This window comes from Microbacterium istanbulense, from assembly GCF_037204145.1.
In the GTDB taxonomy this organism is placed as follows: Bacteria; Actinomycetota; Actinomycetes; order Actinomycetales; family Microbacteriaceae; genus Microbacterium; species Microbacterium istanbulense.
Genome location: NZ_JBBDGN010000002.1, coordinates 172,339 through 228,611, shown reverse-complemented (window position 1 = coordinate 228,611; position 56,273 = coordinate 172,339). Strand labels below are relative to the sequence as shown.

Genomic DNA, 56,273 nt, shown 5'->3' with positions numbered 1-56,273 from the left:
GGAGCCTCTCGAGGGGCCTGACTGCACGCTCGAGGATGCCCTCGCGGCGATCGACTACGCGGTGCCGGCGCTCGAGGTGCTCAACTCGCACATCGAGCTGGAGGGGCGCACGATCGTCGACACCATCAGCGACAACGCCGCGTATGGCGCGATGGTGCTCGGCGACGTGCACAAGCGCCCGGATGAGATCGACCTGCGCTGGGTGCCCGGTGTTCTCTCGCGCAACGGCGAGATCGAAGAGACCGGCGTCGCCGCCGGCGTGCTCGGGCATCCGGCCACCGGGGTGGCGTGGCTGGCGAACAAGTTCCACCAGCACGGCGCGCGGCTCGAGGCCGGCGAGATCATCCTGGCAGGATCGTTCACCAGGCCCATGTGGGTCTCGCGCGGCGATGTCGTGCGGTGCGACTACCGCGAGATGGGAGTGATCGAATGCCGCTTCGTCTAGATCCGTCATTCCGTGAGGCATTGGATGCCTCGGGTCGCCCGCTTGTGGGCATGTGGGCGTGCACCGGCAGCCCGCTGGTCACCGAGATCGCCGCGGGATCGGGCCTGGACTGGCTGCTGATCGACATGGAGCACTCGGCGAACTCGTTGGAGTCGGTGCAGGTACAGCTGCAGGTCGTGGCGGGGTATCCCGTCACGCCGGTCGTGCGGGTGCCCTCGAACGATGCCGTGGCGCTCAAGCAGGTGCTCGATCTGGGCGCGCAGAACGTGATCGTACCGATGGTGTCATCGGCCGACGAGGCGCGGGCGGCCGTCGCCTCGGTGCGATATCCGCCGTTCGGGGTGCGCGGGGTGGGCAGCGCCTTGGCGCGCAGCGCCCGCTGGAACCGCGTGGACGGCTACCTGCAGGATGCCTCGACGCACACGTCGCTGACCGTGCAGATCGAGAACACCGCTGGCGTCGAGGCGGCAGCAGAGATCGCCGCGGTCGACGGGGTGGATGCCGTGTTCGTGGGCCCCAGCGACCTCGCCGCGTCGATGGGTCTGATCGGTCAGCAGACGCATCCCGAGGTGCTCGATGCGGTGGCGCGCGTCTTCGCGGTCATGCATGAGGCGGGTAAGCCCGTGGGTGTGAACGCCTTCGATCCGGCAGCCGCCGACGACTACATGGCCCGAGGCGCCGACTTCGTCGCCGTGGGCGCCGACGTGGCCCTGCTCGCCCGTGCATCCGAGGCACTGGCGGCGCGATTCCTGCCTACGGCAGAGGGCGGCGAGCGCGCGAGCTACTGACTCCCGGTGCGCCCCTGGTGCGCATGATTGGATGAAAGGATGCCGCAGCCGGAGCCCCTCGAATGAGTCGTACCTTCGCGGCGATGGGCGACCGCAATTTCCGGTGGTTCTTTCTTGCCCGTGCGATCACGATGATCACCGGCTCGATGTCGGCGATCGCCCTGGCCTTCGCCGTGCTCGAGATCGACAACGATCCGGCCAGACTGTCGTACGTGCTCACGGCGTTCACGGTGAGCAACATCGTCTTCGTGCTCTTCGGAGGCGTTGTCGCTGATCGCCTGCCGCGGGCCCTGGTGATCCAGACCTGCTACGTGGTCGACATCCTCTCGATCGGAGCGATCGCGGTACTGCTGTTCACCGGCACCGCCACCGTGCCCGTCATGGTCGCTCTTGCCTCGGTCAACGGCGCCTCGACCGCGTTCGTGCTGCCGGCCATGCAGGGAATCATCCCGCAGCTGACCCGCCCGGAGACCCTGCAGCAGGCGAACGCGATGCTGTCTTTCGTGCGATCGGCGGTGGTCATCGGCGGGCCGATCATCGCCGGCATCCTCGTCACCACGGTCGGTCCGGCGTGGGCGATGGTCGTGCAGGTGGCCGGCTGGCTCGTCGCGATCCCCGTACTCGCCCTCGTGAAGCTGCCTCCGCCGGCCGGCACCGGCACCTTCTCGATGTTCGCCGACCTGCGCGTGGGATGGGGCGAATTCTGGAGCCGGAGCTGGCTGTGGACGATCGTGCTCGCCTTCATGGTGATGAACGCCATCCACATCGGCGCGTGGGGCGTGGTCGGCCCGTACATCGCGAAGAACGATGAGCGCCTCGGCATCGCCGGCTGGGGCTGGGTACTCAGCGCCGAGGGCGTGGGCGTGCTGTTGATGACGCTCGTGCTGATGTGGCTGCCGCTGCGTCGGCCGCTGCGGTGGGGCATGATCGGCATGGCCGCATTCGCCCTCCCGCTGGTGCTGTTGGGGGCGCATCCGGTGGTGTTCGCGGTGGCGGCCGCCGCCTTCCTCGCCGGCCTCGGCCATGAGGTGTTCAGCACCGGCTGGAACGTGGCCATGATGGAGAACATCCCCGGCGACAAACTCTCACGCGTGTCGAGCTACGACATGCTCGGCAGCTTCGTGGTCATGCCCATCGGCACCCTCGTCTACGGATGGCTGATCACGCGCGCAGACCCCGCCACCGTGCTCACCGCATCGGCCGCCATCTACGCGGCCGTCGCCCTGGCCACCCTGTTGGTGCCGAGCGTGTGGCGCATGGGACGGGTGAGCCCTGCGAGCGACACCAGCCGCGTGCGCGAGGGTGCGAATTCATAGCCTGGTGCGTGAGACTGGGGGCATGAGCGTCGAAGCCCTGAGATCCCTCGCCGACCGTGCCGCCCTGTTCACCGCCCTGCGCCAGGATCAGCTCGCCACCGCGACCGAAGCCCTCGGCCCGTACCGCTGGGATGTTGACCTGTCTGCCGGCACGGTGACCTTCGTCTCGGATGCCGACCCGGCACGCACCCTCGTCGCGGGAGCGCACCTGGTCGCGTCGATCGCTCCCGGCCCCCGCTCGCTGATGTGGTCGTGGGCGCTGCCGCAGGGCGATCCGATCGGGGTGACCACCCGCATGCGGGAGTACGGCGAGCAGCACGGTGTCACCGCTCTCACCGCCCCGGAGGTCGCGTTCCCTGATGACACCGGCGACGATCTGCAGGCCTGGATCGCAGAATTCGCGCATGTGATCGGCGGCGCGGCCGTGGAGATCAGCGGGCAGTCCCCCTACTTCTCGGCCAACGTCGGCGGCACGCGCGCTGTGCTGCTGCTCGACGGCGTGGTGGCATCGCTGACGGTCGCAACGGCGCTGACGGCGCTGCCCCGCATCCTCTCCGGGCTCACCCTCAGCGACCCCCGCACCTCGGTGTGGGATCTCGCACGCCTCGCGGGATGGCAGCTGGACTGGGCGGATGCCGAGTTCACCGGCGCGACCGTGTCGGATGCGACCGGGAGCGCGACGTTCCGCTTCGACGAATTCGCCCGGATCACCAACATCCAGGCGCAGCTGGGCGCCCAAGCCTGAGCTGGCCTCAGCGCCCCAGGCGCTGGCGCGCGGTGTTGCGTCCCTTGGTGACGGGTACCCGGGTGGTGGCCGCGGCCAGGCCAAACGCGGGCATGTCGCCGTAGACCGTCTCGATGTCGACGATCGGCACTTGATAGGTCTCGTGCCAGATACCGACGTCACCGCTGCCCATCGAGGTGCGCATGAACTCGCGCCAGGCGGCCAGGTGAGGCGCGTCACGGTCGGCGGCGAACCGCTGCAAGTGCTCGGGGCTCTCCCAGTACGACAGCAGCAGCGTGGTGCGCCCGAACCAGCTGTGCGCGCCGAGCAGCCCCGCCTCGGGATGCTCCATGAGGTGGCGGATCATCGGTGCCATCTGGCTGGCGGTGCGCCACACCCGGCCCAGCTTCCACCATCGGTTCGCGCGCATCCCGATGAGGAACACGGTGATGTCTGAGCGCTCTGGCGCCGCCGTGAACCGTCCAGGGAAGACTTCCTGTGCCATGATTCTCACCTTTCCTGATTCCGTAACAACGTTACGAAACGACGTTACGATACAATCGACGCCATGGCAAGACCCCCTGTGTATGACGAGGCGCTCCGGGTGCGCCTGCTCGACGCTGCCGCCGAGATTATCGACCGCAAGGGGCCCGCGCGCCTCAGCCTGCGTGACGCCGCGCAGGCCGCCGGCACGTCGACATCCGCGGTGTACGCGCTCTTTGGAGGCAAGGCCGAGTTGGTCACAGCGGTCATCGAGCATGGGTTCACGTCGTTCGGCCGCGCGCAGGCGATGGCCGAACCCGAGGGCCTGCGCGCGCTCGGCGTCGCCTACCGCTCGTGGGCGCTGCATAACCCGGCGCTGTACCGACTCATGTTCGGCGGTGCGATGCTCACGGTCGCGGACTGCTCCCCCGACCCTGCGACGACGCAGGAGTCGATGATGCCACTCGTGCGCGCGCTGGTGAAGGGAGGCCTGGCGACCGAAGCCGACTCCCCGCGGGCCGCTCTCGCCATCTGGGCGCAGGTGCATGGCGCCGTGAGTCTGGAATTCGCCGGGGTCGCCGGCGCGGATGCGCCATGGGACGCGGTCTACGACTCGGTGCTCGACACCATCGAACGCGGCTTTCGGCCCGCCTGAACGTGTGTCAGCCTGAGGATATGAAGAACATGATCGTGCGGTTCGCCTCGCTCTACGCCTTCACTGTCGTGGTGCTCCTGGTGATCGGCCTGCTGATGCCCACCGTGCGCGTCGGGTTGCACGCGCTCTGGGCGGGCGTGATCCTCGCCCTTGCGGCGCTCTTCCTCAAGCCCGCACTCACGTCGCTGTTCCGCCGCTCGGCCGCGAAGTCCGCCGCGCAACGCACCAGGGCCGGCGAGAAGGTCGTGCAGTATGTGCTGGTGTTCCTCGTCGAGCTCATCCTCTGGGTGCTGACGGTGTGGCTCAGCGGCGTCTCGGTGCGCGGGTTCTTCTGGGGCTACGTCATCCCACCGCTGGTCCTGCTCATCGGCTGGGTGATCTACGACCGGGTCGACGACCGGATGAGCGCCACCGCCGGCCGGCTGTACGACAGCGCGCACGCGAAGGTGCGCGGCGGGCAGGCTCCGGCTAAGACCTCACCGGAGACGCCGCAGACGCGCGCGGGCGGCGCCGAGCTCAACGACGGGCTGACGGCCGAACAGCGCCGGATGCTGGACGAGCTCTGACCTCTGCGCGCGCACCCAGACACGACAAAGGGCCGATGACCACGGGGGGCATGGTCATCGGCCCTGGACCGGGTCAGATCATTCGCCGACGAAGATGCCGTTGCGGCGCTTGGCGATGATGTACAGCACCACACTGATGGCACACAGCACGGCGATGTACACCGGGAAGACGGCGTGCAGACCGATGCTCTGCAACCAGACGAACAGGTACGAGGCGGTTCCGCCGAACAGCGCGACGCCGATGCCGTAGCCCAACCCCACCGCGGTACCGCGGCAGTACTGCGGGAACAGCGAGTTGGCGACCGTGTTGAAGATGGTCAGGTTGACCACGAGTACGAGCGAGCCGCCGATCATGACCGCCGCGAGCGAACCGATGCCACCGCCGGTGTACAGCAGCACCAGGAAGATGGTCGGGATCGCGACGATACGGGCGATGACGAACCAGCGCGACAGCGGCCACTTGTCGATGATCTTGCTGAGCACCATGGCGCCGAGCGTGAGGATGATGCTCATGGTGGTCGAGACCGCGAAGACACCGGTCGGGTCCTCACCGAAAGTGCCCGTGGCCATCGACGGCAGGCCGGAGAGCCACGTGTAGTTGTAGGCCATGATGGCACCGACGATGAAGATGACGGCGAGGACACTCACCCAGCGGCTGCCGACACCGCGCCAGACGACGACGGCTTCGGTACGGGTCGAGGCCTTGTTGGCGACCTCTCCGCTCTCGGTGATGAGCGTCTCGGGCAGCGACCGGCGCAGCCACAAGACGACCAGACCGAGCACGCCACCGAGGATGAACGGCACGCGCCAGCCGTACTCCCCCATCGCGGTCGCGCCCAGAAGGGCGCTGGTGGCGAAAGCGGTGAGCGGTGCGAGCAGGTTTCCCAGGTTGTTGAAGAAGGCCATGAATCCGGCGACGTAGCCGGGACGGTTCGGCACAAGCTCCAGACCATACGCGTTGCTCAGCGGCGCCTCGATGCCTGCCGCGAAGCCCTGCAACAGGCGACAGACGACGACGATGATGCCGGCCCAGACACCGATCTGTGCGTGCGTGGGCATCACACCGATGACGAAGCTCGCCGCGGCGGTCACACCAATCGAACCGATCATGACAAGGCGACGACCGACACGGTCGGCGACCATGCCGAACACGACGCCACCAATGGGTCGGGCGACGAAGCCGACCGCGAAGACAGCCAGGGAGTTCAGCGTCGAGGACAGCGGGCTGTCCCCGGGGAAGAAGGCGGTGCCAATGTAGACGGACAGCAGCCCGAACATCGCCCAGTCAAACCACTCGAGGGCGTGCCCCGCACTGAGGGCGAACAGGTTGCGCCGGTCGCGCTTGCGCGCCTCGGCTGTGGTGGCGCTCGCGTCGTTTCGCGCGGCCTCTTGTTCCAGCATGTCAGCGAGCTCCTTCGCTCTGGGGCGGCGACTGCCAGCGGGTGCGGACGCCACGTTTCAGGGGGTGTGATCGCTATACTATAGCATTTGACGGGGTCGTACCAGACCTCTGACGAGGATCACGAAGGACAAGGTGACACGACGATGACGACACTCACCCCCACCGACCAGGAACTCATCCAGGCGGCATCCGATCTGCTGCTGCGCACGCACGACGCTGCGCTGCACCGCGTGGCCGCCGCCGCCCGCGGGGTCTCCGGCGCTGTGTATCTCGGGCTGAGTCTTGCCACTCCCCGCGTGAGTGTGTGCGCCGAGAGCAGCGCGATCGCCAACGCGAAAATGGCCGGCGAGGAGGCCATCACGACCATCGTGTCCGTCGGGCTGGATCCTGCTGACTGCCCCGTCGTCATCAATCCCTGCGGCGTGTGTCGCGAGGTCGTGCCGTCGTTCGGACGCGACCTGCACGTGCTCGTGTCCGTGAACGACGATGTCACCGCGGTGACATCGGATGCCTTGCTTCCGATGCCCTGGGTGCGCGCGCGCCCTTACTCCTGAGCACACTCCTCCGAGCGCACACACGAGGAGGGGGCCCGGACTTCCGGGCCCCCTCCTCGTGCGTGCATCTGGTTTAGCGCCAGGGCAGCGGCCGGCGCAGGGTCTCACCGATCAGCTCGAGCACGCCGTCGAAGTCCATGTCGAAGACGACCCGGTGCACCGGACGCGTCTCGCCCTTCACCGGGTGCACCCCGGCCAGATAGCGGTCACCGGTCTGGGGATCCTCGAAGGTCTGCAGCGGCCGTTGAACGGCACCGGCGACGAGGTCAGGGCGCAACAGGCTGGCCACCGCGAGACTGTCATTGATGCCCATGGTGCGATGACCGTCCGGCTGCGGGTACGACCGGGTGTAGAACCCGGCGTAGTCCGCGCTGATCTTCGTGATGAGTTCGGCCGGCGCGTGGCCGGTGCTCTCAGCGATGTCGAGGAAGAACTGCTCGGGAACCATCGCCTGTCGCGTGACGTAGGGGCCGCACCAGGTCACGTCCCCCGGGCGTGACGCGACGATCTCAGCGGCATCGATGTCGAAGGACACGTTCGGATCGCGCGAGACCCGGAACCGACGATCGGCCCACGGCTCCGTGTCGCCGTAGAGCGCGGGGCCGAGCGTGCCCACGATCGTGGTGCTGCGCAGTTTCTGCAGCAGGTCGGGTTCGATCTCGATGGCCCGGGCGAGGTTGGTCTGCGGGCCGAGCGCGATGTAGTCGATCTCACCTTCGTGCTCGCGCACGAGGTCGAGGATGACCTGCACGCCGTCCGGCTCGGTGGGCACCGAGATCTGCGGCCTCAGTCCCGTATTGCCGAACCCGTCCTCACCGTGAATGCCAGGGTTCAGGCGCAGCTCCGCCTTGAGCGGGGCGTCGCTGCCACGGTAGACCGGCACGTCCTGACGCCCTGCGGTGTCGAGCACATAACGGGCATTGTCGGCTGCCCGTTCGCCCGTGGTGTTGCCGAAGACGCTGACCGCCGCGAGGATCTCGACGTCAGGATCGGCGGCGAGCAGCAGGAGCGCGAGGGCGTCATCCACTCCGGTGTCGGTGTCTACGATGACTTTTCTCATGGGTTACCTTCCCTTGGCTGATGTGTCGGTGGGGCTCCGCTGGCGCGATGCCTGATCAGGGCGCGCTCAGGCCCACCTCGGCGAACGCCGCACGCGCGCGGTCACTGGTGAGCAAGGCGATGAAGTCGAGGGCGGCCTGCGGGGCATCCGGCCGCGCGGCGATCGCGAAGCGCCCGTAAGACTGCAGCTCGTGAGGGATCGGCTCGACGACATGCGCGCCAGGGACGGAACGCAACTCGCTGACCTGCTGGATGGCGACGTCGGCGCGGCCATCGACGACAGCCTCGGCGGTCAGGCCGGTCTCGAACCGCACGGCACGTTCGTCGATGCGCCCGAGCAGGTCACGCCGGCGCATCTGCTCCATGAAGTGCAGCCCGCTCGCACCGGAGAGAGTGTAGGCCACTGCACGAGCGCCGAGCAGATAGTCGAGAAACGCCTCGGTTCCGGCATTCGCGGGCGCAGGAGAGTCGGCGAGGCGGGCGAAGCCGACCGCCGAGACGGCGACCTCGGTGATCGTCTCAGGGTCAAGCAGCCCTTGCGCGGCGGTCTGTTCAAGCGACGAGGTGACTCCGAGCAGCAGGTCGGGGCGCGCGCCCTCGGCCATCCGCTGCAGCAGCACAGTGGTCGGTTCGAAGGTTGTCTCCACGGCCTCGGTGCGCTCCGCCTCGAAGACAGGGATGAGGGTTTCTACGAGCGGCTGCTTGACGACGAGTCCGCTGTACAGGGTGATCATCTCGGGGTGCTCTCTCGGGGGTCGGTGCGGCTTCGTAGCGCCGCCAGCTGATCGGGTGTGAGGGGTGCCGTGCGCATACCCCGGGTGAGGAAGAAGAGCTGGGCCGTGTGCTCGAGCTCTTCCAGCGCGTCCAGCGCGGTGTCCAAATCAGGCCCGGCGACGACCGGACCGTGGTTGCGCAACAGCAAGGCGTGCCCGGCCCGCGCTGCGCGCTCGACCGCCGCGGTGGCGACGGGGTCACCCGGCGCCGCGTATGGCAGCAGCTGGAGGCGACCGACACGCATGCCGTAATAGGCCGTGAGGGGAGGCAACGGGTCGTCCGGATCAATCTCCTCGAGCACGGACAGCGCCGCCGAGTGCACGGAATGGGTGTGCACGACGGCGTGCGCGCTCGGTCGCTCGCGGAGCATGGCGACATGCAGGAACGCCTCCTTGGTCGGACGCGGTCCACTCACGTGCGTGCCATCCGCCTCGAGTAGTGACAGCTCGTCGGCGGCCACGTCGCCCAGGCTCACCCCCGTGGGAGTGACGAGGATCCGATCGCCGTCACGGACGGCCAGGTTGCCGGTGCGACCGTGCGTGAGGCCACGGTCATGGATCGAATGAGCGACCCGCACGATGTCGTCGCGCACCGAGCCGCTCATACGAGCGCACCTTCACGTGCGACGTCGACGAACAGATCCGCATCGCCGAAGTTGCCAGACTTGAGCACCATCTGCAGCCCGTGAGCAGTGTCGTGGATCCAGGGTGCTCCGAGTGCTGCTTCGCGACCGACGACGGCGACCTGGGTGCCGAGCGCCTTGATCACCTCGCCGGACGTCTCCCCGCCCGCGATGAGCAGGCGACGGATGCCGCGCGCGTTCAGGCCGGCAGCGATGACTCCTGCCGCCCTCTCATACAGCGCGCCCAGCGCAGGATCCGTGCCTTCGCGCTCCGCGGCGGTGCTCGACGAGTAGATCAGCGCCGATGCCTCGGCGGGCTGCGCGTCCCACCAGCGCAGCGCGCGCTCGGCGAGCTGCTCGGCGCTCTCATCCTCGCCGGCGATGAGTCGGTAGGAGGCACCGCCGGTCTGCTGGAAGTGGGTGATCTGCTCAAGCGTTCGCCGCGAACAGCTGCCCGCGAGGATGGCTGTGCGTCCGGGAGCGGGAGCAGGGATCTCGGCCTCCGACTGTGGATGCCACATGGCCATCGCACCGATCAACCCGGCAGAACCCGCGGCGAGCGGCGCGCCATCGATCGCTTCGGCCAGTACGAGAAGATCGTCCTCGCCGGTGGCATCGGCCACCAGGTGGGTGACTCCTGCATCCTGCGCCGCAGCGATGCGGTCGCGCACCTCATCGACGCCTGCGCGCACGACGTCGAGGGAGAGCAGTTCGACCTCACCCGTGGTCTGGGGGGTGAGCAGCCTCAGCGCCGAGGATTCACGCATGGGAGTGACGGGATGGTCGCGCATATGCGTCTCAGCCAGCAGCGACTCGCCGACGAACAGGTGCCCCTGGTAGACGGTGCGCCCGTGCAGCGGAGCGGCGGGCGTCGTGAGCACGAGAGGGACACCGAGCTCTTCGGCCACCGCGTCGGTGATCGGACCGATGTTGCCCTCCGGCGTCGAGTCGAAGGTCGAGCAGTATTTGATGTAGAACTGCTGCGCGCCGAGGCTCTGCAGGGTCGACAGCGCGGTGAGGCTCAGGCGCACGGCATCGTCCACCGGCATCGAGCGCGTCTTCAGCCCGATGACGACGGCATCCGCATCCGCCGAGACGGAGCCACTGTCATCGAGCTCGGGGGTCAGGGCGAGCAGGGTGCGCAGACCGGCGCGGCTCAGCGCCGCGGCGACATCGGTGGCGCCGGTGACATCGTCGGCGATGACGCCGATCATGACGTGGCCTCGGCGACACCGGCCTGCAACACCCGGGCCGCGGCGTGCGGACCGTCGAGCACGGGGGTGCCGAAGCGGGCGGCGAGCGCAGCCGCAGCCGGCGCCAACGAGTACTGGGCGAGCACGATGACGTCATACCGGTCGTCGTAGGTCGCGATCGCGTCACCGAGCAGCTGCGCGAGGTCGGCTCCAGCGGGGCGCGCGGCGGCCGCGACGACGAGGGGATTGACGGCTGTCGTGACTCCGGCGTCGGCGAACGCGGCACGCAGTCGCTCGGTGCTGTCGGTGGCCGCGGAGTCGAGCGAGGCGACGAGCAGCACACGCTCCGGACGCAGGGCCACGGTCTCTGCAAAGAGAGGTCCGTCCGCCGAGAGCACGGCGACGCCGTCGACGGCCTGGTCGCGCACCTCGGCGCGGGCGCCGAACTGCGAGCAGGTCAGCAACACGCCGTCGGCGCCGCCGGCGAGCGCGAGCTCGATGAGGTGATCCATCCGGTCGGCCAACGGCGCGGTGATACCCCCCTGCTGCTGCGCGTCGGCGAGAAGGCGATCATCGAGCAGGTTCCACACCGTCGCTTCGGGCAGAGCTTCGGCGATGGCGTCGGCCGCCGGCGGGATGGCAAGGGGTGTGGCGCTGATCAACGCGATGCGCGTGTTCATCGGTTCATCTCCTTTGTCCAGCCGAGGCCGGCATCGGTTCCGGCGAGCGGACCATACTCGCACCCGATCCAGCCGTCGTAGCCGCTCTCAGCTATGGCGGCGAGCACACGCGGATAAGCGATCTCACCTGTTCCCGGTTCACCGCGCCCCGGGTTGTCTGCGATTTGCACGTGGATTACGTGTGGGAGCAGGGCTTCGAAACGTTCGATCACATTCCCCCGGTCGACCTGAGCGTGGTACACGTCGAACAGCACACCGACGTGCGCGGGGTCGACGGCCTCCGCGACCGCGGCGGCCGTCTCCATCGAGGCGAGCCCGTAGCCGGGCTGATCACGCTTGTTGATCGCCTCGAGGGCAACCCGGACGCCGCTGTGTGCGGCCTGCTGGGCGGCCCAGGCGATGTTGTCGACATAGGTCGCGAAGGCGAGGTCGGGCTCGGCGTCGGCTGGACGCAGGCCGCTCATCACATGCACGATCGGAGCGCCAAGCACGGTTGCGTAGGCGAGTGCCTGCTCGACGCCGGCCCGGAACTCTGCACGGGCGCCGGGAACGTACGCCGCACCCATCGCCGTCGCGGACCCAGCCGGACCACCGGGTGTGTTGATCAGCGCCAGAGCGAGACCGGCATCGTCGAGGAGCGAGCGCACGCGGTCGGCGGGGAGCGCATAGGGCGATGCGAACTCCACACCGGTGAAGCCGGACGCAGCAGCCGCGTCGAAGCGCGCCTCGAACGGTAGCTCGGTGTACATCCACTTGAGGTTGGCGGCCAGGCGCAGCAGCCCCGATGCGGTCTCGACGATCATGCCGACACGGCCTCCCGCTCGGGGTTGACGACGAACTGCGGCGTCCCGCCCGCGAGCACCTCGATCACGTTGACCGCGGCCATCCGTCCAGATTCGCCGCGCGCCTCGCGGGTGGCGCCGGCGACGTGCGTGGTGGCCAAGATGCCGGGGGTGTGCAGCAGGGGGCTGTCGTGGGGCAGCGGCTCTGACGCGAAGACGTCGAACGCGGCGCCACCGATCACTCCCCCGCTGACGGCCGCGACGAGGGCATCCTCATCCACGATGCCACCGCGCGCGGTGTTGATGAGGATGGCATCATCCTTCATCTTCGCCAGGCGGTCGGCGTCGATGAGGTTGCGGGTGGAGTCGTCCAGGAACAGGTGCAGAGTAATGAAGTCGGAGTTCTCGAGCACCTCCTCCAGCTCGGCCCGGCGCACGCCGTTGGCGGCCGCGTACTCCTCATCGAAGTACGGGTCGTAGGCGATGACGTCCATGCCGAAGCCCCGGGCGAGTCCGGCGACGGCCTTGCCGATCGAGCCGAATCCGAGGATGCCGAGGGTGGCGCCGCGCAGTTCCCGACCGGTGAGCTGCTGCCAGGTGCCCGCAGCGAGGTTCGCGATGTTCTCGGGGATTCGGCGCGCGGCGGCGAGCATGAGCGCGAAGACGTGCTCGGCGACGGCCTGCCGGTTGGCACCGGCGGTCACGCACACGGGAATCCCGCGCGCACTGGCCGCCGCCACGTCAACGCTGTCGTAGCCGACGCCCGTGCGCACGATGATCTCCAGCTTCTCGGCAGCATCCACATCGCCCGCGCGCAGCGGCTGCGTGCCGGCGATGATCGCCCGCACGCCGGAGAGCAGGGTCTCGCGCTCATCGTCGGGCAGGCCGAGCAGATCCGGCTCGTGCCGGGTGCTGAGCCCCGCCTCGCGGAGCAAGAGGTCGACCTCGTCCCCCGGGTGCAGGAACGCGGTCGTGATCAGGACATCGGTGGATGCGGTGGTGCTCACCAGATCCCCCCTTCGTAGTCGGATGCGGTGAAGGCGCCGCCGTGGAACTGCGGCGCGGGAGCGGTGCGGTCGACGTCGCCCGAATACGCCGCGGCGTCATCCTGCGGCTGGTAGCCGATGGCGGCCCAACCGGCGGAGCCATCCCACCAGCCATCGGTGTTGGCGGAGCAGCCGTAGACGACCTGGCAGCCAACCGGGCCACTCTCGATGGCACAACGGGTGAGCTCGATGCCGTCGCGCCAGCTCAGCCACAGGGCGAGTTGACGCACGTCCTCAGGCGCGGGGCGGAACGTGCCGATGCGCACGAGCACCGATTCCACGCCCCACTTGTCGTGATACAGGCTCGCGAGCGCCTCACCGAAGGCCTTCGAGACACCGTAGTAGGTGTCCGGGCGCAGGGTGGCGCTCTCATCGAGCACGTCCTCGGCCGGATGGAACCCGACGACATGGTTCGAGCTGGCGTAGACGACGCGGCGGACGCCGGCCCGGCGGGCCGCCTCATACACGTGATAGGTGCCGTCGATGTTCGCGCTGCGGATCTGCTCATAGGGCGCCTCATCGGCGACACCGCCCAGGTGCACGATCACGTCGATGCCCTGGGCCGCGGCGGTGAGGGCATCGAGGTCTGCCAGATCGCCGATGACGACCTCCTCGGCGGGGAAGAGCTCGCCCTCCGGCGCGGAGCGCGCGAAGAGCACGACGCGATCGTAACGGCCGGCCAGGCCTTCGCGGATCACACGACCCATCCGGCCCGTACCTCCGGTGTACAACACAGTGGTCATCGGCATCCTCTCGTCTTCGGCGTCAGCCGATGCTCCGGTCCTGCTCGCCGCCGGTACCGTCGGCGAAGTATCCGATCGTGGCGCGCGGCGCGTGCGTGCGCACCGGTCGCCCGTCGGCGAGCGTGAGACCCACGTCGTGCCCCGGCAGCAGTAAGCCGTCGGTGTCCTTCACGAGCGACCGAAGTCGGTCGATCGTGGCGGTGCTGGCCTCGTCGTCCATCGACGAGTCGGCGCGCAGCGTGGTCAGTTCGTACACGTTCTTGACCGCATCGCCGGCGAAGAGCATGGGCCGCGCGGTGTTCTCGGTGAAGAACGCCAGGTGGTGCGGCGTGTGCCCCGGGCTGGCTACAGCGTGGATGCCGGGAATGATCTCGGCTCCAGCACGGATCCGTTCGACGCCCTCCCGGCGACGGCGCAGTTCCTGCACGTGCAGGTCAGGGATGAACTTCGTGCCGGCGGGTTGCTCGGCAGCCCAGGCGAGCTCCCTCTCCCCCACCCAGGTGGTGGCGTTCGGAAACATGGTGAAGTTCGCGACGTGATCCCAGTGCAGGTGCGTCAGGAGCACGTCGGTGACGTCGGCGGCGGCGAGTCCGAGTCGGGCGAGGCCGTCGTGGATCAGCGGAATGTAGGCGGGCTGGCCTGCGTCGACGAGAACACGGCGGTGACCGTCGTCGAGCAGCCAGAGGCTGGACCAGCCGAACGCGCCATGCGAGGACGACTTGGCCGGAAACCCCTCGACGAGCGGGTACGCAGCGTACCCAGCGCGGGGCGCCACGTCACGGTCACTGTCGTGCAGCATCATCGCCCTCGTCTCGTCGGATCCCTACGCAAACTATAGTATAGGATTCTCAATCGATCAAGAGACCAGATCTGCCCGGGCCGGAAGGCCGGATCAGCTTCCGAGCAGTCGCTCCGTCGCCCCCTGGATGTGCAGCCGCATGGTCTGCGCCGCGCCCTCATCGTCGCCGGCCGCGATGCAGTCGTAGATGGCCTGATGCTCGGGAGCGGCGAGATTCGCTCCGGTGCGACCGAACTTCGAGAACAGTCGGAACCGCTGAATCTGACCACCCAACGCCGCGTACGCCAGTTCCAGGAAGGCGTTGCCCGACTGGCCCGCGATCAACATGTGGAAGCGGTCGTCCGAACGCCAGTAGAGATTGAATCCCTCCGTCTCGACGTCGGCCACCTCGGCCGAGCGCTCGAAGTCGGCGACGCTCTCACGCAACTCGGCGAGGAACTCCTCCGTCGCTCGGCGCGCGGCGGAGGCCGCCATCTCCGGCTCCAGCAGCAGGCGCGCCTGCATGAGCTGCTCGACCTCGTCGCGAGTCATCATGGGGGCGACCCGATATCCGCGCAACGCCTCGCGCTGCACGAGCCCAGTGTGCTCGAGGCGTGCGAGCGCCTCGCGTAGCGGCGTCTGGCTGACGTCGAGTTCGCGCGAGAGGGCGCCGATGTTCAAGCTCTCCCCCGCGCCACGTTCACCGGACATGAACTGCTGAAGCAGCACGGTGTACATCTGGTCGGCGATCGGCTTTTTCGGCGACTGCTTGGCCACGGTCGTTCTCCCCATTCCCACGAGTCGGTGAAATCAGGTTATCGCTCGTCGCCCGAGCACCCTGCCAGCGCGAGCCGCGCGGCGGTTTCGACAGCGTCAGGACGCGCGCTCGGCGGCCTCCACGACGTTCGTCATCAGCAGCGCCACGGTCATCGGACCCACACCGCCCGGGTTCGGCGACAGCCAACCGGCCACCTCGGCCACGCCGGGGTCGACGTCGCCGTACACGGTCGACACACCCGTCTCGGGGTGATCTTCGCGGGTGACACCGACGTCGAGCACCGCAGCACCCGGCTTGACGTCTTCTGGGCGGACGAGGTGCTTGACCCCGGCCGCCGCGACGATCACATCGGCCTCGCGCAGATGCGCGGGCACGTCGTGCGTGCCGGTGTGAGCCAGCGTCACCGTGGCGTTCACCTCACGACGGGTGAGCAGCAGGCCGATGGAACGGCCAATGGTCACACCGCGACCGACCACGACCACGTTCTTGCCCTTGAGGTCGTACCCGTTGCGCAGCAACAGCTCGATCACGCCGCGCGGGGTGCACGGCAGCGGGGTGAGGATCGGCTCGTTCACGTTCAGCACCAGACGCCCGAGGTTTGTCGGGTGCAGGCCATCGGCATCCTTCGCCGGGTCGATGCGCTCGAGGATCGCGTTCGTGTCGAGATGCTTCGGCAGCGGCAACTGCACGATGTACCCGTGGCAGGCCGGATCGGCGTTGAGCTCGTCGATGACGGCTTCGACCTCGGCCTGCGTGGCGTCGGCCGGCAGCTCGCGCTGGATCGAGTTCATCCCGATCGCCTCTGACTGGCGATGCTTCATCCCCACATACAGCTGCGAGGCGGGGTCGGCGCCGACGAGCACGGTCGCGATGCCAGGCACCACTCCCCGCTCGCGCAGCGCCGCCACGCGCTCGGTCAGCTCGGCGCGGATCGCCGCAGCGGTCGCCTTGCCGTCGAGGACCTGCGCGGTCACTGCTGCAGTCCGGGGTACAGCGGGAACGCCGTCGCCAGTGCATCGACGCGGGCGCGCAGCGCCTCCACGTCGGCGCCCGGCTGCAGGGCGAGGGCGATCACGTCGGCCACCTCGGTGAACTCGGCGTCGCCGAAGCCGCGCGTCGCGAGCGCCGGGGTGCCGATGCGCAGACCCGAGGTCACCATCGGCGGACGCGGGTCGTTGGGCACCGCATTGCGGTTCACGGTGATGTGGATCTCGTGCAGCAGATCCTCGGCCTGCTTGCCGTCGATCTCGGCGTCACGCAGGTCGACCAGCACGAGGTGCACGTCGGTGCCGCCCGAGCGCACCGCGATACCGGCATCCTTCACGTCCTGCTGCGCCAGGCGGTCGGCGATGATGGCCGCGCCGCGCAGCACGCGCTCCTGGCGCTCCTTGAACTCCGGGGTCGCGGCGAGCTTGAACGCGGTCGCCTTGGCGGCGATCACGTGCATGAGCGGTCCGCCCTGCTGGCCGGGGAAGACGGCCGAGTTGATCTTCTTGGCGATGTCGGCGTCGTTGGTGAGGATGAAGCCCGAACGCGGGCCGCCGATGGTCTTGTGCACGGTCGACGAGACGACGTGGGCGTGCGGCACGGGGTTGGGGTGCAGGCCGGCGGCCACGAGGCCGGCGAAGTGCGCCATGTCGACCCAGAGCACGGCGCCGACCTCATCGGCGATCTCACGGAACGCCGCGAAGTCGAGCGTGCGCGGGTAGGCCGACCAGCCGGCGATGATCACCTTGGGCTTGTGCTCGATGGCCAGGCGACGCACCTCGTCCATGTCGATGGTCGAGGTCTCGGGGTTCACGCCGTACGCCACGATGTCGTATAGGCGGCCCGAGAAGTTGATCTTCATGCCGTGCGTGAGGTGACCGCCCTGGTCGAGCGAGAGGCCGAGCAGGGTGTCGCCAGGACGGGCGATGGCGTGCAGCACGGCGGCGTTGGCCGTGGCGCCGGAGTGCGGCTGGACGTTCGCGAACTCGGCACCGAACAGGCTCTTGGCGCGGGCGATCGCGAGCTCCTCGGCCACGTCGACCTCTTCACAGCCACCGTAGTAGCGGCGGCCGGGGTAGCCCTCGGCGTACTTGTTGGTGAGCACAGAGCCCTGCGACTGCAGCACCGAGACCGGGACGAAGTTCTCGGAGGCGATCATCTCGAGATACGTGCGCTGACGGTTCAGCTCGCGGTCGAGCACCTCGGCGATCTCGGGGTCCACCTCAGAGAGCGGGGCGTTGAAGTAGGGGTCGGTCATGGCGATCTCCTTGTCGACACGTGGGAAATAGGGGTTCCTCATCGGCCCAGGCGCGCGGTCGATTCCGTATCGGTCGCTCCCCGGTGGTGACCCACCCAGACGCCAGTCGCGACGCTGAAAAGCATAGCGGAGTCCCCGGGGGCCCCACGATCGTGCGTCGTCATCTGGTGTCGCACAACGACGAGGAGTAGGTTTTGTTCATGGTCTTAACTCTTACGACGCAGGGCGCTTCCCCTGGCGCTGTGTCAGTCTGAGGCCAGCGACGCCCGCCCCCGAGAGCCCCTGGAGCACCGATGACCGACAGCAGCGACGCACGAGGTTCACTCGTCGTCCATTCCGCCCGCATCGTGGATGACGCACGGATCACCGAAGACGGGTGGGTGCGCATCGAAGACGGCGTCGTCACCGCCAGAGGCACCGGCACCGAGTGGGCCCCGGCCGATCGGGTGGTCGACGCCATGGCCGTCGCCGGATCCGGCGCCGTGCTGACACCCGGTTTCATCGACATCCACGGCCACGGAGGTGCCGGCGCAGCTTTCGACGACGGCGCGCAGGCGATCCGCACGGCGCGGGAGATGCACCGCGCGCACGGCACCACCCGCGCGGTGGTCTCATTCGTGACCGCGTCGGTCGACGACCTGGCTGAGAAGGTTGCCCTCGTCGCCGACATGATGCAGACGGATGCCGACATCCTCGGCAGCCACCTGGAGGGGCCCTTCCTCGACCCCGGTCACCACGGCGCCCACGAGCCGACCCTGCTGCGTCACCCCGATGCGGCCGAGGTGACCAGGCTGCTCGATGCTGGTCGCGGCACGGTGCGTCAGATCACGATCGCCCCGGAGCTTCCCGGCGGACTCGAGGCGATCCGGCTGACCGTCGCCGCCGGCGCGGCCGCGGCCATCGGGCACACCGACGCGGATGCCGCCATCGCCCAGGCTGCCTTCGACGCGGGGGCGACGATCCTCACCCACGCCTTCAACGCCATGCATCCGATCCATCACCGCGCCCCCGGTCCGGTGTTGACGGCGGCGGCCGACCACCGGGTCATCCTTGAGGGCATCGCCGACAACGTGCACCTGCATCCGCACGTGATCAAACTGCTGTTCGATGCGGCGCCCGGCCGTGTCGCGCTGGTGACCGACGCGATGGCGGCCGCCGGCAGCGCCGACGGCAAATACGACCTCGGCGCGGTGAAGGTCACCGTGACCGATGGCATCGCCAGGGCCGACGACACCGGCTCGATCGCCGGGTCGACGCTCACGCAGGACGTCGCCCTGCGCCGGGCTGTCGATGCGGGCGTGGATCTGCCCGACGTCGTCACCGCCCTCACCGCCACCCCGGCCAGGGCGATCGGTTTCGCCGCCACCCTCGGATCCCTGCAACCGGGATTCGTCGGCGACGCCGTGCTGCTGGACGCCGCCCTCGTCGTGCGCGAGGTGTGGACCGGCGCAGCCGTCACGCGCTGAGAATCCAGAAGGCCGCCGTGCGCCCCAGCGCCGGCGGCCTTCTCCCCACGGATAAGCCGGCCGGGCCAGGAACTCCTCCCCCGAGGCTCCCGCGCCCGACCGGACGTCATGTCTCCCACAGACACCATTCCTGTCGTACCGCCCCCCGGTGGCACATCAGGATTGCTGCTCCACCGATGAGACGGCGTCCCGCACGATTCATTACGCGAGTTCTGAAGAAAAAATTCCGGATGCTGATGAGGAGGTCGATCCTCGTTCCGCACAACGGCTGGATCACGCGCAGATTTGCGTACAGAATGGAAAGTCGCGTGATGAGACTGAGTCTCATGCGTCTCTCTTAGTGAGGGCGTGCGAAAGAAGGATGAGAGTGGAAGAAGAGCACACCGAGGGCATGGCGGATGCCGACCTCGTGCTGCGCACCCGCTCGGGTGATGCAGCGGCCTTCGGCGAACTCTGGCGCCGCCACTATCCGTCCGGCATGTCGGTCGCTCGCTCGATCACCTCATCGATCGACCCCGACGATCTCGTGCAGGAGTCGTACACCCGCATCTACCAGGCGATCCTCAAGGGCGGCGGCCCGAACGGCTCGTTCCGGGCCTACCTGTTCACGAGCATCCGCAACACGGCCGCCGCGTGGGGACGGTCACGTCGCGAGACGGCAATCGACGAGTTGGATGCCGTCGCCGACCCCGACAGCACCGAGCAAGCGTCGCTGGACGCCCTCGATCGCGGCCTCACCGCGCAGGCCTTCCGCAGCCTTCCCTCGCGCTGGCAAGAAGTGCTCTGGTACACCGAGATCGAGCAGATGAAACCGGCGGAGGTCGGCCCGCTGCTCGGCATGAAGGCCGGCGCTGTCTCGCAGCTGGCGTTCCGCGCCCGAGAGGGATTGCGCGAGGCATGGATCCAGGCACACCTGCGCAGCACCGCACAGGATTCCGAATGCCGGTGGACGATCGAACACCTGGGCGCGCACAGCCGGGGCAACCTCGGCTCCCGTGACCGGAAGCGACTCGACACGCACCTGGCCTCGTGTGCGCGCTGTTCGATCGTCGCGGCCGAGGCACAGGATGTCTCGCGCCGCCTCGCGCTCGTGCTGCTCCCGCTCGTGATCGGCGTCACCGGGGCCAGTGGCTACCTCGCGACGCTGCAGGGTGCGGGCACTCCGATCGTGGCCCTCGCAGCCATGCCGTCGAGTGTCATGGAGGGGGCGATCCTCGCACCGGGCGCAGCCACGGGCGGCATCGCCGTGCTCGGCTCCGCAGCCGCAGGCGGGACCGCTGCGACCGGCGGCGCATCCGGAGGCTCTGCCGGAGCCGCCGCGGGCGGCGGCGGCCTGGGCACCGGCGCTCTGATCGGCGCCGGCGGGATTGCTCTGGTGATCGCCGGCGGCGTGGCCGCCGCAGCAATCGTCCCGGGCATGCTGAACACTGCTCCCAGCACCTCCGAGGCCGCCGCCGACGACAAGGACTCGTCGATCTCGACCGAAGTCGCCCCTGACGCCTCGATGTCACTCGAAGAACCGGTCGTGATCGAGGTTCCAGACGAACCGGTGGACCCGCAACCGGAGCCTCCCGCGCCTCCGGTCCCCGCGCCTGCACCCGCACCCGCACCCGCACCCGAGCCATCGACCTCGGTCGTCGTCCCGCCTGCACCGGAGACGGAAGAGCCCGACACCGCCAAGCCGCCGTCCGAGCTGCTGCCCCCGGTCGAGCCCGTGGAGCCCGTCGAACCGGTGGAACCTGTCGAGCCCGTGGAGCCTGTCGAGCCCGTGGACCCGGTGGAGCCCGTGGAACCTGTCGAGCCGGTGGAGCCGGTGGAGCCCGTCGACCCCGTCGAACCCGAACCAGAACCCGAACCCGAACAGCCCGTCTTGCCCGCGACAGCCATCACGCTGGGCCAGGCGATTCGTTTCGGCAACAGCCCGCACATCGACGTTCCGCTCTCGGGCGAGCCGGGAGCGACGGTGCAGGTGCTGCTCGATGACGCATCCGCTCCCGTATACGAGGTGACCTTCTCCGCCGACGGCGCCGCCCTCACGCACGTCGACATGACCCGCGCGCAGCGCGACGAGCCGAACACGCTGGTGCGCTTCCGCTACGTGCTCGAAGACGGCACCACCGGCGGTGAGGTCAGCGCGACGCTGGGCCAGCTCATCGGGGATGCCCAGCTCTGATCCACGGCACGCAGGGCCGGAGCACGCCGAATAGACTGGTTTCATGCCCCAGGAGACCACCGATGAGCCGGGCGTGACCCGCCCTCGCATCACCCCGCTCGACATCGTCCGCACGCTCGTCCTGGTGGTGGCGCTCGCGACACTCGGCCTGTGGGGCTTCGGCTCCTGGACGATGCCGTGGAACATCGTGATCGGCATCGGGGCACCTGTCGTCGTGCTGCTCGTGTGGGCGCTGTTCCTCTCCCCGCGCCCCGTGCTGCACGTGCATCCGTTCCTGCGCGCTCTGGTCGAGCTGCTCATCTACGTCGGCGTGACCCTCGCCTGGTGGTCGATGGGCTCCGCGTGGGCCGGCATCGCCTTCGCCGTCGTCGCGGTCACCAGCGGACTGCTCGCCGGGCGCCGCGCACTGACATGAGCGTCGTCGCGCAGCTGCGAGATGCCCTCTCCGACATCGTCGACACGACGCCGGAGGCCCTCGAGGCTGCGCGGGCGGATGCCAGCGGCCACCGCTCCGACGGGCCACCCCTGGCGGTGGTGCACGCCCGCACCGTCGCCGACGTGCAAGCCACGATGCGCATCGCGACGGCGACGAAGACGCCCGTCGTCGTCCGCGGCGCCGGCACCGGACTTGCCGGCGGCGCCAACGCCGGCGCCGGCGAGATCGTGCTGTCCACGGCCCGCATGACCCGCATCCTGGAAATCCTGCCGGACGATCTCCTCGCGGTCGTCGAACCTGGCATCCTCAACGCCGATCTCAACGCCGCGCTCGCCTCACACGGCGTGTGGTGGGCGCCCGACCCGGCGAGCAGAGCCATCTCGACCGTGGGCGGCAATATCGCCACGGGTGCGGGCGGCCTGCTGTGTGCGAAGTACGGCGTCGTGCGGGATGCCGTGCTCGGGGTCGACCTCGTGCTCGCCGACGGGCGCCTGCTGCGCCTCGGACACCGCACCGTCAAGGGCGTCACCGGCCTCGATCTGACCTCTCTCGTGATCGGATCCGAGGGCACGTTGGGTGTCATCGTGGGCGCGACTCTGAAGCTGCGTCGCACGGTCGAGGGCGAGATCTGCACCCTCACTGCCTCGTTCCCCAGCGTCCGCGAGGCCGCGGTGGCCTCGGCATGCGTCACGGCGTCCGGCGTGCAGCCGGCGATCATGGAGCTGATGGATGGCGAATCCCTCGCCGCCGTGCATGCTCTGCTCGACCTGCCCGCCCCCGCGCCCGGCACCGCGCAGCTGACCATTCAGACCGACGGTGCCTCCGCCGCCGCTGACGCCGACCGCATCGCCGAGGTGCTCCGCCGCGCCGGCGGCGACGTCGACGTCACACACGACCTGGACGAGGGCGAAAGGCTGCTGCGCATCCGCCGCTCGATGCATGCCGCGATGGCGTCGCTGGGCACCACCCTGATCGAGGACGTGTCCGTTCCGCGCAGCGCCCTGCCCGCGATGTTCGACGAGATCGCGCGCATCGAACAGGCGTACGGCATCCGCATCCCCACGGTTGCGCACGCCGGCGACGGAAACCTGCACCCTAACTTCATCGTCGACGGCCCCGAGGTGCCCGAACGCATCTGGGAAGCGGCCGGCGAGCTGTTCCGCGGCGCACTGCGCCTGGGCGGCACGCTGACCGGCGAGCACGGCGTCGGCACGTTGAAGAGCCGGTGGCTGGCCGACGAGCTGGGCGATGACCAATGGGAGCTGCAGCGTCAGATCGTGCGCGCCTTCGACCCGCTCGGCATCCTGAACCCCGGCAAGGTGTTCGCGCGTGCCTGACATTCACGTCAGCGCCGCCGTGATCGTCGACCGCGAAGGCCGCGTTCTGGTAGTGCGCAAGGCCGGCACCACGCGGTTCATGCAGCCGGGCGGTAAGCCCGAGCCGGGCGAGAGCCCCGCCCGCACCCTCAGCCGCGAGCTCGAAGAGGAACTCGCGCTGCGGGTGCCCGAGCGCGACATGCGGCCGCTCGGCCGGTTCGTGTCAGCCGCGGCGAACGAACCCGGTCACCGGGTGATCGCCGAGGCGTTTGCCGTCGACGCTGAGCCCGAAGATGTCACGGTGCAGGCCGAGCTCGCCGAGCTGCGCTGGATCACCCCCGATGACGTGGCAGGCCTGCCGCTGGCCCCGCTGAGCACCGAGCACCTGCTGCCGCTGGCCTGGCCGGGCCGGATGCCCTGAGTCAGATGCCCTGCCAGGACGGCTTGTTGGCGTACGTGTAGCGGTAGTAGTCGGCGAGCTTCAGCTTCGAGGCGGCTGCCTCATCGACCACGACCGTAGCGTGCGGATGCAGCTGGATCGCCGAACCCGGCAGGATCGCCGACAACGGGCCCTCGACGGCGCCGGCCACCGCCTCCGCCTTGCTCTCGCCGAAGGCGAGCAGCACGAGATGGCGTGCCTCGAGGATGGTGCCGAGCCCCTGGGTGATGCAGTGTCGAGGCACATCGTCGATCGAGTCGAAGAAGCGGGCGTTGTCCTCCCGGGTCTGCTCAGTCAGCGTCTTGACCCGGGTACGGGAGGCGAACGACGAACCGGGCTCATTGAAGCCGATGTGGCCGTCGGTACCGATGCCGAGCAGCTGCAGATCCACGCCACCAGCGGCGCGGATGGCCTCTTCGTAACGCTCCCCCGCGAACTGTGCGTCGGCGGCCGATCCGTCGGGCACGTGCACGCGGGCGGGGTCGAGGCCCAGGGGTTCGACGACTTCCCGTGTGATCACCGAACGGTAGCTCTCGGGGTGGGCGGGGTCGAGACCGACGTACTCGTCGAGCGCGAACGCCTGCACCTGCGAGACATCCCGGTCACGCAGGCGACCGGCGAGTGCCTGGTACACCGGGAGCGGGGTCGATCCGGTAGCGACGCCGAGCACGGCATCCGGCTTCGCGTCGAGCAGTTCAAGGATCTCGTCGGCGACGAGGGCTCCCGCGGCGGCGGTGTTCTTGACGATGACCACTTCAGCCATGATCCGGGTTCTCCTTATCGAAGGTGACAGCAGAGGTGTCGGCGGCGCCGACGGGGTACGAAAGAGGCTGCTCCACGCCGAGCAGGGCGGCGCCGAGGGCGGCGACCGGCGAACCGGGCGCGAGCAGTTCGATGCGCTCATCCAGACGCAGCGATGCGATGAACGGCGATGCGGCGGCATTCATGCGCAGCGCCGCCCGCAGATCGGGTTCGAGCCGGTCGGCGAGCGCGGTGAGGCCACCGCCGATGACGACCGTCTCGACGTCGGTGGTGAGCACCAGCACGCTCACGGCGGCAGCCGCGCCGCGGGCGATGTCGGCACGCAGGGCGCGCGCCTCGACGTCGCCCGCGTCAGCGGCGTCGTAGACGTCGAGCACCGGATAGTCGCCCCCGCGTCCCCAGGCGCGACCGACCGCGCCACCGCCACAGAGCGTCTCGATGCACCCGCGCTGGCCGCACCCGCAGAGGCGTCCGTTCGGCTCGATGGGGATGTGCCCGACTTCACCGGCGATGCCCCGAGAGCCGCGCCAGAGGCGCCCGCCGGTGACGACGCCTGCGGCGACACCGGTGCCGAGGTTGAGGTACGCCATGGGTGCGGTGTCGGGGCGGAGGGATGCCGCGCCCAGGGCGGCGGCTTTCACGTCATTCTCGACGAAGATCGGCGCACCGATCTCGGCACCGGCCAGACGCGCGATGTCCAGCGATTCGACGCCGAGGTTGACGGCGTGCAGCACGCGGCCCTGGGCGGCGTCGACGAGGCCGGGCACCCCCACTCCGACCGAGAGGATGTCGGCTGCCGTGAATCCGACCTCGGCCGCGAGAGCCTGTGTGGTCTCGACGATGCCGGCGATCACGGCATCCGCTCCCCACTCGGTGGGGCGACGGAGGCGGGCGAGGATGGTGCCGTCGACGTCGACCGCCACACCTTCGGTCTTGGTGCCACCAACATCCATGCCAATGCGCACCGGGGCCATCGCGGTCACGAGACCCCCAGCTGGCCGGAGAGCACCATCACGGCGGCACCGCGGAGCACGATGTCGTCAAGGTGGGTTCGGCGGATGGCGACGTCGGCGAACACGCCCTCGAGTGTGCGCGCATGCAGCGTCTCGGTCGCCGAGCGGACGAAGTCACCGTCGAGCAGCTCCGCGGGGCCGACCAGCACCACCTCGGAGAGGTCGAGGGCGGCGACGATGGGGGCGATGCCGATGGCCAGTCGCGCTCCCGCGTCGCCGAGCACCTCCGGCGCGGTCTCCGGCGCCGCCTGGACGAGCTCGTCGAGCCGGGGCACGTTCACCCAGGCCTCCAGGCAGCCGTGCCGCCCGCAGGCGCAGAGCGGCCCGGCGTCAGTGCCGACCACGACATGCCCGATCTCGCCGGCGGCGTACCGGCTGCCCAGCAACGGCTCTCCCCCGGTGATCAGCCCGGCGCCGACGCCGCGGCCGATGCGGACGAGCATGAGGTCGGGGGTCGACGCGCCGAAGGTGTACTCGCCGAGCGCGGCGGCGTTGGCGTCGTTTCGCACCATCACAGGCAAGTCGAGTTCGGCGCGTAGACGCGCTTCCAGAGGATGGGCGGTCCATCCCAGGTTGGGTGCGCTGTGCACCGACCCATCGGGCCCGACGACGCCTGGCGTGGCGACGCCGACACCGAGCAAGGGGCGGGTGGAGAGGCTCACAAGCTCACGAGCGAGCTCGATGACGAGGGCGTGCACGCTCTCCCCGTCCGGTTCCTCGGGCCGTTCGACCCGGCGCCGCTCCAGCACGTCGCCGCCCATGGTCAGCACCGCGCCCTCGAAATGCGAGGGTCCCGAGAGGTCGAGGCCGATGATCTGGTGCCCACCACGGTCGATGTCGACCAGGATCGCCGGTTTTCCCGGACCGCTGCTCTCGCGCACGCCCCGCTCGACGACGATGCCGTCATGAATGAACTCGGCGACAAGGTCAGAGATGGTCACCCGGGTAAGACCGGTCTCGCGCGAGAGATCGGCGCGGCTCATCGCGCCGTCGTGGAAGAGCGTCTGCAGCACGAGCGCCCGGTTGTGCCGGCGTGCCTGTTCGGGCAGCACCTTGGTGCGTGAGCGCAGGGAGCGGCCGGATCCGAAGGTGTGCAGCGCGGAAGCGGCCACAGCAGCTGACTGGTGGTGACCGTCCGTTTCGAACATGTTTGTTAGTACACCTTACGAAAAGCGGGAACGCAAGCCCGGACAGCCCAGACGCGGTGCCGGTGATCGAAACGTTACTTCATGGCAGACACCCAGGCCGGAGCACTCGAACGTTGCCTCTCCGTTATCTCTCTCCCGTACCATGAATCGATGGCGTACGCGCTGAATTATGGGGGGTGAGTTCGTGACCGATGTGGTCTCTGACGTCGACACGACCGCGACGAAAGTCATCGATGACACAGCTGTGACCGAGGCGACTCCGCCGCAGGACGGCGATCGTCCGGTCGAATGGGCTCCGGCCGAGCCTGCCCCGAAGCGACGCCGCGGCCTGTGGATCGGCCTGGGCGTGGGAGCCGTCGTGATCGGTGGCGCCGCGTTCGCCTCGACCGTTCTCATCGCCCCGGGGACGACTGTCGCGGGCATCCCGGTGGGCCTGATGACCCCTGGCATGGCCGCAGAGACGATCAGCGCACGCCTCGCCGACACCGAGGTCACCCTCACCGGCGCGGGCAACGACGCTGTCGTCACGGGCGCTGACCTCGGCGCAAGCCTCGACGCGACTGCCCTGGCCGACCAGGCCTTCGCCGAGCGCCCCGCCTGGAACCTGACCGCCTGGATGGGCGACCCGATCGCCGCCGACATCACCCTCGACCCCGAGGCGGCAGACCACGCCCTGCGTGCCGCCGTCCCCGCGTCGTTCGAAGACCCGGTCGAGGCGACCGTCACCTTTGACAAGAAGAGCGGCACCTATGTCACGACCCCGGCCGAGCCAGGCACCGGCATCGACGTCACCGCGTTGAGCGCTGCGTTCGCCGACGCGACGGCCAAGGGCGAGACGACCCTGACGTATTCCGGCGACGCCGTCGAGGCACCCGCGTCGATCACGACAGAAGAAGCCACCGCCGCGGCCGAGAAGCTCAACGGCATGCTGTCGTCGATCGGCTTCTACGTCGACAAGGAGCGCACCGTACCGGTCAAGCCCGCCGTCGCCGCCAGCTGGTTGACGGTGGAAGACGTCGACGGCGAGCTCAAGATCACCGCCGACCAGGCTGCGATCCAGAACGTCGTTGACACGCTGCCGAAGGCGGTCAACCGCGAGGTCGTCAACGCCACCACCATCACCGATTCCGGCGGCAACGTGCTCAAGGCACTCACCGAGGGCAAGGATGGCCGCACGCTCGGCGACACCTCTGAGGTGGCCTCCGAGTTCGCCGCCCAGCTCGCCGAAGGCGACGCGGTCTACAAGCTCACCGTCGACTCGGTGCCGTTCGAGACCACGGCACTGTTCCGCCGCATCGAGGTGGACCTCAGCGAGCAGCGCACGTACCTGTACGAGAACGAGAAGCTCGTGAAGTCGTGGGCGATCTCCTCCGGCCTGCCCGGCAGCCCCACCGACCAGGGCCGCTTCCGCGTGTACGCGCAGCTGTACAGCCAGAACATGGGCCGCGAAGACACCACCGTCGCGCCGTTCTACTACCAGCCGAACGTGCCATATGTGTCGTACTACAACGCCGACGAGGCTTTCCACGGCGCGTACTGGCACAACGACTTCGGTCGCCAGCGCAGTCACGGGTGCGTGAACATGCCGGTCGATGCCGCACGGTTCGTCTACGAATGGGCGACCAAGGGCACCGAGGTCTGGGTGCACTCCTGATCCACTCCCCCGCTGGGGGATGACGAAGGGGCCGGATGCCATTGGCATCCGGCCCCTTGTCTGTCTCCGACGGTCAGGCGGCGCCGTCGATGATCGCGTTCAGCGTGGCCGAGGGGCGCATCACGGCTGCGACCTTGGCGGCATCGGGGCGGTAGTACCCGCCGATGTCGACCGGCGATCCCTGTGCGGCGATGAGCTCGGCGACGATCTTCTCCTCGTTCTCGGCGAGCTGGGCTGCGATCGGGGCGAAGGCCGCGGCGAGCTCGGCGTCTTTCTTCTGCGCGGCCAGCTCCTGTGCCCAGTACAGGCCGAGGTAGAAGTGGCTACCCCGGTTATCGATCGTGCCCAGGGCGCGGCCCGGCGAGCGGTCCTGCTCGAGGAAGGTGCCGGTGGCGGCATCCAGCGTCTCGGCGAGCACGCGAGCCTTCTCGTTGCCGGTGCGATCGGCGAAGTGCTCGAGCGAGGCCGCGAGCGCGAAGAACTCGCCCAGCGAGTCCCAGCGCAGGTAGTTCTCGCCGGTGAGCTGCTGCACGTGCTTGGGCGCAGAACCACCCGCGCCGGTCTCGAAGAGGCCACCGCCGGCGAGCAGCGGGACGATCGAGAGCATCTTGGCGCTCGTGCCGACCTCGAGGATCGGGAACAGGTCGGTCAGGTAGTCGCGCAGCACATTGCCGGTGACCGAAATGGTGTCCAGCCCGTGGCGCATCCGCGCGAGGGTGTACCGCGTGGCCTCCTCCGGGGCGAGGATCGTCAGCGTGAGGCCCTGGGTGTCGAGCGTCGCGAGGCCCTGGTGCACCTTGGCGATGATCTGGGCGTCGTGCGAGCGGTTTGCGTCGAGCCAGAACACGGCGGGGGCACCCGTCGCACGCGCACGGTTCACCGCGAGCTTGACCCAGTCCATGACGGCGATGTGCTTGGTCTGCGTGGCACGCCAGATGTCACCGGCGCCGACCTCGTGCTCGATGAGCACGGTGCCCTCGCTGTCGAGCACCTGAACGGTGCCGGGTGCAGCGATCTCGAACGTCTTGTCGTGGCTGCCATACTCCTCGGCGGCCTGGGCCATGAGGCCGACGTTCGGGACGGTGCCGATCGTGGCGGGGTCGAGCGGACCGTTGGCGATGACGTCGTCGATCACGGCCTGGTACACCCCGGCGTACGAGGAGTCGGGGATGACCGCGAGGGTGTCCGCCTCGCCGCCGTCGACGCCCCAGAGCTTGCCGCCGTTGCGGACCAGCGCCGGCATCGAGGCATCCACGATCACGTCGCTGGGCACGTGCAGGTTGGTGATGCCCTTGTCGGAGTTCACGTACGACAGTCGCGGACCTTCGGCGATCGCCTTGTCGAAGGCCGCGGCGATCTCATCGCCACCGGCGACGTTCGCCAGGCCGGCGAGGATCGAGCCGAGGCCGTCGTTCGCGCTCAGGCCGGCGGCGGCGAGCTGCTCACCGTACTGAGCGAAGACGTCCTTGAAGAAGGCCTTCACGACGTGGCCGAAGATGATCGGGTCGCTGACCTTCATCATCGTGGCCTTCAGGTGCACCGAGTAGAGCACGTCGTCGGCCTTGGCGGTCTCCAGCGTCTCGGCGAGGAAGGCATCCAGCGCGGCGGCCGAGAGGAAGGTGGCGTCGATGATCTCGCGCGGCAGGACCTTCAGTCCCTCCTTCAGCACGGTGACCGTGCCGTCGGCGGCGATGTGACGGATGCTGAGCACATCGTCGTGGGCCGCGACCCAGGAGCGCTCGTTCGACTTGAAGTCATCGTGGCCCATGGTGGCGACGCGGGTCTTCGAGCCCGACTCGAACGCCTTGTTGCGGTGCGGGTGCTTCTTGGCGTAGTTCTTCACCGCGAGCGGCGCGCGACGATCGCTGTTGCCTTCACGCAGCACAGGGTTCACAGCCGAGCCCTTGATGCGGTCGTAACGCGCGCGGATGTCCTTCTCGTCGAGCGTGGTGGGCTCGTCCGGGAAATCGGGGATGTCATAGCCCTGCGCCTGCAGCTCGTCGATCGCGGCCTTGAGCTGCGGGATCGATGCCGAGATGTTCGGCAGCTTGATGATGTTCGCCTCGGGCAGGGTGGCCAGGCCGCCGAGCTCGGCGAGGGCGTCGCCCACCTGCTGCTCGGGGGTGAGCTTCTGGGGGAAGGCCGCGAGGATGCGTCCTGCCAGCGAGATGTCTCGGGTTTCGACCTCGATGCCCGCCTGGCCCGTGTAGGCCGAGATGATGGGCAGGAAGGAGGCGGTGGCCAAAGCCGGCGCCTCGTCTGTGTACGTGTAGATGATGGCGTCGTCCGTCACCGGTGCTCCATTCGAAAGTCTTTTATCTCGATACCAAGATACCCGAGGGGTCGGCACGCCGTGGAGGAGGACTTCTTGTGAACACCCGATGACAAATGACGCAGTGCTCCCGCAGAGCGCGCAGAAGGGGTTAGCCTGGGGGAATGTCGGAACTGCGCGTGGTCGAACTCTCCGCGGCGACGATCGTCGCCGTCAACAACCTGTCCCTGAAGCCCGGGCAGGAACAGTTCCTCGCGCCGGTCTCCTACGGCATCGCCGCCACGGTGATCAACCCGCTGACCTCCTGGCAGCGCGTCGTGCTCGACGGCGACCACGTCGTCGGATTCGTGAGCGCCAACTTCGACGACGAGGCGCCCGAGGACTATCTGCAGAGCGTGCTGCTGCGCATCAACGTCGACGCCGACACACAGGGACGAGGCGTGGGCCGTTACGCGGTCGAGGCGCTTCTCGAAGAGGCGCGGAACCGCGGCGTCGACCACGTCAACGTCATCTACGAGGCCGGCGAGGGTGGCCCCGAGGCGTTCTTCCGCCGGGTCGGGTTCGAGCCCGTCGGCGAGACCGAGTACTCCGAGGTCATCGCGGAGATCCGCCTCACCGACTGACGGACGATCGAGGCCTGACGCTCAGGCCGGCACGACGAGAAGCGGGTCGGCGAGCAACGCGGCGAACGCCGCCTCAGCGGCACCGATGAGCAGGCGGTCATCGCCGAGGGCTGCGGGCAGAATCTGCACGCCCTCGGCCGGAGCCGACATGGCTCGCGCCCGGACGGCGTCAGTGAGACCGTCCGGGTCCGCCGCGAGGATCATGCTGAGGAACCCCCCGAGCACGATCGCGGACGGATTGAGCACGTTCACGGCGCTGGCGAGGGTGCCGACGAGAAGGCGACGCTGCCGGGCGAGCTCGTCCTGCACGTCGCGGTCGGTGGCGCCGGCCACGGCGGCGGCAAGCGTCGCGTCGTCGGCCACGGTGAGCCCCAGCGCCTCGAGCAGACGCGAACGAGAGACCTCATCCTCCAGGATGCCGGTGGCGCTGCGCCGATCGGCCTCGTGATCGATCACCGCGTGGTTCTGCCCCCACTCGCCGGCGTAGCCGCCCGCCCCGCCGAGCAGATGCCCCTCGACGATGAGCCCGCCGCCGATGCCGCTCGCGCCGCCGTTGAGATAGACGACGTCGTCATGTCCGCGGGCCGCGCCGAACAGATGCTCCGCCCTGGCACCGAGGCTCGCATCGTTGCCCACGGCGACCGGCAGACCCGTCGCATCCTCCACGAGCGCGCCGACCGCGGCATCCGTCCACTCGAGGTGAGGGGCGAGCCGCACGACACCGTCGCTGGCGCGCACGAGGCCGGGCACGGCGATGCCGACCCCCACGACACGGGCGTTCGCGAGCGCGCCGGCGCGCCATCCGCGGAGGGTCGCGGCGACCCGCTGGGCGAGCTCTGCCGGGGTGAGGAGGTGGTCGAGTTCCTCCCGCGCCCGCACCGCGAGCTGGCCGTTCAGGCCGACCGCCGCCAGCTCCACCGCGTCGACCTCGGGGTTGACGGCGATGGCGACCACATCGTCACGGGCGGCGACCACCGGCGAAGGCCGGCCGACGCGACGCGTGGGATCGGGGTCGCGCTCGACGGCGACACCCGCCTCGACGAGAGTCGCGACGAGATCGGCCGTGGTCGAGCGATTCAGTCCGGTCGCCGCTGTGAGGCGGGCACGCGACTGCGGCCCCTCTTCGTGGATGCGCCGCAGGATCTCGCCGAGGTTGCGTCGACGCACGTCCTCCACGCTCATCGCGCCGTCCGCCACTGTCGCTCACCTTCTCACCGGATGTCCGCATCGCGGCGTGCCCAGCCTATCTTCGAGCAACCGCCCGCGATTGATCACTGGACACGACGACGATCATCACATATGTTGTGACTACCAACTTATCGGATCGAGCGCAGGAGCCCGCATGCCCACCCCCACCCGCGATGACAAGTTCTCCTTCGGCCTGTGGACGGTCGGGTACAACGGCGCCGACCCGTTCGGCGGCCCGACGCGCCCCGCCCTCGACGTCGTCCACGTCGTCGAGAAACTCTCCGAGCTCGGCGCCTACGGACTGACCTTCCACGACGACGACCTGTTCGCCTTCGGTTCGACCGACACCGAACGGCAGCGCCAGATCGACCGCCTCACAGGTGCGCTGGCCGACACCGGCCTGATCGTGCCGATGGTCACCACGAACCTCTTCAGCGCCCCGGTGTTCAAGGACGGCGGCTTCACCTCGAACGACCGCCAGGTGCGCCGGTTCGCCCTGCGCAAGGTGCTGCGCAACCTCGACCTCGCGGCCGAGCTCGGGGCGAAGACCTTCGTCATGTGGGGCGGCCGCGAAGGCGCCGAGTACGACTCGGCCAAGGACGTGCGCGCCGCCCTCGAGCGTTACCGCGAGGCCGTCAACCTGCTCGGCGACTATGTGACCGACAAGGGCTACGACATCCGCTTCGCCATCGAGCCGAAGCCGAACGAACCGCGCGGTGACATCCTGCTGCCCACGCTCGGCCACGCGATCGCCTTCATCGATTCCCTCGAACGCCCCGAACTGGTCGGCGTGAATCCCGAAGTCGGCCACGAGCAGATGGCCGGCCTGAACTTCGCCGCCGGCATCGCCCAGGCCCTGTTCCACGGCAAGCTCTTCCACATCGACCTCAACGGTCAGCGCGGCATCAAGTACGACCAGGATCTCGTGTTCGGGCACGGCGATCTGCACAACGCCTTCGCGCTCGTCGACCTGCTCGAGAACGGCGGCCCGGGCGGTGTGCCCAGCTACGACGGTCCGCGGCACTTCGACTACAAGCCCAGCCGGACCGAGGATGAGACCGGCGTGTGGGAGTCGGCGGCGGCCAACATGCGCACCTACCTGCTGCTGAAGGAGCGGGCCGCGGCGTTCCGCGCCGATCCCGAGGTGCAGGAGGCTCTCGAAGCCGCCCGCGTGCCCGAGCTCGCTGTGCCCACCCTGGGCGACGGCGAATCGTACGACGACCTGCTGGCCGACCGCACCGCCTACGAGGACTTTCGGCCCGAGGAATACCTGGGCGGCAAGGGCTTCGGTTTTGTGCGCCTGCAGCAGCTCGCCACCGAGCACCTGCTCGGCGCACGCTGACTCGCCATGCCCCTCGCGCTCGGCGTCGACTCTTCGACGCAGTCCTGCAAGGTCGTCGTGGTCGACGCGCAGACCGGCGCGGTCATCCGCACCGGTCGCGCGTCACACCCCGACGGCACCTCGGTCGACCCGGAGCACTGGTGGCGCGCGCTGCAGCACGCGATCGCCGATGCGGGGGGCCTCCATGACGTCGCCGCCTGGGCGATCGGCGGGCAGCAGCATGGCCTCGTCGCCCTGGATGCCGGTGGCCGGGTCATCCGTGACGCCCTGCTGTGGAACGACACGCGCTCCGCCGGGGCTGCGGCCGACCTCATCGCCGAGTTCGGCGCAGACGAGCTCGCGGCCCGCACGGGGCTGGTCCCGGTGGCGTCGTTCACGATCACCAAACTGCGCTGGCTCCGCGACGCGGAGCCGGAGAACGCGGCTCGCGTGGCGGCGGTCGCCCTGCCGCACGACTGGCTGACCTGGCGCCTGCGCGGCTTCGGCCCGGAGAACCCGGTGCTCGACGAGCTGGTGACCGATCGCTCGGATGCCTCGGGTACCGGGTACTGGAATCCGCGCACCGGCGAATACGACCGTGATCTGCTCATCGCGGCGCTGGGCCACGACGCCGTGCTCCCCCGTGTGCTGGACGCCGACGCCTCCGTGCGCGACGCGGAGGGCCGGGCGGTGGGTCCGGGCGCGGGTGACAATGCCGCCGCGGCGCTCGGGTTGGATGCTGCCCCCGGCGACGTGATCGTGTCGATCGGTACCTCCGGCACGGTGAGCGCCGTGAGTTCCACCCCGGTCATCGACCCCACGGGGACCGTAGCTGGGTTCGCGGATGCCGCGGGTGCGTTCCTCCCTCTGGTCGCGACCCTGAATGCCGCGCGGGTGCTCGACGCCATCGCAGGCTTGCTCGCCGTCTCGCACGACGAACTGAGCACCCTGGCCCTGGAGGCTGCCCGTGGGGCGGACGGGCTGCGACTTCAGCCGTACTTCGAGGGTGAGCGCACGCCGAATCTGCCCGACGCGTCGGCGACGCTCAGCGGTCTGACGCTCGCGTCGACCACGCGGCCGAACCTTGCGCGCGCCGCGGTGGAAGGCATGCTGAGCGGGTTGAGCGCTGGCTTGGATGCCCTGCGTGCGCAGGGAGTGCCGCTGGACCGGGTGCTGCTCATCGGCGGCGGAGCGCAGTCGCCGGCCGTGCGGGTCATCGCCCCCGAGGTGTTCGGCCTGCCGGTGGCGGTCCCGGAGCCAGCCGAGTACGTCGCCCTGGGTGCTGCTCGACAGGCCGCGAGTCTGCTGCACTGACCGACGACCGGGGTTGGACGGTCAGCGCCGCCTGTCGCCGCGGTCCTCGCGGTCGTCAGCGCCGGGGCGCCGTGTCCATGCGGCGAGGGCGGATGCCGCGGCATCCGCTGCCCGGCCCAGCGCATCGGCGGAACGGGAGACGGCCTCCTGCCATCCGAGCGGTCGCCCGTTCGCTCCGTGGGCCGCACGCTCGGCCACGTCGAACGCACGGGTGAGCTCGCTGACTGCATCACGGTAGGCCGTGAACTCGGCCGGCGTGGTTCGTCCGCGCGGACGCAGATCACGCGCGCGCTCCACCGCGGCGAAGAACGCCGCCGTCGTGGGCACTCTGCCGTCGCTCATCGCCGGGTAGGCGATCTGCCGCGCCGGATCCGTCTCGTATTCCATCCAACGCGCGAGCACCGCGTCGTGCGCGGCGATCAGGCGCGGCAGCGGAAGCTCGCCGCGCGCCCGTTCGGCCCTGGCGGCGGCGAGGTGCGCGCGCATGGCACGGACATGCGTGACCGCCTCGCGCACGTCGCGCTCGGACTGCCGGGTGGCACGGCGCGAGGAGTTCACATCGGCCGCGCCCGCCCCGGATGCCACCAGGTGCGCATGCTCTGCGCGGGCGACCTTCGCAGCCATCCGCCGACGGGAGACCTCCTGGTGCGCCGCGCGCAGGTCATGCTGGGCGGCGCGCACCGCGAGCGTGCGCCCGGTACGCGCATCGCGCCGGCGCAGGAACAGGGCGCTGGCCCCTCCTGCGCCGACGACGACGGGCGCGACCCACCACAGCTCGGTTGTCGCGGCCCAGATCGGATCCATGCTTCGATGCTACGTCCGCACCGAAGCAGGGATCCAACCGGTCAGACCAGCGTCTCCTGCCAGGCCGCGTGCAACTGCGCGAACTTGCCCGTGCCGCCGATCAGCGCCGCAGGAGTGTCGTCTTCGATGATGCGTCCGTGTTCCATGACGAGTACCCGATCGGCGATCGCGACCGTCGAAAGGCGGTGCGCGATGATGATCGCGGTACGGTCGGCGAGCAGCGTCTGCAGCGCCTCCTGGATGAGCCGCTCCGACGGGATGTCGAGCGAGGCGGTCGCCTCATCGAGGATGAGCACGGCCGGGTCGGCGAGGAACGCCCGGGCGAACGAGATCAGCTGACGCTGCCCCGCAGAGACCCGCCCTCCGCGCTTGTTCACGTCGGAGTTGTACCCGTCGGGGAGCGCCGAGATGAACTCGTCTGCCCCGACCGCACGCGCGGCCGCCCGGATCTCGTCCATCGTGGCATCCGGCTTGCCCAGAGCGATGTTGTCGGCGACGGTCCCGCTGAACAGGTACGCCTCCTGAGTGACCATGACGATCGCCCGACGCAGGTCCTTGGGGTGCAGCATCCGCAGGTCGACGCCGTCGAGCGTGACCCGGCCCTCGCTCGGGTCGTAGAAACGCGACACGAGCTTGGCGAGCGTGGACTTGCCCGCGCCGGTCGTGCCGACGAGGGCCACCGTCTGCCCCGCGGGGATGTCGAGCGTGAAGTCGGGAAGGATCGTCTTCTCGCCGTTGTACCCGAAGCGCACGTCTTCGAAGCGGACGGCTCCGCGCGACTCCCACAGGTCGACGGGCTTGTCGGGGTCTGGCACCGTGGGCACCTCGTCGAGCACACCCGAGACCTTCTCCAGCGCGGCGGTGGCCGACTGGTAGGAGTTCAGGAACATCGCGATCTCCTGCATCGGCGCGAAGAAGTTGCGCACATACAGGACGGCGCTGAGCAGTACGCCGACGCCGACCGCGCCGGTGGAGACACGGATGCCACCCCACAGCACCACCAGCGCGAGAGTCAGCGCGGCGACCGCCATGAGCCCCGGCTCGAAGGTGCCGAACAGCAGCATCGAGCGGCGGTTCACGTCGCGGTAGTCGCCGGCCACCTTGCGGAAGCTCTCGTCGTTGCGCGGCTCCTTGCGGAACGATTTCACGGCACGGATGCCGGTCATCGTCTCGACGAACTGCACGATCACCTTGGCACTGATCACCCGCGACTCCCGGTACACCAGCTGCGAGCGGCGGTAGAACCAGCGCATGAGCAGGGCGAGCGGAATGCCGGCGAGCAACAGGATGACGCCCGACTGCCAGTCGGCGATCACGAGGGCGATGAAGGTGAACACCCCGAACAGCACGCCCGAGACGAGGTTGTTCAGGCCGCCGTCGAGCAGTTCGCGGATCGAGTCGAGGTCGCTCGTCTGCCGCGAGATAATGCGGCCCGACGTGTACGACTCGTGGAACTCGAGGCTCAGGCGCTGCGTGTGCAGGAAGATGCGCTTGCGCAGGTCGAGCAGCACGGCCTGGGTGATCCGCGCGGCGAGCACGACGTACATGCCGATCAGCGCCGAACCGGCGATGCCGGCGAACAGGTAGGCGCCGACGACGACGAAGGTCGGCATCCAGTCGCCTGCCGACAGCAGCGCGGGAAGCGCGCGGTCGAGCGCGATGCCGATGAGGATCGGGCCGGACACCTGCAGTGCGGTAGAGACGACGAGGGTGATCGCAGCGAGCACGATGCGCAGGCGCAGGGGCTCGATGAGCGAGCCGAGCAGTCGCAGCGACCGCTGGCGGATGGCACGGCTCTCTTCGGCGGTGTAGTTGGAGCGATCCTCGCCCTGGGTTCCGGTGAGGGTCATGCCTGCACCTCCTCGTTCTCGTCTGCGGCGGCGGCGCCGCCACGCTCTGGGACCGCTGAGCCCCCACCCTCCTGGGTCGCTGAGCCTGTCGAAGCGTCCGCGATGATCGGGATCGCCCCGGTGCGCACTGCCTCCTCGGCCTCCAGGCTCGAGATGACATGCCGGTAATGCGCGCTCGTGCGCAGCAGTTCGCTGTGCGTGCCGACGGCGGTGATCTTGCCCCGCTCGAGCAGCGCGACGCGGTCGGCGAGCGCGACCGTCGACGGACGGTGCGCCACGATGAGCGCCGTGGTCTCGGCGAGCACGCGCCGGAGGGCATCCTCAACGAGCGCCTCGGTGTCGACATCCAGCGCAGACAGCGGGTCATCGAGCACGAGCACCTTGGGCGCCGCCGCGACGGCACGCGCCAGCGCGAGACGCTGACGCTGGCCACCGGACAGACTCAGACCCTCTTCGCCGATCACCGTCTCGAGCCCCTCGGGCAGCGATTCGGCGAACCCGGCCTGCGCCACCGCGAGCGCCTCACGCAGCACGCGATCGGCCTCTTCGCTGTGCAGGTCGAGGTCGGCGCGGCCGAGCAGCACGTTCTCGCGCACGGTCGCCGAGAACAAGGTCGCATCCTCGAACGCCATCGCGATGTGGCGGCGCAGCTCCGACAGCTGCACATCCCGCACGTCGACACCGTCGAGCGTGACGCGACCGCCGGTGACGTCGTACAGGCGCGCGGGCAGCGTGGTGAGGGTCGTCTTGCCCGATCCGGTCAGCCCCACGAGCGCCATGGTCTCGCCCGGGCGAAGGACGAGGTCGATGCCGTCGAGCAGGTCGCGCTCGGCGCTGCCGGCATCCTGATACCGGAAGTGCGCGCCCTCGAAGGCGAGCTCGCCGCGCGGCTCGGCGATGGTCGTCGGCTCCGCAGGATCCGTGATGGTGTTCGTGGCCTCGAAGATCTCGAACACGCGGTCGGTCGCCGTGCGGGCATCCAGCAGGAACGAGAACAGGAAGCCGATCGACTCGATCGGCCAGCGCAGCACGGTCGCCATGGCGAAGAAGGCGAACAGCTGCGGCAGTTCGATCTGTCCTTGCCAGATCAGCCAGATGCCCGCGAGCAGGCTCAGGCCGAACGCGATCTGCGGCATGAGGTCGAGCCAGAACCAGATCTCACCGACCGCACGCGCCTTGCTCAGCTCGGTGTCGCGCAGGGTCTCTGCCTGGCGGCTGAAGCGGCGCAGCGCGTGCTTGCCGCGGCCGAACGCCTTGAGCACGCGGATGCCGTGCACACTCTCTTCGACGCTGGTGGCAAGGTCGCCGGCCTGGTCCTGGCTGCGACGGGCGAGCGTGCCGTAGCGCTTCTCGAACAGGTAGCCCTGAATCCACATCGGGATGCCGGTGACGAGGAAGATCGTGCCGAGCAGCCAGTGCCACTGGAACAGCAGCACCGCGCCGATCGCGATCGTGAGGATGTTGACCACGAGCAGGATGAGGCCGAAGGCGATCCAGCGGCGGATGAGGCCGATGTCCTGCATCATGCGGCTGAGCAGCTGTCCTGACTGCCAGCGGTCGTGGAAGGCGACGGGCAGGTTCTGCAGGCGCGAGTAGAGGGTCGTGCGCATCTGGAACTCGACCTCGGTGGCCGGGGTGAGCACGAACCAGCGGCGCAGCCACACCATCGCGGCCTCACCGAGACCGAGGGCGAAGACGAGGGCGGCGCCCACGACGATGGCCCCGGTGACGCCGGACTCGATCGGACCGCGCACGATCTGTTCGAGCACGATCGGGATCATCAGGGCGATGACGGCCGCGCCGAGGGCGCTCAGCCCGCCGCCGACGAGGCGCCAGGCGATGGGTTTGACGAAGGGGCCGAGTCGCGACAGTGCGGCGACGGTGGATAGGGACGACGAAGAAGGCGAAGCAGACATGACTCTCAGTTGCGTATCGAGGGGAAGACGAAGACTGGCGGATTCCGCGCGCAGAGAGGCACGGCGGTCCGGGAAAGGATCAGGCGGTGGGGCGACAGTCAGTCGCGCGGACGCACCGCGCGCGAGCCGAGGGTGTTGAACGGGGTCACGATCGTCGTGGTCATGGTGTCCTCCTCGGTTCGGCCTCGTCGCCCGGTCGGCGCGACAGCCTTACAGACTATGCGTGCCGGTCGCGCGAGGGCAACCCCTTTCCGCGTGTCGCCTCCGCGCCTTGTCTGATGCCGGCGACCTGTCACCTCAGCCGAGCGGGAGAGCCCCGCTCTCGCGGGCGAGCAGGCGCTCCTTGACCTCGAGTCCCCAGGCGAAGCCGCCCAGCGTGCCGTCCGAGCGCAGCACGCGGTGGCAGGGCACGAACAGCGCCGGCGCATTGCGGGCGCAGATGGATGCCGCCGCGCGTATGGCGCTCGGGCTGCCGAGCTCGACCGCGAACTCCGAATACGTGAGCGGGCGTCCGGGTGTGATTCGCCGCAGCGCCGCCCAGCCGGCGAGCTGCATCTCGGTGCCGCGCTGGTGCACGGTGACCGTGTCGATGGCCGCGAGGTCGCCGGTGTAGTACGCGCGGGCGGCTGCGGCGGCATCCGCCTCCCCCTCGGCGACATCGGTCGGGCGCAACGACGGATGCACGCGCGCGATGATCGCCTCGTGATCATCGCTCCAGCCGGAGGCAAGCACGCGCTGGGTGTCGTCGACGAGGATCGTGAGGGCGCCGTCTGGGGTGCTGATGGTCTGGATGAGAGCGGTCATGAGATCTCCTTCGTCGAGGGCGTCTTCGAGGTCGTGGTCTTGCGAGGAGCGCGGACGGGAGCCGCGCGCCAGAGGTGAGCGGTGAGGTAGCTGCGCCAGGGCGCGAGGCGTTCGGCCCAGGTGGTGAGCCCGGCCGGATCGGATGGCAGCCCGGCTGCGGCGGCTCCGGCACGGACGGCCACGTCGCCGGGGAGGAACACGTCGGGGTCGCCGATGACCCGCATCCGCACGTAGTCGGCCGTCCACGGCCCGATGCCGGGCATCGCGAGCAGGGCCGCACGCTGGGCGGCGGGGTCGTCGCCGACGGTGAGGGTGAGGGTACCGTCGGCAAGCGCTGCGGCGGCCCCGGTGATGGCCCGGATGCGGGCGGCGGGACCGCGCAGCACGTCGGCCCCGTGGTCAGCGATGGCAGACATGGTCGGGAACAGGATGCCGTCGTCGCCGACCCGCTCCCCCAGCTCGGCGGCAAGCGTGGTGAGTGCGGTCCGCGCCGCGGCCACCGTGATCTGCTGGCCGACCATCGCGCGGATGAGCATCTCGTGCGGGTCGGCGGCACCGGCGACGCGGATGCCGGGTGTCGCTGCCACCAGGGGCGCCAGCTCCGGGTGTGCGGCGAGCGCCTCGTCGACGGCGAGCGGGTCGGCATCCAGGTCGAACAGGCGACGCGCGGTCGCGACGAGCGGGGCGAGGTCACCGAGCGCGCTCACACGGGCCCGCAGGTGCAGCCGTTCATCGGCATCCTGCGTCACCTCAAGATGGGCGGGGCCTCCCGGCATCCGCAGGTGACGGGCGAAGGAACGCGCGGTGGCCTGCTCCACGCCGGGCAGCGCGCGCGCCTGCATCCAGGAGAACACGCCACCGGCATCCATCGGGGCACGGTGCGGAAGCAGCAGATCGATCGTGCCCGGCGGCGTGGACGTGGCAGCCGACCGGCGCCGTGCACGCAGCTCCCCCGGTGTCATGCCGAACACCTCGCGGATGGTGTCGTTGCACTGGCGGATGCTGGAGAACCCCGCCGAGAAGGCCACTTCCGACACCGGCAGGTCGGTGCCGACGAGCAGCATCCGCGCGGTGTGGGCCCTGTGCGCGCGGGCAAGAGCCAACGGCCCGGCGCCGAGTTCCGTGGTGAGCAGGCGCGTCAGGTGGCGGGACGAGTAGCCCAGCCGCCCGGCGAGGCCGGACACTCCCTCGCGCTCGACGGTGCCAGCGGCGATGAGGCGCATCGCCCGGGCGGCGACGTCGTTGCGCAGGTCCCACTGCGGGGAGCCGGGCGCAGCCTCGGGCAGGCAGCGCTTGCAGGCCCGATACCCGGCCTCGTGCGCGGCGGCGCTGGTCGGGTAGAACGTCACGTTCTCGGGCTTCGGGGTGCGGGCGGGGCAGCTCGGGCGGCAGTAGATGCGGGTGGAGCGAACCGCCGTGACGAACTGCCCGTCGAAGCGGGTGTCCCGCGCGCTGATCGCGCGGTACCGCTCATCGAAGGTCTGGGCGAGGAAGCTCATGCATCCACTCTGACATGTCCGTAACCCGCCAGCTGGCGGAAATCGGACATCGCACTCCCCCGCCCTCTCCCTCCCCACCTCCTTGCCGGGTTTGGGGCGGATTCTCGCGTTTGGGGCGCACCATGGCCGCCCCAAACGCAGGGATGCGCCCCAAACCCGGCAGAAGACGGGGCGGGGGTGGGGGGGGCGAGGTGGGTTAGGCGGATGCTCCGCCGCGGACGGCCTGCAGGTGAGCGGCGCGGACGTGTTCGATGTCGGCGTCGAGAGTCATCGCGGACTCACAACGGGCCAGCGCCTCGGCCGACTCACGCAGCAGAGCGATCTCCCACTCGGCATCCTTCGCGCCGGCGACCAGACGGGCGATCTCGCGCTGCAGCCGCACCGACACCTCGACCATCGAGGCACCATCGCGCGCGGTCGGCCGCAAGGCGTCGACGACGAAGTCCTCCGGCGAGATGATCTGCATCCGCACGCGAGGGCGCGTCACCTCCGCATGGTGATCCGTGCCCTGGGCAACGCTGAGCACCCGCTCGAGGGCACGCAGCACCCCGATCGCCGTGCCCGGGTCGTTGATGCCCGGGCTGAGCGCCTTGCTCGCCACCTCCGACAGCCCGATCAGCCCCAGGCGCGGGTCCTTGTCGAAGGTCCGGTGCGGTTCGACCGTGAACGACTCGCGCAGCTGGGTCTCAATCGCCTCGTCGTACTCGCCGCGCACGTGCGCCAGCGCCTCGCCCTCCGAGACCGTCATGCCCGGGCGCAGGTGCACCCAGATGTCGAGGTCCTTCCACTCGGCGAGCGCCTGCAAGTCGTCGACGTGCAAATCGGTCACGTACCCGTCGCTGGTCGCCAGCACCCGGCGCGCATCCTCCGGCGGGGATGTCCACGCGGCCGCGCCGGCGCGAGGTGCCGCGGCATAGTCGCGCATCGCCTTCGTCGCGGCGTTTTCCAGCCGGTCCATGATGTCGGGCACGCGCCCGAACGTGGTGAGGAACGAGATCCACCGCAGCAGCGCGACGAGCACCGCCACGATCACGCACAGGGTCCCCAGGAACAGCAGGGCGACACCGGCCGGTGAGAGCACCTTCGACGAGAGCACGATGATCCCGACGATCGAGTAGGCGAACGCCCCGATGAACGTCGACAGCGCGTTCTGCGACGTGCGGTCCAGGATCAGCAGCTGTGTCGAGCGCGGGGTGCCCGAGGTGGATGCCCCGGAGTACGCCGACACCATCGTCGTCAGCGAGAACGTCGTCACCGCCAGCATCGACGAGGCGAGGATCTGCAGGATCGTGCTGACCGAGTCCTGACCGATCTCCGGCCCGAGCCCGCTCGGCGCGATGAAGCTGATCAGCCAGGCGGCGACGGCGATACCGATGCCGGCGAGGGAGAAGACGGCAGCACGGAACCCGACCAGCCTGGTCGCCCGCCGCAGATTCGCGATCCAGCGGTGCACGTGGCCTCCTTGTCCGCACCGGGCCCCGGTGCCGAGGATCAGTGGAAGAAGTGGCGCTCTCCGGTGAAGAACATCGTCACGCCGGCCTTGCGCGCGGCATCCACGACCTCGTCGTCACGCACCGACCCACCCGGCTGCACGATCGCGCTGATGCCAGCGTCGATGAGCACCTGCGGCCCGTCAGCGAACGGGAAGAACGCATCGGATGCCGCCACCGAGCCCGCGGCCCGGTCGCCCGCCCGCTCCACGGCGAGGCGGCAGGAGTCGACCCGGTTGACCTGCCCCATGCCGACACCGACCGTCGCGTTGCCCTTGGCGAGCACGATCGCGTTCGACTTCACGGCGCGGCAGGCCTTCCACGCGAAGATGAGGTTCTCCATCTCGGCGTCGCTGGGGCGCTCGCCCGAGACGAGCTCCCAGTCCTTGGCCACCGAGACGATGTCGTCGGGGAAGCGGTCGGCATCCTGCAGCAGCAGTCCACCCGAGACCAGGCGCACGTCCATGCGCTCCTGCTGCCAGTCGGCGGGCAGCTTGAGCAGGCGCAGGTTCTTCTTGCTCTTGAACACCTCGAGCGCGGCGGGCTCGAAGTCCGGGGCGACGATGACCTCGGTGAAGATGTCCTTCAGGTTCTCGGCCATCTTCAGCGTGACCGTGCCGTTGGCGGCGATCACGCCGCCGTAGGCCGACACCGGGTCGCACTCGTGGGCGCGCAGGTGCGCGCTGGCGATCGGGTCGAGCGCGTTCGGGGCGGTGGTCGCGATGCCACACGGGTTGGCGTGCTTGACGATGGCGACAGCCGGCAACACCATGTCGTAGGCGGCGCGCAGCGCGGCATCCGCATCGACGTAGTTGTTGAACGACATCTCCTTGCCCTGCAGCTGCGTGGCCTGGGCGATGCCGTGGCCGCCGGCCCGGGTGTAGATGGCGCCGCGCTGGTGGGAGTTCTCGCCGTAGCGCAGGGTCGCGAGGCGCTCGGCCTTGATCGTCAGGTGCGCCGGCAGGTCGCCGCCGTCGCTGAGCGTGCCCTCGGCGAACCACTGGGCGACCGCGGAGTCGTAGGTCGCGGTGTGCGAGAACGCGCGTGCGGCGAGCTCACGACGCTGCGTGAGGTCAGTGCCGCCTGCGGCGACGGCCTCGATGATCGACGGGTACGACTCGGGCGAGACGACGATCGCGACGTTGGCGAAGTTCTTCGCCGAGGCGCGCACCATCGCGGGGCCGCCGATGTCGATCTGCTCGACGACGGCATCCGGCTCGGCGCCGCTGGCGACGGTCTCGACGAACGGGTACAGGTTCACCACGACGAGCTCGAACGGCGAGATGCCGAGCTCGGCGAGCTGGCGCTCGTGGTCTTCCAGGCGCAGGTCAGCGAGCAGGCCACCGTGCACGGCCGGGTGCAGCGTCTTCACGCGACCGTCGAGCATCTCGGCCATGCCCGTGACAGCGGCGACGTCGGTGACGGCGTGCCCGGCCTCGCGGATGGTTGCGGCGGTCGACCCCGTGGAGACGATCTCGATACCGGCATCCGCCAGTGCGGAGGCGAGGGTGAGCAGGTCGGTCTTGTCGCTCACCGAGACGAGCGCCCGCCTGATCGGCACCGTGTCGCGGTGGCGGTACAGCGAGGGGTCCAGGCGGGGGCCGGCCATGGGGATGCTCCTTCGGTAGAGGCGGTAGTCAGTCGGTGAGGGTGAGCTCGCCGGTGGCGATACGACGGACGACATCGATCAGCAGTCGACGTTCGACGGGCTTGATGCGTTCGTGCAGGCTGTGCTCGTCATCGCCCGGCAGGACGGGGATGCGTTCCTGCGCGAGGATCGGTCCGGTGTCGACACCATCATCGACGACGATCACGCTGGCGCCGGTCTCTGTGACGCCGGCGGCCAGCGCATCGCGCACCCCGTGCGCGCCGGGGAACTCCGGCAGGAAGGCGGGGTGGGTGTTGATGATGCGCGGGCTGAAACGCGCGACGAGCGAGGGGGGCAGCAGTCGCATGAGGCCGCTGAGCACGATGAGGTCGGGAGTCCACACGTCGAGCTGATCGCCGAGCTCCTCGCCCCAGGCCTCTCGGCTGTCGTGCGCCCGGAACGGCACGGTGAAGCTGGGGATGCCGAACTCTTCGGCGTGTGCGAGACCGTCGGCATCGCGATCAGCACCCACGACGACCACCCGGGCGGGGAAGTCGGGGTGGCTCGCGGCGTCGAGCAGGGCACGGAGGTTCGAGCCGGTGCCCGAGATGAGTACGGCGACCGTCAGCACCCGGTCAGTCTACCGGGGTCTCGGATGCGCGCATCTCCGCCAACCAGCGGTCGGTGCGCTCTTCGGCGAGCTCGTCACGGTGCCGAGGGGTGAGCAGCAGGATGGCGGCGCCGATGAGCACCTCCAGACCGATCGCCAGGGCGAGGCCTCCGGCGTGTGGGCCCACCTCGGCCAGCCGTCCCGGACCGATGGAGCCGGAGGTGAGCACGGCGGCGAGCGCGGCGAGGCCGGCGCTGAGGAGGCCGATGCCACCGGCGATGGCCGCGCGCGGCCAGAGCGGCTCGCCCAGGCCCTCCCAGACCAGACGGGAGCGGATCATCCACCCGGCCAGCGCCCCGGCGCCCACGGGCACGAGGATCGAGACCAGCATCCACGGCGCGGCGTTCTCGGGGAGCAGCCCGAGCGCCGGCAGGCCGGGCACCACACCCAGTTCGGTGCCGGCTGGCGAGACGGCGGTGCCGGTGCCGACGGCGAAGCCGGGACCGGCCAGCCAGCTGACGGCCCAGACGATCATGGTGGGCAGGTAGGCCAGATGCACGAGCGTGAGCATGAACGCGCCGAGGGCATCCACCCGCGCCGCCTGGAACAGGGCGATGACGTCACCCGCCCGGGCGAAGACACTGACGACGACCGCCACGGCGCCCGCGCCCATCAGGGCGACCACGACGACGGCGGAGCCGCGCAGGGCTTCTGCAGGAACCGGCGACCAGTCGCCCCAGCCGTCGACGATGTCGTGCACGCGATCGACGACGCCACCATCCCCCTCGACCCAGGCGTACCGAACCGCACCGATCAGCAGACCAGCCAGGTATGCCGCGGCCGGCAGCACGATGGCCAGCCACAGCGTGGTGCGCAGCTCGCCGGATCGGCCGGTGAGGGCGACGGCGACGCTGATGGCGGTGAAGACGAGGGCGCCGCCCGCCACGCCGGCGATCCCGTCGTTGGCCACGGCGGCCCGCTTGCCCGAACGTGCGGCGAACAGCACCGTGAACAGTCCGATCGCCAGCGGGGGGAGCGAGAGGGCGAATCGTGCGCCCTCCTCCGGGATGCCGACAGCGAGGAGGACGTCGTCGGGAATGACGACCTGCACCGGCACCGCGTGGCCGAACTGCCAGAGCGACGCACTGATCGGCCAAAGCGACCCCCACTCCGCAGACAGCCCGAATGCCAGCACCCACAACAGGGTCAGGGGGGCCAGCAGGACGGCCAGACCGACGGCCGCCGCAATGGCGGCGTCGAGGGCGGCGAGGAGGGCGATGGTGAGGCGATGCATTGCCCTTCGAGCCTACGACGACACCGGCATCCGCCCGCTCGGCCACGCGCGAAAACACCGCGACAGAGGCCGGTGCCGACACGATAGATTTCTCTGCGGAGGTTCCCCGATGACAACTGCCCCAGCATCCGCCCCTGCCGACGTGCACGAGCCCAAGAACGGCCTCGACCGCTTCTTCGAGATCAGCAAGCGTGGCTCGACAATCGGCACCGAGGTGCGAGGGGGTCTGGTCACGTTCGTGACCATGGCGTACATCGTGATCCTCAACCCGATCATCCTGTCGGGTAAGCCCGACGTCGACGGCACGATCCTCGACTTCGGCGCGGTCGGCGCGGCCACCGCGCTCACCGCGGGCGTGATGACGATCCTGTTCGGCGTGATCACGCGCCTGCCGTTCGCCTTCGCAGCGGGTCTGGGCATCAACGCCTTCGTCGCCTTCAGCGTCGTCGGTCAGGTGACCTGGGCCGAGGCGATGGCGCTGGTGATGATCAACGGTGTGATCATCGTGCTGCTGGCAGCCACGGGTCTGCGGAAGGCGATCTTCGACGCCGTGCCGTTCCAGCTGAAGATCGCGATCACGGTCGGCATCGGCTTGTTCATCGCCTTCATCGGCTTCGTGAACTCCGGCTTCGTCACCGCGACCGGCGCCTCTTCTCCCCCGGTCGGTCTGGGTGTGAACGGTTCGGTCGCCACCGTGCCGACCCTGCTGTTCGTCATCACGCTGCTGCTCACCGGCATCCTCGTGGCCCTCAAGGTCAAGGGCGGCATGCTCATCGGCCTGGTCAGCGGCACCGTGCTCGCGGTGATCGTCGAGGCCATCTGGCACATCGGGGCACGCGGCTTCGACGCTGAGGGCAACGTCACCAACCCCGGCGGCTGGGGCCTGACGGTGCCGGCGCTGCAGGGCTCGCCCGTCAGCATCCCGAACCTCAGCCTGATCGGTCAGGTCGACTTCAGCTTCGATTTCGCCAAGGTCAGCGGTGTGGCGCTGGTGATGATCGTCTTCACCCTGCTGTTCACGAACTTCTTCGACGCCATGGGCACGATGACGGGTCTGGCCAAGGAGGCAGGCCTCGCCGACGACAAGGGCGACTTCCCGCGCATCAAGTCGGCGCTGGTCGTCGAGGGTGTCGGCGCGATCGCCGGTGGTGCGACCTCATCGTCGTCGAGCACCGTGTTCATCGAGTCGGGCGCCGGTATCGGCGAGGGCGCGCGGACGGGTCTGGCGAACGTCGTGACCGGTGTCGTGTTCCTGCTGGCGATGTTCCTCACGCCGCTGACCTCGATCGTGCCGACCGAGATCGCCGCCGCGGCTCTGATCATCGTCGGTGCGCTGATGATGGCGCAGATCCGGTTCATCGACTTCAACGACTTCCGGGTGCTGCTGCCGGTGTTCCTGACCGTCACGGTGATGCCGCTGACGTACTCGATCGCGAACGGCATTGGTGCCGGCTTCGTCAGCTGGGTGCTGGTCCACGCCTTCTCCGGTCGCGCCAAGCAGATCAGCCCGCTTCTGTGGGTGGTCGGCGCCGGCTTCCTGATCTTCTTCGCCCGCGGACCGATCGAGATGCTCTTCAGCTAACCTCTCGGGACCCCCGTGTCCCACTTTCTGCAGGTCGTGTCCCACTTTCTGCAGACCATGTCCCACTTTCTGCTGTGAACCGGCCGGTTTGACAGCAGAAAGTGGGACATGGTCGTTTCGGGGCCGTGGGCGGATGCCGGATGGCGGATGCCGGATGGCGGATGCCGTGGCATCCGCCGCCTGTGCCTGTGCCTGCACCTGTGCCTGTGCCTGTGCCTGTGCCTGTGCCTGCAGCATCCTCCCCCTGCTCCCCCACCCCCGACCATGTCCCAAAAACTGCTGTTACAGGGGCTGTTTGACCGCAGAAATTGGGACATGCCCTGCGAAAAGTGGGACATGCCCCGCAGAAAGTGGGACATGCATGCGGGCGCAGGCAGGGCGGCAGCAGGCAGGGCGGCAGCAGGCAGGCAGACCGGCGACACCGCCGGGCGACACCGCCCGGAGACAAACGAAGACCCCGGGGTGGAGCCCGGGGTCTTCGTGTAACAGCTTAGCGCTTAGAGCGAAGCCATGATCTCGCGCATGAGGTCAGCCGTCTCGGACGGCGTCTTGCCGACCTTGACGCCGGCGGCCTCGAGGGCCTCCTTCTTGGCCTGCGCGGTACCGGCCGAGCCGGAGACGATGGCGCCGGCGTGGCCCATGGTCTTGCCCTCGGGAGCGGTGAAGCCGGCCACATAGCCGACGACCGGCTTGGTGACGTTGGCCTTGATGAAGTCGGCGGCACGCTCCTCGGCGTCGCCACCGATCTCACCGATCATGACGATCGCCTTGGTCTCGGGGTCGGCCTCGAACGCGGCGAGCGCGTCGATGTGCGTGGTGCCGATGACCGGGTCGCCGCCGATGCCGATGGCGGTCGAGAAGCCGATCTCGCGCAGCTCGAACATCATCTGGTAGGTCAGGGTGCCCGACTTCGAGACGAGGCCGATCGGGCCCTTGCCGGCGATGTTGGCCGGGGTGATGCCGACCAGGCTCTCGCCGGGGGTGATGATGCCGGGGCAGTTCGGACCGATGATGCGGGTCTTGCCACCCTTCTCGATCGCGTAGGCCCATGCCTCGGCGGTGTCGCCGACGGGCACGCCCTCGGTGATCACGACGAGCAGCGGGATCTCGGCGTCGATGGCCTCGACCATGGCGTCCTTGGTGAACGCCGGTGGCACGAACGCGATCGACACGTCGGCGCCGGTCTGCTCCATCGCCTCGGCGACGGAGCCGAAGACGGGCAGCTCGACGGGGTTGCCGTCGGCGTCGGTGTGCAGCACGGTGGTGCCGGCCTTGCGGGCGTTGACGCCACCGACGACCTGGGTGCCGGCCTTCAGCATGAGGGCGGTGTGCTTGGTGCCCTCACCGCCGGTGATGCCCTGCACGATGACCTTGGAATCCTTGTTCAGGAAGATCGACATTCTCTATTCCTTCTCTCTGCGATTCCGGATCAGGCGTTCGCGAGCTCGGCGGCCTTGTCGGCGCCCTCGTCCATGGTCAGGGCCAGGGTGACGAGCGGGTGGTTCGCCTCACGGAGGATGGCGCGACCCTCCTCGACCTTGTTGCCGTCAAGGCGCACGACGAGCGGCTTGGATGCCGATGAGCCGAGCTCGGCGAGAGCGCCGACGATGCCCTTGGCGACGGCGTCGCACGCGGTGATGCCACCGAAGACGTTGACGAACACGCTCTTGACCTGCGGGTCGCCGAGGATGACGTCGAGGCCGGCGGCCATGACCTCGGCCGAGGCGCCACCTCCGATGTCGAGGAAGTTGGCGGGCTTGACGCCGCCGTGCTTCTCACCGGCGTAGGCGACGACGTCGAGGGTCGACATGACCAGACCGGCGCCGTTACCGATGACACCGACCTCGCCGTCGAGCTTGACGTAGTTGAGGTCGTTCTCCTTGGCCTTGGCCTCGAGCGGGTCCGCGGCATCCTTGTCTTCGAGCAGTGCGTGCCCGGGGTGACGGAAGTCGGCGTTCTCGTCGAGCGAGACCTTGCCGTCGAGGGCGATGATCTCGCCGTCCTCGGTGCGGACGAGCGGGTTCACCTCGACGAGCGTGGCGTCCTCGCCCTTGTAGACCTCGAACAGCTTGACGAAGACGTCGGCGACCTTCTCGACGAGGTCGGCGGGGAAGTTCGCCGCGCGGGCGATCTCGACGGCCTTGTCCTTGTCGATGCCCTTGATCGGGTCGACCTCGACGCGGGCCAGAGCCTCGGGCTTCTCGACGGCGAGCTGCTCGATCTCCATGCCACCCTCGACCGAGCACAGGCTCAGGTACGAGCGGTTCGCGCGGTCCAGCAGCACCGAGAAGTAGAACTCCTCAGCGATGCGGGCGCCGGCGGCGACCATGACGCGCTTGACGACGTGGCCCTTGATGTCGAGTCCGAGGATGGCCTTGGCCGCCTCGTACGCCTCGTCGGGGTTCTTGGCGACCTTCACGCCGCCGGCCTTGCCTCGACCACCGGTCTTGACCTGCGCCTTGACGACGACCACGCCGCCGAGCTTCTCGGCTGCCGCTTTCACCTCCTCAGGAGTGTCCGCGACGATACCGGCGAGCACCGGCACCCCGTACTTCTCGAAAAGGTCTCGTGCCTGGTACTCGTAGAGATCCACGTGCAGTCCTTCGCTGGTTGCGGCGGGTGGGACGCGACAAGAAAATGTCGGTTGTCGATTGATGATGAATCGACCCGATCCATCAGCCTACTACTCCCCGCTGAGTGCATGACCGAGGGCCCTCCCTGTCATCTCGCGGATTTTCACGGGCGCTGAGGGCGCGGAAGTTCTAGGCTTTCGCTATGCATGACAACGCCGATCAGCGCTCCGCCGTCGTCGCGGCTGCCCTGGAGCTGTTCCAGGAGCAGGATTTCGACCAGACCTCGGTCGAGCAGATCGCCAAGGCCGCCGGCGTCTCGCGGTCGACCTTCTTCCGCCAGTTCGGCGGCAAGGAGGATGTCGTGTTCGCCGATCACGAGGCGCTGCTCGATGACGTGCGCGGGTTCCTGCGTGAGCGGCACGAGAACCCCTGGCTCGCGGTGTGCGAGGCGTCGGAGCTGGTGTTCGCGCACTTCGCCCGCGATCCCGAGATGGCCAGGCGCCGGTACCAGATCGTGCGCGGCGTGCCCGTGCTTCGCGAGCGCGAGATCATCACGGTGTTCCGCTACGAGCGGCTCTTCGACGAGTACCTGCGTGAGGCCCTGCCCGGTGTCGACCCGTTGGATGCGGTGGGCTTCGCCGCGCTCGTCACAGCCGTGCACAACCATGTCTTGCGGCAGCTGCTGCGCAGCACGAAGGGTGTGCCCATCGCGGTGCTGCAGAAGGCATTGGCGGATGTGCGCCGTCGGTATGGCGTGCAGACGGATGCGGATGCCGCGGCATCCGCCCCGGATGACGTCGTCGTCGCCGTCTTCCCCCGCTCCATGCCGGTGGCTGAGATCTCCCGACGCCTGACCGCCGAACTCGACTGAAGAGACGCGTGAAACTGAGTCCCTCTTTGCGTGAAACCGGATGCCACGAGGAGTAGAGTCTCAGCATGACCAGCGCACCCTTCCCCGGTGAGAGCGTCGAGCGGTACGACGTGACCGCCCGCCGCGACAGCGACTACTACGCCGTCTTCGCCGACATCCCCGCCGACGACCAGGCCGCCTGGGATCGCGCCCGCGCCTATGTCGATGAGGTCGCCCCGCAGATGCGTGAGGCCTGGGATCGCGCCGAGTACCCGCTCGAGGCAGCCGCGAAGATGGGTGAATACGACCTGGTCGTCGACGGCATCGAGCACGCCGACCTGACCCGCCTGTCGCCTCTCGCCGCGGGCCTGGTCAACATGGAGATCTCGCGCGGCGACGGCTCGCTCGGCACGATCCTCGCCGTACAGGGCGGTCTGGCCCTGCGCACTCTCGCCCTCTTCGGCAGTCCCGCTCAGCAGGAGCGCTGGCTGAAGCCGGTGGCGGATGCCACAGTGCTGGCATCCTTCGCGCTCACCGAACCCGATCACGGCTCGGACTCCGTCTCGCTCGAGACCACTGCCCGCCGAGACGGAGACGAGTGGGTCATCCGGGGCGCGAAGAAGTGGATCGGCAACGGCGCCTCCGGCGGCATCACCTTCGTCTGGGCGCGCGTCGACGACGAGGGCGCCGACGACCACGGCGCCGTGCGCTGCTTCCTCGTCGAACAGTCGACGCCCGGCTACGAGGGCACCGTGATCACGGGCAAGGGCTCGCTGCGCGGCATCCATCAGGCGCACATCCGACTCGACGACGTGCGCGTGCCCGCCGAAGCCGTGCTGCCGGGCACGAAGACCTTCAAGGACGCCTCGACGGTGCTGTACGCGACCCGGTCGGGTGTGGCCTGGTCTGCTCTCGGCCATGCCACCGCCTGCTACGAGGCCGCACTGTCGTATGCCCTGCAGCGCGTGCAGTTCGGCAAGCCGCTGGCGAAGTTCCAGATGGTGCAGGAGCGCCTCACCCACATGCTCGAAGACCTCACGGCCATGCAGCTGTACTGCCGTCGCCTGGCCGACCTCGAACAGGCGGGTCAGCTGCGGCCGACGCAGGCCTCACTGGCGAAGTTCCACAACACCCGCGCTGCCCGACGGGTCGCGCAGACCGCGCGCGATCTGCTCGGCGGCAACGGCATCCTGCTCGAGAACGGCGTCATCCAGCACATGGCCGATATCGAGGCGATCCACACCTACGAGGGCACCGAAAGCGTGCAGGCGCTGCTGCTCGGGCGCGACATCACCGGAATGAGTGCCTTCGCCTGAGCCGCAGCCGCACGGCGCCCTGATGGCTCAGTCGCAGCCGCACCCGCCGGAGGGAGTGCGCGTCATGAAGCAGACGTCGCAGACGCCGTAGTCGCGCTCTTCGACCTTGGTGGCCTTGGGCGCCTTGGGCGCGGCGGGGGTGCGCGGCGCGGCGGCGCGCTTGGGCTTTGCGCCCGGCGCCGGCGCGAACTCGCTGGGCTGCAGCACGTACAGGTAGGGCGGGCGGCCCTCGCTCGGGCGCATCGGCATGCGCGTCGAGCCGTACACGATGACTTCGCCCTCGGTGAATCCGTTGATGTAGGTGCGTCCGATGTGCAGGGCTGCTCCCTCGCCACGGCGGATCGCTTCGATGTAGCGACCACGATCGATGTAGGAGGCGATGCCGATCGCATCGGTGACGGCGGTGATGAACGCGTGGTTCTGCTCCGCGATGCGGTGCGCGCGCAGCGCTTCCGCGAGGGTTCGGTAGGGACGGGAGGTGCCGGTGGGGGTGGGCCCCTGTACTTCAGTCATCACCCTCAAGGATCTCACGCCACGGACCCCGCCGCCGCCCCGTCCACCGGCAGCGAGCGCAGGGCGTGGAAGACTGACGACATGGCGCGGGCGACGATCATCGGCAGTGGGCCGAACGGTCTCGCAGCGGCCGTGACGCTCGCCCGCGCCGGGTATCAGGTGCGGGTGCTCGAAGCCGCCTCCGGCGTCGGGGGTGGCGTGCGCAGCGAGGCGTCAACGCTCCCCGGATTCGTGCATGATGTCGGCTCGGCGGTGCATCCGGCGGCATACTCCTCGCCCTTCTTCACGGCCTTCGGTCTGCGGGAGCGTGTCGAATGGATCATGCCCGAAGCGGCATATGCTCATCCGCTTGACGGTGGACGGGCAGCGATCGCTTGGCAGGATCTCGACCGGACGGTCGATGGGCTCGGCGCGGACGGGCGAGCGTGGCGTCGGCTGCTCGAGCCGCTGAGCTCTCACCTCGATGGTGTGCTGGACTTCACCGGGTCGTCGCTGCTGCGTGTGCCGCGGCATCCCGTGACGGCAGCACGCTTCGGCTGGCGCGTGCTGCAGCAGGGCACACGCCGGGCGGCGCACACCTTTCGCCATGAGCCGGCGGCGGCACTGTTGGCCGGCGTCGTCGCGCACGCGAACACCGCACTCCCCTCGCTCTCCTCCGCGGCGGCGGGGCTGCTGCTGGCCGCCCATGCGCACGCAGACGGGTGGGTGTACCCCCGTGGCGGCGCCCAGGCGATCGCCGACGCCCTGCGCACCGATCTGGAGGCGCACGGCGGATCTATGGAGACCAACACCCCTGTGCGTGATCTGGGCGCGCTCGAGTGGGGCGATGCTGCACGGGGCGATGTGTTGCTGTTGAACACCTCGCCGCGCCTCGCGCTCACCCTTCCCGGAGTTCCCGGCCGCTACGCGCGCGCCCTGCGCCGCTTTCGCTACGGCGCCGGCGCGGCGAAGGTGGACTTCGCTCTCGACGGCCCGGTGCCGTGGGCGAACCCGGACGTTCGCCTCGCGCCGACCGTGCATCTGGGCGGCACACGGGCCGAGGTGTGGGCGAGCGAGAACGCGGTGGCGGCAGGCCGGGTGAGCGCAGAGCCCTATGTGCTCGCCGTGCAGCCGTCGGTGTGCGACGACACCCGTGCCCCGGCTGGCAAGCACACGCTGTGGGCCTATCTGCACGTGCCTGCGGGCTCACCTCTCGACCCGACCGAGCCGGTGATCCGGCAGGTGGAACGCTTCGCTCCCGGCTTCCGCGACCGCATCCTCGCCTCTCATGCCGTGCCCGCCTCGGCGCGCGAGGCGATCAATCCGGCGTCGATCGGCGGCGACATCTTCGGCGGGGCCTTCACGCTGCGTCAGGCGGTACGGCGCCCGGTAGCGAGCAGGGAACCCTGGCGGACGCCGATGCCCGGCGTGTATCTGGCATCCGCTTCCACTCCCCCCGGCCCCGGCGTGAACGGCATGGCTGGGTGGCACGCGGCGCGCACGGTGTTGTCGGATGCCGAGCTGCCGGCCCGCCTGCCTGACGTCTTCTGAGACCTCCGCACGGTGTTCTCGCTGTCGGCGTTCTGGCGCGCGCGGCGGAGGCGCACCAGGATGGAGACATGTACGAGATCCCCGCGCCGATGCTGGCGAAGGCCGCCGCCACCATTCCCGACCCGGCGAAGAAGCCGATGCTGTTCGAACCGAAGTGGGACGGCTTCCGCGGACTCGTCGCGTGGGATGGAGAGACGCTCGAGATCGGCTCACGGGGCGCGAAGCCGCTGACCCGCTACTTCCCCGAGCTGGTGGAGCAGCTCGCCGAGATCCTCCCCGGCCCCTGCCTGCTCGACGGTGAGATCGTCGTGGCCACAGGACCGGCAGGCGCGCAGCGCCTGGACTGGGAGGCGCTGAGCCAGCGGATCCACCCGGCGGCGTCGCGCGTCGCGAAGCTCGCCGCCGAGACGCCGGCGATGTTCATCGCCTTCGATCTCCTCGCCGAGGGCGACGAAGACCTGCAGCCGCTCCCCTTCGGCGAACGACGCCGGCGCCTGGAGCAGCTGCTGTCGGACGCGCGTTCCCCGTTGCACCTGACCCGCACGACCGAAGATCGCGATACCGCCGAGCGCTGGCTGGCGGAGTTCGAGGGGGCCGGACTCGACGGCGTGGTCGCCAAGCCGCTCGGTGACCCCTACGCCCCGGGCAAGCGGACGCTGATCAAGATCAAGCATGCGCGCACCGCCGACGTGGTCGCCCTCGGCTACCGCGTGCACAAGCGCGGATCCGGTGTCGGCTCGCTGCTGGTGGGACTGTACGACGCGGACGGCGAACTGCGCCAGGTGGGCGGTGTCGCCGCGTGGAGCGATGCGATGCGGCAGCAGTTGGTGGAGGATCTCGCGCCCCTCGTCGAACGGGATGCCGACGGACAGGCCGTGACCGGCGCCGGTGAGCGCTCCCGGTTCACCGGCGCGAAAGATGTGTCGTTCGTGCGGCTGCGCCCCGAACGGGTGTTGGAGGTGCGCTACGACCAGTTGGAGGGTGCGCGCTTCCGTCACACGGTGCAGTTCGCACGGTGGCGCCCCGACCGCGACGCGCGCTCGTGCACGTACGACCAACTCGACACGGTCGCCGGTTACGACCTCGCGGACGTCCTCAGCTGACGATCACGCGTCAACCGGTGTGCCGTCGTCGTTCCAGTTCGCGGCGACGCGCTTGCTCGGTTGCACGCGCGGCGGCTCCCCCGGCATCTTCGGAAACTCGGGTGGGAACGACAGCTCTCCGAGACCGTCGGCCACATCCCGCTCCCACCACTGGAGCAGGGTGTCGATGCGCCCAGGAGCATCCTGCATCTGC

Annotated in this window: 53 protein-coding genes and 1 riboswitch (2 of these 54 only partly in view); of the genes, 21 read left to right on the top strand and 32 right to left on the bottom strand. The window is 69.3% G+C overall.

Annotated elements, in window-relative coordinates; translation table 11 throughout:
* The 4 genes from WDU93_RS04040 to WDU93_RS04025 all read left to right on the top strand — a co-directional run.
* Positions 1-445, top strand: partial view of a fumarylacetoacetate hydrolase family protein gene (locus WDU93_RS04040; protein WP_337317800.1) — the 3' portion only. The gene continues 341 nt to the left of window position 1, outside the view; 445 of the gene's 786 nt are visible here — the last part of the coding sequence; the start codon falls outside the window, past its left edge; it ends in the stop codon at positions 443-445.
* Positions 430-1,233: an HpcH/HpaI aldolase family protein gene (locus WDU93_RS04035; protein WP_337317798.1), complete on the top strand. Its 804-nt coding sequence runs from the start codon at positions 430-432 to the stop codon at positions 1,231-1,233. Before WDU93_RS04040 ends, WDU93_RS04035 begins: the two co-directional genes overlap by 16 nt.
* Before the next feature lie 62 nt (positions 1,234-1,295).
* Positions 1,296-2,549 (top strand): MFS transporter, encoded by a 1,254-nt coding sequence (locus WDU93_RS04030; RefSeq protein ID WP_337317796.1) that lies wholly within the window; start codon positions 1,296-1,298, stop codon positions 2,547-2,549.
* Between the two features lie 22 nt (positions 2,550-2,571).
* Entirely contained in the window at positions 2,572-3,294 is a 723-nt protein-coding gene (locus WDU93_RS04025) for a DUF6882 domain-containing protein (protein WP_337317794.1), read from the top strand.
* 7 nt (positions 3,295-3,301) lie between these two features.
* On the opposite strand, the gene WDU93_RS04020 is transcribed toward WDU93_RS04025, so the two are convergent.
* Positions 3,302-3,778, bottom strand: coding sequence for a DUF4188 domain-containing protein (locus tag WDU93_RS04020; RefSeq protein ID WP_337317791.1), 477 nt, complete (start codon positions 3,776-3,778; stop codon positions 3,302-3,304).
* A 63-nt stretch (positions 3,779-3,841) separates the two neighbouring features.
* Between WDU93_RS04020 and WDU93_RS04015 the strand changes: the two genes are divergently transcribed.
* On the top strand, positions 3,842-4,411 hold the full coding sequence (locus tag WDU93_RS04015; RefSeq protein WP_337317790.1) for a TetR/AcrR family transcriptional regulator: 570 nt from the start codon (positions 3,842-3,844) through the stop codon (positions 4,409-4,411).
* A 20-nt stretch (positions 4,412-4,431) separates the two neighbouring features.
* Entirely contained in the window at positions 4,432-4,977 is a 546-nt protein-coding gene (locus WDU93_RS04010; RefSeq protein ID WP_337317787.1) for a hypothetical protein, read from the top strand.
* 78 nt (positions 4,978-5,055) lie between these two features.
* Here WDU93_RS04010 and WDU93_RS04005 read toward each other — a convergent pair whose 3' ends face one another.
* A complete protein-coding gene (locus WDU93_RS04005; RefSeq protein ID WP_337317784.1) occupies positions 5,056-6,378 on the bottom strand; it encodes an MFS transporter in 1,323 nt (440 codons plus the stop codon).
* Positions 6,379-6,522: 144 nt separating this feature from the next.
* Here WDU93_RS04005 and WDU93_RS04000 point away from each other — a divergent pair, with 144 nt between their 5' ends.
* On the top strand, positions 6,523-6,933 hold the full coding sequence (locus WDU93_RS04000) for a cytidine/deoxycytidylate deaminase family protein (RefSeq protein ID WP_337317781.1): 411 nt from the start codon (positions 6,523-6,525) through the stop codon (positions 6,931-6,933).
* A gap of 73 nt (positions 6,934-7,006) precedes the next feature.
* Here the strand turns inward: WDU93_RS04000 and WDU93_RS03995 are convergent, their stop codons facing one another.
* The 12 genes from WDU93_RS03995 to glyA all read right to left on the bottom strand — a co-directional run bounded on the left by WDU93_RS03995 (position 7,007) and on the right by glyA (position 17,633).
* Positions 7,007-7,993, bottom strand: coding sequence for a nucleoside hydrolase (locus WDU93_RS03995; RefSeq protein ID WP_337317779.1), 987 nt, complete (start codon positions 7,991-7,993; stop codon positions 7,007-7,009).
* A gap of 55 nt (positions 7,994-8,048) precedes the next feature.
* The gene (locus WDU93_RS03990) at positions 8,049-8,726 is read right to left on the bottom strand and encodes a substrate-binding domain-containing protein (RefSeq protein ID WP_337317776.1); all 678 of its coding nucleotides are present in this window, start codon (positions 8,724-8,726) and stop codon (positions 8,049-8,051) included.
* Positions 8,723-9,370 carry a class II aldolase/adducin family protein gene (locus WDU93_RS03985; RefSeq protein WP_337317774.1) on the bottom strand — a complete coding sequence of 216 codons (648 nt, stop codon included), beginning with the start codon at positions 9,368-9,370 and terminating at the stop codon, positions 8,723-8,725. The genes WDU93_RS03990 and WDU93_RS03985 overlap by 4 nt, the downstream gene beginning before the upstream one ends.
* On the bottom strand, positions 9,367-10,602 hold the full coding sequence (gene otnK / locus WDU93_RS03980; protein ID WP_337317772.1) for a 3-oxo-tetronate kinase: 1,236 nt from the start codon (positions 10,600-10,602) through the stop codon (positions 9,367-9,369). Before otnK ends, WDU93_RS03985 begins: the two co-directional genes overlap by 4 nt.
* Positions 10,599-11,261 carry a hypothetical protein gene (locus WDU93_RS03975; protein WP_337317769.1) on the bottom strand — a complete coding sequence of 221 codons (663 nt, stop codon included), beginning with the start codon at positions 11,259-11,261 and terminating at the stop codon, positions 10,599-10,601. Before WDU93_RS03975 ends, otnK begins: the two co-directional genes overlap by 4 nt.
* Positions 11,258-12,064 carry a hydroxypyruvate isomerase family protein gene (locus tag WDU93_RS03970; protein ID WP_337317767.1) on the bottom strand — a complete coding sequence of 269 codons (807 nt, stop codon included), beginning with the start codon at positions 12,062-12,064 and terminating at the stop codon, positions 11,258-11,260. Before WDU93_RS03970 ends, WDU93_RS03975 begins: the two co-directional genes overlap by 4 nt.
* Positions 12,061-13,050 carry a phosphoglycerate dehydrogenase gene (locus WDU93_RS03965; RefSeq protein WP_337317765.1) on the bottom strand — a complete coding sequence of 330 codons (990 nt, stop codon included), beginning with the start codon at positions 13,048-13,050 and terminating at the stop codon, positions 12,061-12,063. The genes WDU93_RS03970 and WDU93_RS03965 overlap by 4 nt, the downstream gene beginning before the upstream one ends.
* Complete coding sequence (locus WDU93_RS03960; RefSeq protein ID WP_337317763.1) at positions 13,047-13,832, bottom strand: NAD-dependent epimerase/dehydratase family protein; 786 nt, start codon at positions 13,830-13,832, stop codon at positions 13,047-13,049. The genes WDU93_RS03965 and WDU93_RS03960 overlap by 4 nt, the downstream gene beginning before the upstream one ends.
* A gap of 22 nt (positions 13,833-13,854) precedes the next feature.
* The gene (locus tag WDU93_RS03955; RefSeq protein ID WP_337317761.1) at positions 13,855-14,634 is read right to left on the bottom strand and encodes an MBL fold metallo-hydrolase; all 780 of its coding nucleotides are present in this window, start codon (positions 14,632-14,634) and stop codon (positions 13,855-13,857) included.
* Positions 14,635-14,724: 90 nt separating this feature from the next.
* A complete protein-coding gene (locus WDU93_RS03950) occupies positions 14,725-15,402 on the bottom strand; it encodes a GntR family transcriptional regulator (protein WP_337317760.1) in 678 nt (225 codons plus the stop codon).
* Positions 15,403-15,483: 81 nt separating this feature from the next.
* Positions 15,484-16,362 (bottom strand): bifunctional methylenetetrahydrofolate dehydrogenase/methenyltetrahydrofolate cyclohydrolase, encoded by an 879-nt coding sequence (locus tag WDU93_RS03945; protein ID WP_337317759.1) that lies wholly within the window; start codon positions 16,360-16,362, stop codon positions 15,484-15,486.
* A complete protein-coding gene (gene glyA / locus WDU93_RS03940) occupies positions 16,359-17,633 on the bottom strand; it encodes a serine hydroxymethyltransferase (protein ID WP_337317758.1) in 1,275 nt (424 codons plus the stop codon). The genes WDU93_RS03945 and glyA overlap by 4 nt, the downstream gene beginning before the upstream one ends.
* A 37-nt stretch (positions 17,634-17,670) precedes the next feature.
* Positions 17,671-17,753: riboswitch (ZMP/ZTP riboswitch) on the bottom strand.
* Between the two features lie 173 nt (positions 17,754-17,926).
* Between glyA and nagA the strand changes: the two genes are divergently transcribed.
* The 5 genes from nagA (at position 17,927) to WDU93_RS03915 (ending at position 23,445) form a co-directional block, all read left to right on the top strand.
* Entirely contained in the window at positions 17,927-19,099 is a 1,173-nt protein-coding gene (nagA, locus tag WDU93_RS03935) for an N-acetylglucosamine-6-phosphate deacetylase (RefSeq protein ID WP_337317755.1), read from the top strand.
* 367 nt (positions 19,100-19,466) lie between these two features.
* Entirely contained in the window at positions 19,467-21,272 is a 1,806-nt protein-coding gene (locus tag WDU93_RS03930; RefSeq protein WP_337317753.1) for a sigma-70 family RNA polymerase sigma factor, read from the top strand.
* 43 nt (positions 21,273-21,315) lie between these two features.
* Positions 21,316-21,687, top strand: coding sequence for a YrdB family protein (locus WDU93_RS03925; RefSeq protein ID WP_337317751.1), 372 nt, complete (start codon positions 21,316-21,318; stop codon positions 21,685-21,687).
* The gene (locus WDU93_RS03920; protein ID WP_337317748.1) at positions 21,684-23,045 is read left to right on the top strand and encodes an FAD-binding oxidoreductase; all 1,362 of its coding nucleotides are present in this window, start codon (positions 21,684-21,686) and stop codon (positions 23,043-23,045) included. Before WDU93_RS03925 ends, WDU93_RS03920 begins: the two co-directional genes overlap by 4 nt.
* On the top strand, positions 23,038-23,445 hold the full coding sequence (locus WDU93_RS03915; RefSeq protein WP_337317746.1) for an NUDIX hydrolase: 408 nt from the start codon (positions 23,038-23,040) through the stop codon (positions 23,443-23,445). Before WDU93_RS03920 ends, WDU93_RS03915 begins: the two co-directional genes overlap by 8 nt.
* Position 23,446: 1 nt before the next feature.
* Here WDU93_RS03915 and nagB read toward each other — a convergent pair whose 3' ends face one another.
* Genes nagB through WDU93_RS03900 form a run of 3 tightly spaced genes read right to left on the bottom strand, consistent with a single transcriptional unit; the run spans position 23,447 to position 26,386 of the window.
* A complete protein-coding gene (gene nagB / locus WDU93_RS03910) occupies positions 23,447-24,226 on the bottom strand; it encodes a glucosamine-6-phosphate deaminase (protein ID WP_337317743.1) in 780 nt (259 codons plus the stop codon).
* Positions 24,219-25,178, bottom strand: coding sequence for an ROK family protein (locus WDU93_RS03905; RefSeq protein ID WP_337317741.1), 960 nt, complete (start codon positions 25,176-25,178; stop codon positions 24,219-24,221). The genes nagB and WDU93_RS03905 overlap by 8 nt, the downstream gene beginning before the upstream one ends.
* 26 nt (positions 25,179-25,204) lie before the next feature.
* Positions 25,205-26,386, bottom strand: a complete 1,182-nt coding sequence (locus tag WDU93_RS03900) for an ROK family transcriptional regulator (RefSeq protein ID WP_337317739.1) — start codon at positions 26,384-26,386, stop codon at positions 25,205-25,207.
* Between the two features lie 184 nt (positions 26,387-26,570).
* Here WDU93_RS03900 and WDU93_RS03895 point away from each other — a divergent pair, with 184 nt between their 5' ends.
* Positions 26,571-28,040: a L,D-transpeptidase family protein gene (locus WDU93_RS03895; protein WP_337317736.1), complete on the top strand. Its 1,470-nt coding sequence runs from the start codon at positions 26,571-26,573 to the stop codon at positions 28,038-28,040.
* 73 nt (positions 28,041-28,113) lie between these two features.
* Here the strand turns inward: WDU93_RS03895 and WDU93_RS03890 are convergent, their stop codons facing one another.
* Positions 28,114-30,333 (bottom strand): NADP-dependent isocitrate dehydrogenase, encoded by a 2,220-nt coding sequence (locus tag WDU93_RS03890; protein ID WP_337317733.1) that lies wholly within the window; start codon positions 30,331-30,333, stop codon positions 28,114-28,116.
* A gap of 143 nt (positions 30,334-30,476) precedes the next feature.
* On the opposite strand from WDU93_RS03890, the gene WDU93_RS03885 reads away from it, so the two are divergent.
* Positions 30,477-30,935, top strand: a complete 459-nt coding sequence (locus tag WDU93_RS03885; protein ID WP_337317730.1) for a GNAT family N-acetyltransferase — start codon at positions 30,477-30,479, stop codon at positions 30,933-30,935.
* 21 nt (positions 30,936-30,956) lie between these two features.
* Here the strand turns inward: WDU93_RS03885 and WDU93_RS03880 are convergent, their stop codons facing one another.
* Positions 30,957-32,117 carry an ROK family protein gene (locus tag WDU93_RS03880; RefSeq protein ID WP_337317728.1) on the bottom strand — a complete coding sequence of 387 codons (1,161 nt, stop codon included), beginning with the start codon at positions 32,115-32,117 and terminating at the stop codon, positions 30,957-30,959.
* 160 nt (positions 32,118-32,277) lie between these two features.
* Between WDU93_RS03880 and xylA the strand changes: the two genes are divergently transcribed.
* Together xylA and xylB are read left to right on the top strand one after the other, a co-directional pair.
* Entirely contained in the window at positions 32,278-33,465 is a 1,188-nt protein-coding gene (gene xylA / locus WDU93_RS03875) for a xylose isomerase (RefSeq protein ID WP_337317725.1), read from the top strand.
* A gap of 6 nt (positions 33,466-33,471) precedes the next feature.
* A complete protein-coding gene (gene xylB, locus WDU93_RS03870; protein WP_337317723.1) occupies positions 33,472-34,758 on the top strand; it encodes a xylulokinase in 1,287 nt (428 codons plus the stop codon).
* Positions 34,759-34,779: 21 nt separating this feature from the next.
* Here xylB and WDU93_RS03865 read toward each other — a convergent pair whose 3' ends face one another.
* The 9 genes from WDU93_RS03865 to WDU93_RS03825 all read right to left on the bottom strand — a co-directional run bounded on the left by WDU93_RS03865 (position 34,780) and on the right by WDU93_RS03825 (position 46,613).
* Positions 34,780-35,562, bottom strand: a complete 783-nt coding sequence (locus WDU93_RS03865; RefSeq protein WP_337317720.1) for a hypothetical protein — start codon at positions 35,560-35,562, stop codon at positions 34,780-34,782.
* 41 nt (positions 35,563-35,603) lie between these two features.
* Positions 35,604-37,412 (bottom strand): ABC transporter ATP-binding protein, encoded by a 1,809-nt coding sequence (locus WDU93_RS03860; RefSeq protein WP_337317718.1) that lies wholly within the window; start codon positions 37,410-37,412, stop codon positions 35,604-35,606.
* Complete coding sequence (locus WDU93_RS03855) at positions 37,409-39,328, bottom strand: ABC transporter ATP-binding protein (RefSeq protein WP_337317716.1); 1,920 nt, start codon at positions 39,326-39,328, stop codon at positions 37,409-37,411. The genes WDU93_RS03860 and WDU93_RS03855 overlap by 4 nt, the downstream gene beginning before the upstream one ends.
* Positions 39,329-39,625: 297 nt before the next feature.
* The gene (locus WDU93_RS03850) at positions 39,626-40,132 is read right to left on the bottom strand and encodes a methylated-DNA--[protein]-cysteine S-methyltransferase (RefSeq protein WP_337317713.1); all 507 of its coding nucleotides are present in this window, start codon (positions 40,130-40,132) and stop codon (positions 39,626-39,628) included.
* Complete coding sequence (locus WDU93_RS03845; RefSeq protein WP_337317711.1) at positions 40,129-41,631, bottom strand: DNA-3-methyladenine glycosylase 2 family protein; 1,503 nt, start codon at positions 41,629-41,631, stop codon at positions 40,129-40,131. The genes WDU93_RS03850 and WDU93_RS03845 overlap by 4 nt, the downstream gene beginning before the upstream one ends.
* Before the next feature lie 196 nt (positions 41,632-41,827).
* The gene (locus WDU93_RS03840; RefSeq protein WP_337317709.1) at positions 41,828-43,084 is read right to left on the bottom strand and encodes a DUF2254 domain-containing protein; all 1,257 of its coding nucleotides are present in this window, start codon (positions 43,082-43,084) and stop codon (positions 41,828-41,830) included.
* A gap of 38 nt (positions 43,085-43,122) precedes the next feature.
* Positions 43,123-44,730, bottom strand: a complete 1,608-nt coding sequence (purH, locus tag WDU93_RS03835; protein ID WP_337317707.1) for a bifunctional phosphoribosylaminoimidazolecarboxamide formyltransferase/IMP cyclohydrolase — start codon at positions 44,728-44,730, stop codon at positions 43,123-43,125.
* 28 nt (positions 44,731-44,758) lie between these two features.
* Positions 44,759-45,340, bottom strand: a complete 582-nt coding sequence (gene purN, locus WDU93_RS03830) for a phosphoribosylglycinamide formyltransferase (protein WP_337317705.1) — start codon at positions 45,338-45,340, stop codon at positions 44,759-44,761.
* Between the two features lie 4 nt (positions 45,341-45,344).
* Positions 45,345-46,613 carry a cell division protein PerM gene (locus WDU93_RS03825; RefSeq protein WP_337317703.1) on the bottom strand — a complete coding sequence of 423 codons (1,269 nt, stop codon included), beginning with the start codon at positions 46,611-46,613 and terminating at the stop codon, positions 45,345-45,347.
* A 109-nt stretch (positions 46,614-46,722) separates the two neighbouring features.
* Between WDU93_RS03825 and WDU93_RS03820 the strand changes: the two genes are divergently transcribed.
* A complete protein-coding gene (locus WDU93_RS03820; protein WP_337317701.1) occupies positions 46,723-48,195 on the top strand; it encodes an NCS2 family permease in 1,473 nt (490 codons plus the stop codon).
* A gap of 497 nt (positions 48,196-48,692) precedes the next feature.
* On the opposite strand, the gene sucD is transcribed toward WDU93_RS03820, so the two are convergent.
* Complete coding sequence (gene sucD, locus WDU93_RS03815) at positions 48,693-49,595, bottom strand: succinate--CoA ligase subunit alpha (protein WP_337317700.1); 903 nt, start codon at positions 49,593-49,595, stop codon at positions 48,693-48,695.
* Positions 49,596-49,624: 29 nt separating this feature from the next.
* Positions 49,625-50,788, bottom strand: a complete 1,164-nt coding sequence (gene sucC, locus WDU93_RS03810) for an ADP-forming succinate--CoA ligase subunit beta (protein ID WP_337317698.1) — start codon at positions 50,786-50,788, stop codon at positions 49,625-49,627.
* Positions 50,789-50,970: 182 nt separating this feature from the next.
* Here sucC and WDU93_RS03805 point away from each other — a divergent pair, with 182 nt between their 5' ends.
* A complete protein-coding gene (locus WDU93_RS03805) occupies positions 50,971-51,639 on the top strand; it encodes a TetR/AcrR family transcriptional regulator (RefSeq protein ID WP_337317696.1) in 669 nt (222 codons plus the stop codon).
* Between the two features lie 65 nt (positions 51,640-51,704).
* Complete coding sequence (locus WDU93_RS03800) at positions 51,705-52,934, top strand: acyl-CoA dehydrogenase family protein (RefSeq protein WP_337317694.1); 1,230 nt, start codon at positions 51,705-51,707, stop codon at positions 52,932-52,934.
* A 27-nt stretch (positions 52,935-52,961) separates the two neighbouring features.
* Here the strand turns inward: WDU93_RS03800 and WDU93_RS03795 are convergent, their stop codons facing one another.
* Positions 52,962-53,447, bottom strand: coding sequence for a hypothetical protein (locus WDU93_RS03795; RefSeq protein WP_337317692.1), 486 nt, complete (start codon positions 53,445-53,447; stop codon positions 52,962-52,964).
* A gap of 81 nt (positions 53,448-53,528) precedes the next feature.
* On the opposite strand from WDU93_RS03795, the gene WDU93_RS03790 reads away from it, so the two are divergent.
* Positions 53,529-54,977, top strand: a complete 1,449-nt coding sequence (locus WDU93_RS03790; RefSeq protein ID WP_337317689.1) for a phytoene desaturase family protein — start codon at positions 53,529-53,531, stop codon at positions 54,975-54,977.
* Between the two features lie 68 nt (positions 54,978-55,045).
* Positions 55,046-56,080: an ATP-dependent DNA ligase gene (locus WDU93_RS03785; protein ID WP_337317687.1), complete on the top strand. Its 1,035-nt coding sequence runs from the start codon at positions 55,046-55,048 to the stop codon at positions 56,078-56,080.
* 3 nt (positions 56,081-56,083) lie between these two features.
* On the opposite strand, the gene ligD is transcribed toward WDU93_RS03785, so the two are convergent.
* On the bottom strand, positions 56,084-56,273 hold the 3' end of the coding sequence (ligD, locus tag WDU93_RS03780) for a non-homologous end-joining DNA ligase (protein WP_337317685.1). Its footprint extends 872 nt past the window's final position; only the last 190 of its 1,062 coding nucleotides appear in the window; its start codon lies off the right edge, out of view; the stop codon is at positions 56,084-56,086.

What these genes read in the sequence shown, in the direction of transcription:
- WDU93_RS04035 (WP_337317798.1), top strand. Translation starts at nt 430, where the DNA reads ATGCCGCTTCGTCTAGATCCGTCATTCCGTGAGGCATTGGATGCCTCG.
- WDU93_RS04030 (WP_337317796.1), top strand. Translation starts at nt 1,296, where the DNA reads ATGAGTCGTACCTTCGCGGCGATGGGCGACCGCAATTTCCGGTGGTTC.
- WDU93_RS04025 (WP_337317794.1), top strand. Translation starts at nt 2,572, where the DNA reads ATGAGCGTCGAAGCCCTGAGATCCCTCGCCGACCGTGCCGCCCTGTTC.
- WDU93_RS04020 (WP_337317791.1), bottom strand. Translation starts at nt 3,778, where the DNA reads ATGGCACAGGAAGTCTTCCCTGGACGGTTCACGGCGGCGCCAGAGCGC.
- WDU93_RS04015 (WP_337317790.1), top strand. Translation starts at nt 3,842, where the DNA reads ATGGCAAGACCCCCTGTGTATGACGAGGCGCTCCGGGTGCGCCTGCTC.
- WDU93_RS04010 (WP_337317787.1), top strand. Translation starts at nt 4,432, where the DNA reads ATGAAGAACATGATCGTGCGGTTCGCCTCGCTCTACGCCTTCACTGTC.
- WDU93_RS04005 (WP_337317784.1), bottom strand. Translation starts at nt 6,378, where the DNA reads ATGCTGGAACAAGAGGCCGCGCGAAACGACGCGAGCGCCACCACAGCC.
- WDU93_RS04000 (WP_337317781.1), top strand. Translation starts at nt 6,523, where the DNA reads ATGACGACACTCACCCCCACCGACCAGGAACTCATCCAGGCGGCATCC.
- WDU93_RS03995 (WP_337317779.1), bottom strand. Translation starts at nt 7,993, where the DNA reads ATGAGAAAAGTCATCGTAGACACCGACACCGGAGTGGATGACGCCCTC.
- WDU93_RS03990 (WP_337317776.1), bottom strand. Translation starts at nt 8,726, where the DNA reads ATGATCACCCTGTACAGCGGACTCGTCGTCAAGCAGCCGCTCGTAGAA.
- WDU93_RS03985 (WP_337317774.1), bottom strand. Translation starts at nt 9,370, where the DNA reads ATGAGCGGCTCGGTGCGCGACGACATCGTGCGGGTCGCTCATTCGATC.
- otnK (WP_337317772.1), bottom strand. Translation starts at nt 10,602, where the DNA reads ATGATCGGCGTCATCGCCGACGATGTCACCGGCGCCACCGATGTCGCC.
- WDU93_RS03975 (WP_337317769.1), bottom strand. Translation starts at nt 11,261, where the DNA reads ATGAACACGCGCATCGCGTTGATCAGCGCCACACCCCTTGCCATCCCG.
- WDU93_RS03970 (WP_337317767.1), bottom strand. Translation starts at nt 12,064, where the DNA reads ATGATCGTCGAGACCGCATCGGGGCTGCTGCGCCTGGCCGCCAACCTC.
- WDU93_RS03960 (WP_337317763.1), bottom strand. Translation starts at nt 13,832, where the DNA reads ATGACCACTGTGTTGTACACCGGAGGTACGGGCCGGATGGGTCGTGTG.
- WDU93_RS03955 (WP_337317761.1), bottom strand. Translation starts at nt 14,634, where the DNA reads ATGATGCTGCACGACAGTGACCGTGACGTGGCGCCCCGCGCTGGGTAC.
- WDU93_RS03950 (WP_337317760.1), bottom strand. Translation starts at nt 15,402, where the DNA reads ATGGGGAGAACGACCGTGGCCAAGCAGTCGCCGAAAAAGCCGATCGCC.
- glyA (WP_337317758.1), bottom strand. Translation starts at nt 17,633, where the DNA reads ATGACCGACCCCTACTTCAACGCCCCGCTCTCTGAGGTGGACCCCGAG.
- nagA (WP_337317755.1), top strand. Translation starts at nt 17,927, where the DNA reads ATGACCGACAGCAGCGACGCACGAGGTTCACTCGTCGTCCATTCCGCC.
- WDU93_RS03925 (WP_337317751.1), top strand. Translation starts at nt 21,316, where the DNA reads ATGCCCCAGGAGACCACCGATGAGCCGGGCGTGACCCGCCCTCGCATC.
- WDU93_RS03920 (WP_337317748.1), top strand. Translation starts at nt 21,684, where the DNA reads ATGAGCGTCGTCGCGCAGCTGCGAGATGCCCTCTCCGACATCGTCGAC.
- nagB (WP_337317743.1), bottom strand. Translation starts at nt 24,226, where the DNA reads ATGGCTGAAGTGGTCATCGTCAAGAACACCGCCGCCGCGGGAGCCCTC.
- WDU93_RS03905 (WP_337317741.1), bottom strand. Translation starts at nt 25,178, where the DNA reads ATGGATGTTGGTGGCACCAAGACCGAAGGTGTGGCGGTCGACGTCGAC.
- WDU93_RS03900 (WP_337317739.1), bottom strand. Translation starts at nt 26,386, where the DNA reads ATGTTCGAAACGGACGGTCACCACCAGTCAGCTGCTGTGGCCGCTTCC.
- WDU93_RS03885 (WP_337317730.1), top strand. Translation starts at nt 30,477, where the DNA reads ATGTCGGAACTGCGCGTGGTCGAACTCTCCGCGGCGACGATCGTCGCC.
- WDU93_RS03880 (WP_337317728.1), bottom strand. Translation starts at nt 32,117, where the DNA reads ATGAGCGTGGAGGACGTGCGTCGACGCAACCTCGGCGAGATCCTGCGG.
- xylA (WP_337317725.1), top strand. Translation starts at nt 32,278, where the DNA reads ATGCCCACCCCCACCCGCGATGACAAGTTCTCCTTCGGCCTGTGGACG.
- xylB (WP_337317723.1), top strand. Translation starts at nt 33,472, where the DNA reads ATGCCCCTCGCGCTCGGCGTCGACTCTTCGACGCAGTCCTGCAAGGTC.
- WDU93_RS03865 (WP_337317720.1), bottom strand. Translation starts at nt 35,562, where the DNA reads ATGGATCCGATCTGGGCCGCGACAACCGAGCTGTGGTGGGTCGCGCCC.
- WDU93_RS03860 (WP_337317718.1), bottom strand. Translation starts at nt 37,412, where the DNA reads ATGACCCTCACCGGAACCCAGGGCGAGGATCGCTCCAACTACACCGCC.
- WDU93_RS03855 (WP_337317716.1), bottom strand. Translation starts at nt 39,328, where the DNA reads ATGTCTGCTTCGCCTTCTTCGTCGTCCCTATCCACCGTCGCCGCACTG.
- WDU93_RS03850 (WP_337317713.1), bottom strand. Translation starts at nt 40,132, where the DNA reads ATGACCGCTCTCATCCAGACCATCAGCACCCCAGACGGCGCCCTCACG.
- WDU93_RS03845 (WP_337317711.1), bottom strand. Translation starts at nt 41,631, where the DNA reads ATGAGCTTCCTCGCCCAGACCTTCGATGAGCGGTACCGCGCGATCAGC.
- purH (WP_337317707.1), bottom strand. Translation starts at nt 44,730, where the DNA reads ATGGCCGGCCCCCGCCTGGACCCCTCGCTGTACCGCCACCGCGACACG.
- WDU93_RS03825 (WP_337317703.1), bottom strand. Translation starts at nt 46,613, where the DNA reads ATGCATCGCCTCACCATCGCCCTCCTCGCCGCCCTCGACGCCGCCATT.
- WDU93_RS03820 (WP_337317701.1), top strand. Translation starts at nt 46,723, where the DNA reads ATGACAACTGCCCCAGCATCCGCCCCTGCCGACGTGCACGAGCCCAAG.
- sucD (WP_337317700.1), bottom strand. Translation starts at nt 49,595, where the DNA reads ATGTCGATCTTCCTGAACAAGGATTCCAAGGTCATCGTGCAGGGCATC.
- WDU93_RS03805 (WP_337317696.1), top strand. Translation starts at nt 50,971, where the DNA reads ATGCATGACAACGCCGATCAGCGCTCCGCCGTCGTCGCGGCTGCCCTG.
- WDU93_RS03800 (WP_337317694.1), top strand. Translation starts at nt 51,705, where the DNA reads ATGACCAGCGCACCCTTCCCCGGTGAGAGCGTCGAGCGGTACGACGTG.
- WDU93_RS03795 (WP_337317692.1), bottom strand. Translation starts at nt 53,447, where the DNA reads ATGACTGAAGTACAGGGGCCCACCCCCACCGGCACCTCCCGTCCCTAC.
- WDU93_RS03790 (WP_337317689.1), top strand. Translation starts at nt 53,529, where the DNA reads ATGGCGCGGGCGACGATCATCGGCAGTGGGCCGAACGGTCTCGCAGCG.
- WDU93_RS03785 (WP_337317687.1), top strand. Translation starts at nt 55,046, where the DNA reads ATGTACGAGATCCCCGCGCCGATGCTGGCGAAGGCCGCCGCCACCATT.